At 63.9% G+C, this 57,671-nt stretch carries 38 protein-coding genes and 4 pseudogenes (2 of these 42 only partly in view); 22 read left to right on the top strand and 20 right to left on the bottom strand.

What is annotated here, in order from left to right; all coding sequences use genetic code 11:
- Positions 1-170, bottom strand: partial view of an IgaA/UmoB family intracellular growth attenuator gene (locus tag ACMGG8_RS01290; RefSeq protein ID WP_414159044.1) — the beginning only. The gene continues 271 nt to the left of window position 1, outside the view; only the first 170 of its 441 coding nucleotides appear in the window; the start codon lies at positions 168-170; its stop codon lies beyond the left edge, outside the window.
- 104 nt (positions 171-274) lie between these two features.
- On the opposite strand from ACMGG8_RS01290, the pseudogene ACMGG8_RS01285 reads away from it, so the two are divergent.
- Positions 275-592 (top strand): annotated as a pseudogene (locus ACMGG8_RS01285) (helix-turn-helix domain-containing protein); the annotation flags it as partial.
- A 1-nt stretch (position 593) separates the two neighbouring features.
- Here ACMGG8_RS01285 and selO read toward each other — a convergent pair.
- From selO to ACMGG8_RS01250, 7 genes and pseudogenes are all read right to left on the bottom strand, one after another.
- A complete protein-coding gene (gene selO, locus ACMGG8_RS01280; protein WP_108545922.1) occupies positions 594-2,057 on the bottom strand; it encodes a protein adenylyltransferase SelO in 1,464 nt (487 codons plus the stop codon).
- Between the two features lie 49 nt (positions 2,058-2,106).
- Positions 2,107-5,460: a mechanosensitive channel MscK gene (mscK, locus tag ACMGG8_RS01275; protein ID WP_060837196.1), complete on the bottom strand. Its 3,354-nt coding sequence runs from the start codon at positions 5,458-5,460 to the stop codon at positions 2,107-2,109.
- Between the two features lie 65 nt (positions 5,461-5,525).
- A complete protein-coding gene (locus ACMGG8_RS01270) occupies positions 5,526-7,268 on the bottom strand; it encodes a potassium/proton antiporter (protein ID WP_060837197.1) in 1,743 nt (580 codons plus the stop codon).
- 166 nt (positions 7,269-7,434) lie between these two features.
- Positions 7,435-8,298, bottom strand: coding sequence for a methyl-accepting chemotaxis protein (locus tag ACMGG8_RS01265; protein ID WP_414159915.1), 864 nt, complete (start codon positions 8,296-8,298; stop codon positions 7,435-7,437).
- Positions 8,290-9,045: pseudogene (locus tag ACMGG8_RS01260) on the bottom strand (MCP four helix bundle domain-containing protein); the annotation flags it as partial. The gene ACMGG8_RS01265 and the pseudogene ACMGG8_RS01260, both read right to left, overlap by 9 nt.
- A 211-nt stretch (positions 9,046-9,256) precedes the next feature.
- A complete protein-coding gene (locus tag ACMGG8_RS01255; protein ID WP_414159914.1) occupies positions 9,257-10,120 on the bottom strand; it encodes a methyl-accepting chemotaxis protein in 864 nt (287 codons plus the stop codon).
- Positions 10,112-10,882 (bottom strand): annotated as a pseudogene (locus ACMGG8_RS01250) (MCP four helix bundle domain-containing protein); the annotation flags it as partial. The pseudogene ACMGG8_RS01250 and the gene ACMGG8_RS01255, both read right to left, overlap by 9 nt.
- Before the next feature lie 311 nt (positions 10,883-11,193).
- On the opposite strand from ACMGG8_RS01250, the gene ACMGG8_RS01245 reads away from it, so the two are divergent.
- The 4 genes and pseudogenes from ACMGG8_RS01245 (at position 11,194) to ACMGG8_RS01230 (ending at position 13,779) form a co-directional block, all read left to right on the top strand.
- Positions 11,194-11,424 carry a hypothetical protein gene (locus ACMGG8_RS01245; RefSeq protein WP_016962666.1) on the top strand — a complete coding sequence of 77 codons (231 nt, stop codon included), beginning with the start codon at positions 11,194-11,196 and terminating at the stop codon, positions 11,422-11,424.
- Positions 11,421-11,723: a cell division protein ZapA gene (locus tag ACMGG8_RS01240; protein WP_060837200.1), complete on the top strand. Its 303-nt coding sequence runs from the start codon at positions 11,421-11,423 to the stop codon at positions 11,721-11,723. Before ACMGG8_RS01245 ends, ACMGG8_RS01240 begins: the two co-directional genes overlap by 4 nt.
- Before the next feature lie 118 nt (positions 11,724-11,841).
- Positions 11,842-12,912: pseudogene (locus tag ACMGG8_RS01235) on the top strand (cache domain-containing protein); the annotation flags it as partial.
- 21 nt (positions 12,913-12,933) lie between these two features.
- Complete coding sequence (locus ACMGG8_RS01230; protein WP_414159913.1) at positions 12,934-13,779, top strand: methyl-accepting chemotaxis protein; 846 nt, start codon at positions 12,934-12,936, stop codon at positions 13,777-13,779.
- Between the two features lie 553 nt (positions 13,780-14,332).
- Here the strand turns inward: ACMGG8_RS01230 and ACMGG8_RS01225 are convergent.
- Both ACMGG8_RS01225 and putA read right to left on the bottom strand, forming a co-directional pair.
- Positions 14,333-16,135 carry an acyl-CoA dehydrogenase gene (locus ACMGG8_RS01225; RefSeq protein WP_060837202.1) on the bottom strand — a complete coding sequence of 601 codons (1,803 nt, stop codon included), beginning with the start codon at positions 16,133-16,135 and terminating at the stop codon, positions 14,333-14,335.
- Positions 16,136-16,320: 185 nt separating this feature from the next.
- Positions 16,321-20,274, bottom strand: coding sequence for a trifunctional transcriptional regulator/proline dehydrogenase/L-glutamate gamma-semialdehyde dehydrogenase (putA, locus tag ACMGG8_RS01220; RefSeq protein WP_060842288.1), 3,954 nt, complete (start codon positions 20,272-20,274; stop codon positions 16,321-16,323).
- Positions 20,275-20,740: 466 nt separating this feature from the next.
- Here putA and putP point away from each other — a divergent pair, with 466 nt between their 5' ends.
- Complete coding sequence (gene putP, locus ACMGG8_RS01215; RefSeq protein ID WP_414159043.1) at positions 20,741-22,225, top strand: sodium/proline symporter PutP; 1,485 nt, start codon at positions 20,741-20,743, stop codon at positions 22,223-22,225.
- Positions 22,226-22,731: 506 nt separating this feature from the next.
- Here the strand turns inward: putP and ACMGG8_RS01210 are convergent.
- The 6 genes from ACMGG8_RS01210 to ACMGG8_RS01185 all read right to left on the bottom strand — a co-directional run bounded on the left by ACMGG8_RS01210 (position 22,732) and on the right by ACMGG8_RS01185 (position 29,849).
- Positions 22,732-23,226 carry a DUF2165 family protein gene (locus ACMGG8_RS01210; RefSeq protein ID WP_414159042.1) on the bottom strand — a complete coding sequence of 165 codons (495 nt, stop codon included), beginning with the start codon at positions 23,224-23,226 and terminating at the stop codon, positions 22,732-22,734.
- Positions 23,227-23,354: 128 nt separating this feature from the next.
- Positions 23,355-24,626 (bottom strand): O-acetylhomoserine aminocarboxypropyltransferase/cysteine synthase family protein, encoded by a 1,272-nt coding sequence (locus ACMGG8_RS01205; protein WP_414159041.1) that lies wholly within the window; start codon positions 24,624-24,626, stop codon positions 23,355-23,357.
- A gap of 222 nt (positions 24,627-24,848) precedes the next feature.
- Positions 24,849-26,273: a glycerol kinase gene (locus ACMGG8_RS01200; protein WP_060837206.1), complete on the bottom strand. Its 1,425-nt coding sequence runs from the start codon at positions 26,271-26,273 to the stop codon at positions 24,849-24,851.
- A gap of 27 nt (positions 26,274-26,300) precedes the next feature.
- Positions 26,301-27,533: an NAD(P)/FAD-dependent oxidoreductase gene (locus tag ACMGG8_RS01195; RefSeq protein ID WP_414159040.1), complete on the bottom strand. Its 1,233-nt coding sequence runs from the start codon at positions 27,531-27,533 to the stop codon at positions 26,301-26,303.
- On the bottom strand, positions 27,520-28,926 hold the full coding sequence (locus ACMGG8_RS01190; RefSeq protein ID WP_233321648.1) for an NAD(P)/FAD-dependent oxidoreductase: 1,407 nt from the start codon (positions 28,924-28,926) through the stop codon (positions 27,520-27,522). The genes ACMGG8_RS01195 and ACMGG8_RS01190 overlap by 14 nt, the downstream gene beginning before the upstream one ends.
- Positions 28,927-29,084: 158 nt before the next feature.
- Complete coding sequence (locus ACMGG8_RS01185) at positions 29,085-29,849, bottom strand: DeoR/GlpR family DNA-binding transcription regulator (RefSeq protein WP_060842293.1); 765 nt, start codon at positions 29,847-29,849, stop codon at positions 29,085-29,087.
- Between the two features lie 380 nt (positions 29,850-30,229).
- On the opposite strand from ACMGG8_RS01185, the gene eutH reads away from it, so the two are divergent.
- From eutH to ACMGG8_RS01170, 3 genes are all read left to right on the top strand, one after another.
- Entirely contained in the window at positions 30,230-31,465 is a 1,236-nt protein-coding gene (gene eutH / locus ACMGG8_RS01180; protein WP_060837210.1) for an ethanolamine utilization protein EutH, read from the top strand.
- 37 nt (positions 31,466-31,502) lie between these two features.
- Positions 31,503-31,859, top strand: coding sequence for a DUF1937 family protein (locus tag ACMGG8_RS01175; RefSeq protein ID WP_414159039.1), 357 nt, complete (start codon positions 31,503-31,505; stop codon positions 31,857-31,859).
- A 104-nt stretch (positions 31,860-31,963) separates the two neighbouring features.
- Entirely contained in the window at positions 31,964-32,800 is an 837-nt protein-coding gene (locus ACMGG8_RS01170; protein WP_414159038.1) for a 23S rRNA (adenine(2030)-N(6))-methyltransferase RlmJ, read from the top strand.
- A 92-nt stretch (positions 32,801-32,892) separates the two neighbouring features.
- Here the strand turns inward: ACMGG8_RS01170 and msrA are convergent, their stop codons facing one another.
- The 4 genes from msrA to aceE all read right to left on the bottom strand — a co-directional run bounded on the left by msrA (position 32,893) and on the right by aceE (position 41,229).
- On the bottom strand, positions 32,893-33,543 hold the full coding sequence (msrA, locus tag ACMGG8_RS01165) for a peptide-methionine (S)-S-oxide reductase MsrA (protein WP_060837213.1): 651 nt from the start codon (positions 33,541-33,543) through the stop codon (positions 32,893-32,895).
- A gap of 73 nt (positions 33,544-33,616) precedes the next feature.
- Positions 33,617-36,310: a GGDEF and EAL domain-containing protein gene (locus tag ACMGG8_RS01160; protein WP_060837214.1), complete on the bottom strand. Its 2,694-nt coding sequence runs from the start codon at positions 36,308-36,310 to the stop codon at positions 33,617-33,619.
- 312 nt (positions 36,311-36,622) lie between these two features.
- Positions 36,623-38,572 carry a dihydrolipoyllysine-residue acetyltransferase gene (aceF, locus tag ACMGG8_RS01155; RefSeq protein WP_414159037.1) on the bottom strand — a complete coding sequence of 650 codons (1,950 nt, stop codon included), beginning with the start codon at positions 38,570-38,572 and terminating at the stop codon, positions 36,623-36,625.
- 11 nt (positions 38,573-38,583) lie between these two features.
- Positions 38,584-41,229: a pyruvate dehydrogenase (acetyl-transferring), homodimeric type gene (gene aceE / locus ACMGG8_RS01150; protein ID WP_060837216.1), complete on the bottom strand. Its 2,646-nt coding sequence runs from the start codon at positions 41,227-41,229 to the stop codon at positions 38,584-38,586.
- Positions 41,230-41,612: 383 nt separating this feature from the next.
- On the opposite strand from aceE, the gene glnE reads away from it, so the two are divergent.
- The 13 genes from glnE to ACMGG8_RS01085 all read left to right on the top strand — a co-directional run.
- Positions 41,613-44,552 (top strand): bifunctional [glutamate--ammonia ligase]-adenylyl-L-tyrosine phosphorylase/[glutamate--ammonia-ligase] adenylyltransferase, encoded by a 2,940-nt coding sequence (glnE, locus tag ACMGG8_RS01145; RefSeq protein WP_108545932.1) that lies wholly within the window; start codon positions 41,613-41,615, stop codon positions 44,550-44,552.
- Between the two features lie 133 nt (positions 44,553-44,685).
- Positions 44,686-45,720, top strand: coding sequence for a lipopolysaccharide heptosyltransferase II (gene waaF, locus ACMGG8_RS01140; protein WP_110723652.1), 1,035 nt, complete (start codon positions 44,686-44,688; stop codon positions 45,718-45,720).
- Position 45,721: 1 nt separating this feature from the next.
- Positions 45,722-46,783 (top strand): lipopolysaccharide heptosyltransferase I, encoded by a 1,062-nt coding sequence (gene waaC / locus ACMGG8_RS01135; RefSeq protein WP_414159036.1) that lies wholly within the window; start codon positions 45,722-45,724, stop codon positions 46,781-46,783.
- The gene (locus ACMGG8_RS01130) at positions 46,783-47,907 is read left to right on the top strand and encodes a glycosyltransferase family 4 protein (protein ID WP_060837219.1); all 1,125 of its coding nucleotides are present in this window, start codon (positions 46,783-46,785) and stop codon (positions 47,905-47,907) included. Before waaC ends, ACMGG8_RS01130 begins: the two co-directional genes overlap by 1 nt.
- Positions 47,904-48,710 (top strand): lipopolysaccharide core heptose(I) kinase RfaP, encoded by an 807-nt coding sequence (gene rfaP, locus ACMGG8_RS01125; protein ID WP_060837220.1) that lies wholly within the window; start codon positions 47,904-47,906, stop codon positions 48,708-48,710. The genes ACMGG8_RS01130 and rfaP overlap by 4 nt, the downstream gene beginning before the upstream one ends.
- Positions 48,710-49,444: a lipopolysaccharide kinase InaA family protein gene (locus ACMGG8_RS01120; protein WP_414159035.1), complete on the top strand. Its 735-nt coding sequence runs from the start codon at positions 48,710-48,712 to the stop codon at positions 49,442-49,444. The genes rfaP and ACMGG8_RS01120 overlap by 1 nt, the downstream gene beginning before the upstream one ends.
- Positions 49,441-50,193 (top strand): lipopolysaccharide kinase InaA family protein, encoded by a 753-nt coding sequence (locus ACMGG8_RS01115; protein WP_060837222.1) that lies wholly within the window; start codon positions 49,441-49,443, stop codon positions 50,191-50,193. The genes ACMGG8_RS01120 and ACMGG8_RS01115 overlap by 4 nt, the downstream gene beginning before the upstream one ends.
- Complete coding sequence (locus ACMGG8_RS01110; protein WP_414159034.1) at positions 50,193-51,647, top strand: lipopolysaccharide kinase InaA family protein; 1,455 nt, start codon at positions 50,193-50,195, stop codon at positions 51,645-51,647. The genes ACMGG8_RS01115 and ACMGG8_RS01110 overlap by 1 nt, the downstream gene beginning before the upstream one ends.
- A gap of 201 nt (positions 51,648-51,848) precedes the next feature.
- Positions 51,849-53,606 (top strand): carbamoyltransferase, encoded by a 1,758-nt coding sequence (locus tag ACMGG8_RS01105; protein WP_016968301.1) that lies wholly within the window; start codon positions 51,849-51,851, stop codon positions 53,604-53,606.
- Positions 53,590-54,720: a glycosyltransferase gene (locus ACMGG8_RS01100; protein WP_414159033.1), complete on the top strand. Its 1,131-nt coding sequence runs from the start codon at positions 53,590-53,592 to the stop codon at positions 54,718-54,720. The genes ACMGG8_RS01105 and ACMGG8_RS01100 overlap by 17 nt, the downstream gene beginning before the upstream one ends.
- On the top strand, positions 54,720-55,616 hold the full coding sequence (locus ACMGG8_RS01095; protein ID WP_060837225.1) for an antimicrobial resistance protein Mig-14: 897 nt from the start codon (positions 54,720-54,722) through the stop codon (positions 55,614-55,616). The genes ACMGG8_RS01100 and ACMGG8_RS01095 overlap by 1 nt, the downstream gene beginning before the upstream one ends.
- Positions 55,617-55,624: 8 nt before the next feature.
- Positions 55,625-57,028 (top strand): PIG-L deacetylase family protein, encoded by a 1,404-nt coding sequence (locus ACMGG8_RS01090; RefSeq protein ID WP_414159032.1) that lies wholly within the window; start codon positions 55,625-55,627, stop codon positions 57,026-57,028.
- 85 nt (positions 57,029-57,113) lie between these two features.
- Positions 57,114-57,671: the 5' portion of a glycosyltransferase gene (locus tag ACMGG8_RS01085; RefSeq protein ID WP_060842301.1), read on the top strand. Its footprint extends 399 nt past the window's final position; 558 of the gene's 957 nt are visible here — the first part of the coding sequence; it begins with the start codon at positions 57,114-57,116; the stop codon falls past the right edge of the window.

Genomic DNA, 57,671 nt, shown 5'->3' with positions numbered 1-57,671 from the left:
TTGGTCAGTTCGTCCCGTTCGGCCTGGGTAATGGTGCGGTGCGGTTTACCGTGCAGGCGCAGGTCCTGCAGGTTCATGCGGTACTTGGCGCGACGGCTCAGGTAGATGACGGCCGATACCAGGGTGATCACGCCCAAAGCCAGGGTGACCAGGGTCAGGAACAGGTTCATGCGCATCCTTGCAGGTACTGGACATCAGGGGCGGGCATTATCCGCATCCGCTGCCGACGGGTCCATGCGCAATCTTGTGTTTGGCGCTTTTCTGCACGATGGCCGAGGCGCTGGCCCTGGCACTCGATGAGCTGTTGGACATCATGAGCGAAGACGAATCGCACCCACTGGCTTCGCTGGTGGACATCATGGGTGACTGGATCGAGGCCTACGACGAAGAGCACCATCCGATGCCGGCGGTCAGCGCCGTGGAGGTTCTACGCTCGTTGATGGGTGTACATGGCCTGACTCAAAGCGACCTGCCCGGGGTGGGCGCGCAGTCGGTGGTGTCGCAAGTGCTCAGCGGTAAGCGCCAGCTCAACCTGCGGCAGGTCCGCTGGCTGGCCGAGCGCTTCAAGGTGTCGATGGAGACCTTCGTCTGACTCAGGACGAGCAGCTGATTTCCAGGTGCTTGCCCCACTCTGGCGGACGTTCGGCATACCCTTGCATGCCCTCTTGTTCCTCAAATGGCCGGCTCAGCACCTGGTGCAGGCGCCGCACTTGCGAGTAATCCCCTGATTCGGCGGCGTCGATGGCCTTCTGCGCCAGATAGTTGCGCAGGATGTACAGCGGATTGACCGCGTGCATGCGCTGCCGGCGCAGGTCCTGGCCCTGGATCGGATCCCGGGCGACCCGTTCCCGGTACTGCTCGGCCCAGGCATCGAAGCCGTCGCGGTCGACGAAATCGTCCCGCAGCCGGGCCAGCGCCTGCTCCGGCGCCTGGTCCCCCAGGTGGCGGAAGAACAGGCTGTAGTCGACGCCGCTGTTCTGCATCAGTTGCAGCAGGCGTTCCACCAGTTTCTGGTCGTCGTCCTCGGCCTGGGTGAAGCCCAGGCGCCGACGCATCAGGTCCAGGTAGTGAGCCTGATACAGCGGCAGGAACAGACCGAGACTTTCCCGCAATGCCTCGACGCTGATGAACGGCGTCAGGGCCTGGGCCAGGGCGCTGAGGTTCCACTGGCCGACGGGCACCTGATTGCTGAAGGAGTAGCGGCCCTGGTCATCGGAGTGGTTGCAGATGAAGTGGGCGTCGAAATCATCGAGGAAGGCGAACGGGCCGAAGTCGAAGGTGATGCCCAGGATCGACATGTTGTCGGTGTTCATCACCCCGTGGCAGAAGCCGTAGGCCTGCCATTTGGCGATCAGCTCGGCGTTGCGTTCGACGATCTCGCGGAACATCGCCAGGTAGGGTTCCGGCTGCTCCAGGCACTCGGGGAAATGCAGCGCCAGCACATGCTCTCCCAACTGCTTCTGCTGTTCGGGTTTCTTGGTGTAGTAGAAGTACTCGAAATGGCCGAAGCGGACATGGCTCGGCGCCAGGCGCAGGACCATCGCCCCGCGCTCCTGCTTCTCGCGCCACACCGGGGTGTCCGAGCCGATCACGCACAGCGCGCGGCTGCTGGGAATGCCCAGGGCATGCAGGGCTTCGGAGGCGAGGAACTCGCGGATCGACGAGCGCAACACGGCACGACCATCGCCCATGCGGGAGTAGGGCGTCTGCCCGGCGCCCTTCAGGTGCAAGTCCCAGTGTTCTCCCGCCTGGTTGTAGACCTCGCCCAGCAACAGGCCGCGACCGTCCCCCAGTTGCGGGTTGTAGGAGCCGAACTGATGCCCGGAATAGACCATGGCCCGGGGCTCGGCCTCGGCCCACAGCTTGTGTCCGCCGAACAGCTCGGCGAACACCGGGCTTTCGGCCACGGCCGGGTCCAGGTCCAGCAGCGCCATGGCCGCCGGGCTGGCTGCCACCAGCCTGGGGTTGTCGAGAGGTTCGGGCAGTACGTGGGTCGAGAAGGCGTCGCCCAGGCGAGCGAAGCGGTTGTCGAAGGTCAGTTCGTCGAGGGCTTTCAACGGCCATCTCCCAGCAGAATGTCCGAGCATTCTGCTAGGGATAGAGGCCTTAGTCGAGTTTGCTTGGCGGCGGTTCCTGCAGCGGCTTGCCTTCGGCCACCGGGACGATGGTCTTGGCCTCCGGCTCGATGGGCACCATCTTGTATTCCTGGCCGTGGAGGTTCTTCAGGTAGACCTCCATCTGCCGGAACGAGATGTTGATGTGCTGCTTCTTGAACTCGCGGTTGATGAAGCGGTTGACCTCGTCCACCACCGGGTTGCGGTCCCCCAGTTCGCGAACGTGCATGCGCAGTTCGTGGTCCAGGGTGCTTTCGCCGAAGTTGAGGAAGTACACATGGGGCTCCGGCTCCTTGAGCACCCGCGGGTTGTCCCGGGCGGCCTTGAGCAGCAGCTCTTTCACCAGGTCCAGGTCCGAGCCGTAGTCGACGCCGAGCTTGAGGGTCACCCGGGTCACGGTGTCGGTCAGCGACCAGTTGATCAGTTGCCCGGTGATGAAGGTCTGGTTGGGGACGATGATGTCCTTGCGGTCGAAGTCGGTGATGGTGGTGGCGCGGATGCGGATCTTGCTCACCGTGCCCGACAGGTTGCCGATGGTGATGGTGTCGCCGATGCGCACCGGCCGCTCGAACAGGATGATGATGCCGGAGATGAAGTTGGCGAAGATCGCCTGCATGCCGAAACCCAAGCCTACCGACAAGGCCGCCACCAGCCACTGCAGCTTGTCCCAACTGACGCCGAGGGTGGCCAGGGTCGAGACGAAGCCGACCCCGGCAATGGCGTAGGACAGCAGGGTGGTGGTGGCGTAGGCGCTGCCCTGGGCCAGGTTCAGCTTGGACAGCACCAGCACTTCCAGGAGCCCTGGCAGGTTGCGCGCCAGGGCGAAGGTGATGCCGACAATGATCAGTGCACCGATCACATCGCCGATGCTGATGGGCACCATGCTCATGTTGGCGCCGGTGCCGCTGGTGTATTCGTAGAGGGTGATGTTGTCCAGGTAGGAGAACACCGTGATCAGGTCCGACCAGACCCAGTACAGCGCGGCGATGAAGCCGCCCAGCAGGGCCAGGCGGATCAGGCGCAGGGACTGTTCGTTGACCTTCTCGATGTCCATGGTCGGCTCTTCGACCACCGCGTCGCCGCTTTCCCCGGCTTCCTTGGCCGCCTGGCGCTTGCTCAGGGCCCGCTGGTAGGCCAGGCGCCGCGCCGCAACCCCGAGTCCGCGAACGAAGGTGGCCTCGATCACCAGCCAGAACATCAGCAGGTACAGGGTGTTGATCAGGCGGTCGCTGAGCTTGAGCGCGGTGTAGTAGTAGCCGAAGCACACGGCGATGAACAAGGCGATCGGCAGCAGGGTGAACAGCAGGCCCACCGCCTTGCGGAACAGCGAGGCATTCTCGTGGGCCGGGCTGCTCAGCAGCAGGCGACTCAGCAGCCAGGCCATCAGCCCGTAGCAGGTCAGCACCACGGCGATGCCCAGCACGTCATCGGCCAGGGCCGCGGGTTGGTGCTCGGCAACGGCCACCACGGCCACCAGCGCCAGGACCACCAGCCCCAGGCGGCGGACCCAGCCCTGGAGGAATTCCACCTGGGGTTTTTCCCAGCGGAAATGCAGTTCCGCCACGCCGCCAGGGGCGAGGATCCGATAGGCGGTGTAGAACACCAGCCAGGCCTGGGCGATCTGCAGCAGCGCCGCGCCGAGGTTGGCGTTCTGTCCCCGGGCGTCGATCTGCAGGGCATAGCCGCACAGCGCCAGGCCCAGGGTCACCGGCATCGCCAGGAGAATGTTGACCAGGATCGCCAGCGGCGTGTGCCACTGGCTGTCGCGTTTGAAGTGGCCGATGTCCTTGTGCACCTTGCTCAGGCGCGCGTAGAGGTTCTTGCGCCGCCACAGCAGGGCGCCGATCAGCAGCGCCAGGGGCAGGAACAGCAACGGCCGCTGCGCCAGGCCGTCGGTCAGTTCACTGAGGCTGGAGGCCCAGGGCAGGGTGGTGACCTGTTTCTGCAGGCGCTGGGGCACTTCCTGCAGCCACTCGGCGTCCAGGGGCTTGTTGCTGGGGATCCAGAACATCTGCTCGTCGAGGGTCGCCCGCAGGCTCTGGGAGGTGCTCAGCAACTGCTTCTGGTTCAGCTGCAGGGTGATGGACTCGTTGAGCAGGGCGCTGAGTTCGCGGTTCAGGCGCTCCAGCAGATCGGCGCGGGTCATCGCCAGGTCGATCAGGGTCCGGCGCAGTTGCGGCGTGACCTGCTCCGGCGGCTGGCTCTTGAGCAGGTTGTCGACGTAGGTGCTGGGGCTGCCCAGCAGTTCCCGCTGCTGGTTGACCTCGAATTGATAGAGGCGGATATCGGCGATTTCGTCCGCCAGGTCGCGGTCCAGTTTCAGGCGTGGCAAGGCCTGTTTCTGTTTGTAGAGAATCTTCGACAGCAGCAGGCTGCCCTTGAGCACGTTGATCTGCTCGTCCAGGGCCGCATCGCTCTGGGTCACGCTGTCCAGCTGCTGTTTGGTCTGCAGGTTCTGCTGGGTCAGTTCGTTGAGGCGGTCGGTGCTCTTGAGCAGGTAGTCGGAGAGCTTGAGGTTGGTGGCGCTTTCGGTGGCCAGCAGGCTGCTGCTTCCGGCCTTCTGCGCCTCGATGGACTGCTGGGTCACGGTTTCCTGGGACTGGGCCAGGCGCTTCTGGTTGATCAGGGTCTGCAGGTCCTGGATTTCCTGCTCCAGGCGCGCGGTCTTTTCCATCAGCAGGTCATGCTGGCTGCTGCCCAGATCCTGCAACTGGCTGTTGCCCGCCAATTCCTGGCGGCGCAGGGGAATCAGGGCGTTGATCGCCGCCAGTTCGGCATTCAGCAGGTTGCGTTGATCGGCGCCGAGCAGCTTGCCGCCGTCCTTGCCGGACTTGAGTGCGGCGTTGATCTGCAGGATGCGGGTCTGGCTGCTGCTGATTTCCGCCTGGGCCCGCTCGGGCCGGGTCTGGGCGGTGATGGTCAGGGTGTTGGCGTCGGCCAGGGCCTTTTGCAGCTCACCTTGCAGGGTGGTGCGTTCGCTCAGCAGTTGCTCCAGTTGCGACACCGCCAGCGAGCCGTAGCGCTGGGCCACCGGCACCACTTTGCTGGCCTTCAGGCGTGCCAGTTCCCGCTGGTTTTCCGTGGTCTGGCGCGGCGCGTTGCTCAACTGCTGGCGCAGGTCGCTGAGGCGTCGCTCGTAGTCCTGCTTGTTGTTCAGCTGATTCAGGGTGTTTTGCAGCAGGGTCTGCAGGGCCTTCTGATCGGCTTCCGGCAATTTGCGTTCGGCGATCTTGTCCAGGCTTTGCTGGACCGACTCGGCACTGGGCGGATCGCCGCCCTGTGCGGCGCCGACAGAGAGACTCAGGCCCAGCAGGGCAACAGCGAAGAATTTACGCAGGTTAGGCATAGAAGTCGGTCAAGCAAATAGGAATGGGGGGACGCGTCGCGACCAGGTCCGACGCGCTCCGCAGTTTAGAGGAAGAGGCCGGGGCCGGGGCGACTTCCTTCGGGGAATCTGACGCCCACCTTGCCGATCTTGTTCCCGTCCATCACCGCCACGGTCCAGATGGTGTTGTTCCACTCCACCTGGTCGCCGACCACCGGTGCACCGCCGACCTTCTGGGCGATGAACGCCCCCAGCGGCATGTCCGCGTCCTGGCCGTCGAGCTTGAGCCCGTAGAGCGCCGACACCGCGCCCAGCTGGGCGTCGCCTTCGAGGACGAAGTCGCCGAAGAAGCGCAGGTCCAGCCCGCGCTCCGGCGCCTGGCTGAAGAGTTTGCCCAGGGCCGGAAGGTTGTGTTCATGGCCGATCACGCACAGCAAGTCATCGGCTTCAAGCACGGTACTACCCGACGGATGGAGCAGTTGCTGGCCGCGAAACAGCGCGGCAATCCGCGTGCCTTCGGGCATCTTCAGCTCCCGCAGGGCGGCGCCGATGCACCACTTTTCCGCTCCCAGGCGGTAAACGAACATCTCCCACTCGCTGGTGACATGGACTTCCAGGGCCGATCGGGAGATCGGCGCCGGGTCCGGCGGCACCGTGACCTTCAGCCACTTGGCCACCCACGGCAGGCTGGTGCCCTGCACCAGCAGCGAGATCAGCACGATGAAGAACGCCAGGTTGAAGTACAGCTGGGCGTTGGGCAGCCCGGCCATCAATGGGAACACCGCGAGAATGATCGGCACCGCGCCGCGCAGGCCGACCCAGGAGATAAAGGCCTTTTCCCGGCCGTGGAAGGCCTTGAACGGCGCCAGGCCCACCAGCACCGACAGCGGCCGGGCGAACAGGATCATCCACAGCGCCAGGCCCAGGGCCGGCAGGGCGATGGGCAGCAGGTCGTGGGGGGTGACCAGCAGTCCCAGCACCAGGAACATGCCGATCTGTGCCAGCCAGGCCATGCCGTCGAGCATGTGCAGGATGCCGTGGCGGCTGCGCACCGGGCGGTTGCCGATCACCAGGCCGCACAGGTACACCGCCAGAAAGCCGCTGCCGTGCAGGGCGTTGGTCAGGGCAAAGACCACCAGGCCGCCGGCGATCACCAGGATCGGGTACAGGCCGTTGGCCAGGTGGATGCGGTTGACCAGTTGCAGCATCAGCCAGCCGCCGCCCAGGCCGATCACCGCGCCGATGCCGAATTCGCGGACCAGGTCCCCCAGCAGGCCCCAGTGCAGGCCGGTGTGGCCGCTGGCGAGCATGTCGATCAGGGTCACGGTGAGAAACACCGCCATCGGATCGTTACTGCCGGACTCAATCTCCAGGCTGGCGGTGACCCGTTCGTTGAGACCCTTGCCCCCCAGCAGCGAGAACACCGCCGCGGCGTCGGTGGAGCCGACGATGGCGCCGATCAGCAGGCCCTGGATCAAATTGAGGTCGAACAGCCAGGCCGCGGCCATGCCGGTCAGCCCGGTGGTGATCAGCACCCCCACCGTGGCCAGGGACAGCGCCGGCCACAGGGCCACGCGGAAACTCGCCACCCGGGTGCGCAGGCCGCCGTCCAGCAGGATCACGGCCAGGGCCAGGTTGCCCACCAGGTAGGCGGTCGGGTAGTTGTTGAAGATGATGCCGCCGCCGTCGACCCCGGCGGTCATGCCCACGGCTAGGATGATCACCAGAATCGGGATGCCGAGCCGGGAGGACAGTGAACTCACCAGAATGCTCGCACCTACCAGCAACGCGCCGATCAAGAACAGGCTGTTGATGGTCGTCGCATTCAAAGGCAGTACTCCAGGGTGAAAAAGGCGGGCGCAAACTGACCATGCAGTCTGCGTGCCAGCGATTCTAACCTGTTGAAATGTGCCGCTGTCAAAAAGCTTTCAATGGCACCGGCCGATCCGGCGCACGTGCTGTGCGCCGGGTCTTTGCCGAGCCTGGCCCGGTGCTTCAAAGGCTGAAGCGCGCCACCAGGCTGTTGAGGTCCACGGCCAGGCGCGACAGCTCGTTGCTGGCTGCACTGGTCTGGTTGGCGCCGGTGGACGATTGCACCGACAAGTCGCGGATGTTCACCAGGTTGCGGTCCACTTCCCGGGCCACCTGGGCCTGTTCCTCGGCGGCGCTGGCGATCACCAGGTTGCGTTCGTTGATCTCGATGATGGCGCTGTTGATGGTGTCCAGGGACAGACCGGCACCCCGGGCGATGTTCAGGGTCGATTCGGCGCGTTCGGTGCTGTTGCGCATCGAGTCCACGGCATGCTCGGTGCCGCTCTGGATGCTGCCGATCATGCGTTCGATTTCGCTGGTGGACTGCTGGGTGCGGTGGGCCAGGGCGCGCACTTCATCGGCGACCACGGCAAAGCCGCGGCCGGCCTCGCCGGCACGGGCGGCTTCGATGGCGGCATTGAGCGCCAGCAGGTTGGTCTGGTCGGCCAGGCCGCGGATCACGTCCAGCACCTTGCCGATGTCCCGCGACTCGTTGGCCAGATCGCCGATCAGGCTGGCGGTGCTCTGTACGTCCGAGCTCATGCGCTCGATGGCGGACACGGTTTCCTGCACCAGGTCGCGACCGTCGCCGGCGGAGGTGGTGGCGTTCTTCGAGGCTTCGGAGGTGCTGACGGCGTTGCGGGCCACTTCTTCCACGGCGCTGGTCATTTCATTGACCGCCGTCGCGGCTTGCTCGATCTCGTTGTTCTGCTGGGTCAGGCCACGGGCGCTTTCGTCGGTGACGCTGTTGAGTTCCTCGGCCGCCGAGGCCAGTTGGCCGGCGGAGCCGGAGATGCGTTGCAGGGTGTCGCGCAGTTTTTCCTGCATCTTGGCCATGGCCTGCAACAGGCGCCCGGCCTCGTCGCTGCCGTCGATCCGGATCGGCCGGGTCAGGTTGCCTTCGGCGATCTCTTCGGCGGCGCTCAGGGCGTTGGCGATCGGCAGGGTGATGCTGCGGGTCAGCAGCCAGGCGAACAGCAGGGTCAGGGCGGTAGCCAGCACCAGCAGGCCCACCACCAGAGCGAAGGCCGAGGAGTACTGCTCGGCGGCTTGCTGGTTGGTGTCCAGGGTCTGCTGGGTGTTGATCTCCAGCAGGCGGTTGAGCACGGTGTTCATGGCTTCGGAGTTGTTCAGCAGGTCGGTGTTGAGCAGGTTGCGCAACTCGTCCACCTGATTGCTGCGGGACAGGCTCTTCATCCGCTCTTCGATCTGCCGGTACTGGCCCAGCAACTGCACGTACTGGTCATAGGCGGCTTTTTCCGCCGGGCTGCTGATCAGCTTTTCATAGGTCGTCTGGGCCGTGCGGATCTGCTGGTTGCGCATCTCCAGCAGTTCCACGGTCTTTTGCTGCACATCCGGCTCGCGGTTGACCAGCAAACGGTAGGACAGCACCCGCAGGCGCAGGGTCAGCTGGGTGAATTCGTCGAGGCTCTTGATGCTCGGCACGCTGCTCAGGGTGATGTCCTCGGCGGCACCGCGGATCTTGCTCATCTGATTCAGGGCGAACACCCCGAGGATCAGCATCAAGCCGCCGATCATGGCAAAACCGAGGAAGGCCCGCGGAGCGATATTCATATTACGAAGGGACATGGTGAGTACCAAAAAGGGCGCATCCGTGCGGGGCTTGAGACTGATCTACCGTGACATATCGGTCGTACGACTAAAGTCTTGAGTCACGCCGCGGATTTAGCCGCCCGCCCATGCACCGCCCTGGCAGCGCCAAGCGCCGCTACCCCTGGCTCCAGCCCCCGCACTAGAGGGCTGGAGCAGGACGCAAGGGGGGGTGTTACAGCTGGAACCGGGTCACCAGATTGTTCAGGTCCACGGCCAGGCCCGACAATTCGCTGCTGGCGGAGCGGGTCTGGTTGGCCCCGGTGGTGGATTGCACCGACAGGTCGCGGATGTTCACCAGGTTGCGGTCCACTTCCCGGGCCACCTGGGCCTGTTCCTCGGCGGCGCTGGCGATCACCAGGTTGCGTTCGTTGATCTCGATGATGGCGCTGTTGATGGTGTCCAGGGACAGACCGGCACCCCGGGCGATGTTCAGGGTCGACTCGGCGCGTTCGGTGCTGTTGCGCATGGAGTCCACGGCATGTTCGGTGCCGCTCTGGATGCTGCCGATCATGCGTTCGATTTCGCTGGTGGACTGCTGGGTGCGGTGGGCCAGGGCGCGCACTTCATCGGCGACCACGGCAAAGCCGCGACCGGCCTCGCCGGCACGGGCGGCTTCGATGGCGGCATTGAGCGCCAGCAGGTTGGTCTGGTCGGCCAGGCCGCGGATCACGTCCAGCACCTTGCCGATGTCCCGCGACTCGTTGGCCAGATCGCCGATCAGGCTGGCGGTGCTTTGCACGTCGCCGGTCATGCGCTCGATGGCGGCGACGGTTTCCTGAACCATGTCCCGTCCGTCCCCGGCGGACTGGGTGGCGTTCTGCGAGGCTTCGGAGGTGCTGACGGCATTGCGTGCCACTTCTTCCACGGCGCTGGTCATTTCATTGACCGCCGTCGCGGCTTGTTCGATCTCGTTGTTCTGCTGGGTCAGGCCGCGGGCGCTTTCGTCGGTGACGCTGTTGAGTTCCTCGGCCGCCGAGGCCAGCTGGCCGGCGGAGGCGGAAATGCGTTGCAGGGTGTCCCGCAGCTTTTCCTGCATGGTGAGCATGGCCTGCAACAGGCGGCCGGCTTCGTCGCGGCCATCCACGGTGATCGGTTGGGTCAGGTTGCCTTCGGCGATGGTTTCGGCGGCATGCAGGGCGTTGGCGATCGGCAGGGTGATGCTGCGAATCAGTCGCCAGGCGAACAGCAGGGTCAGGGCGCTGGCCAGTACCAGCAGGCTCACCACCAGATTGAAGGCGGTGGTGTATTGCTCGGCCGCGTCTTGATCGGCGGCCTGGGAGTACTGGGTGTTGATCTCCACCAGTTGGTTGAGGAGGGCGTTGATCTTTTCGGCGCTGGCCATCAGTTCGGTGTTGAGCAACTGCTGCATGCTTTCGAGCTGGTTGTTGTGCGACAGCTCGATCAACTGGGCTTCCAGTTGGCGGTGGTGGCTCAGCAGCTCCAGGTACTGATCGTAAGCGGCTTTTTCCTCGGGGCTGCTGATGAGCTGTTGGTAGCGGGCCCGGGTTTCATCGATCTTCTGGTTGCGCTGGCTGATGGAGTCCAGGGTCTTTTGCTGTTCCTCGGGGTCGCGGTTGAGCAGCAGTCGATAGGCCTGGACCCGCAGGCGCAGGCTCAGTTGGGTGAAGTCGTCGACGCTCTTGATGCTGGGGATGGTGTCCTGGGTGATGCGTTCGGTCGCCGCGCGGATCTTGCTCATCTGGTTCAGGGCAAAGATCCCCAGAAACAGCATCAAGCCACCTATCAGGGCAAAACCGAGGAATGCCCTCGGAGCGATATTCAGGGTACGCAGGGACATTGAACCTACCTCGGATGTGCGCAGCTTGCGCGTGTGGGGCTGGGAAGTACCTGTGCTATCGCGTTGAAAAAATGCTTCTTGAATCGTCAGGAGCAGTTTCAGAAAAGTCTGAGTGCTCGTTGGGAAATTTCAGAAAAGTCCCGACGGCCCGACGGAGCGTCAGGAACCCACGGGTCGAATGACAGTCTCTAGCAGCTCTCGCGGAAGGGTCATCGCCAGTAAAATCAAGGCCTTGCGCCTGGATAACCCTGGTATCCAAGGTGACTTTTCTTTATCGTACGCGCCCTTTGCAAAAAGCCCGGAAGATCAAAATGTTGGAAGCATCCCTCAGCCAATTGGAACAGCTGGTCAGCGACCTGGTGCTACAGAACCAGGAGCTGCTCGGCACGAACGCAGCCCTCAAGGAACAACTGGCCCAGGCCAAGGATGAAAACGAAAGCCTGCAATTGAGCCTGATGGAACAGGAAGAGAAACAAGGCGCGACCGCAGCCCGCATCCAGGCCCTGGTTGAGCGCGTCAGTGCGAGCCCGGCCAACCCATGAGACACCATATCGATGGGGTGAAGGTGATCTCGATCCTGGGCGAGGATTACTCGATCAAGGCCCCGGCCGGTGAGGAACAGACCCTCATGGACGCCGCGCTGATGCTCAAGGCGGCCCTGGCCGACACCAAGAAGAAATACCCGACGCTGATTGGCGAGCGCCTGCTGGTGCTGGCGGCGATGAACCTGTGCTCGCAGCAGATCGAGATGCAAAAGCGCCATGCCCAGGAACTGGCCCGTTATGAGGAGCAGGTGAGCGCCACCGTCGAGGTGATCGCCAAGACCATTCAACAGAATTGATGGAAGTGCACACAGCCGACGGGTAACGGGTTGGACAAGCAGGGTCAATGTTTGTATACAACTTCCCGCGGCTGGCGCGGTATCTCAGCCTCTTATAACCATAAGAAAGAGGTGTTCCATGCAATTCTGGCGACGCAGTATTCAATGGCAGCTGATCCTCAGCATGGGGTCGGCCCTGTTGGTCAGCCTGCTGGTGGTAGTAGCCATCTACACGGTACTGATCAATCACCTGACCCAGAACTATCTGGTGGACAGGGCGCTACCTTCGAGCATCGAAGCCATGCGCAACGATATCGAACGCATTCTCACCCAGCCGCTGACCGCCGCCCGGGACCTGGCCGGCAACGGCATGCTGCGCGACTGGCTGGCGGCGGGCGAAGACCCGGCTCAGGCGCAGAGCTTCATCAGCTACCTGGAAGACATCCGCGCCGAGAACCAGGCGTTCACCACCATGATGGCCAGCCCGCTCAGCCATCATTACTACAACCAGAAAGGCCTGGACCGGACCCTCAGCCGGGACAATCCCAAGGACGCCTGGTTCTATCGCTTTATCGACAGCGGCAAGCCGCGAGTGCTGAACATCGATATCGACGTTGCCAGCGGCGAGCTGGCGCTGTTCATCAACTACCGGGTCGAGAAGGACGGTGCGCTGGTGGGCGTCACCGGCCTGGGCTTGCGCATGACCGAGCTGTCGAAGCTGATTCACGACTACAGCTTTGGCGAGCGCGGCCGGGTGTTTCTGGTGCGCAGCGATGGTTTGATCCAGGTCCATCCGGACGCCGAATTCAGCGGCAAGCGACAGTTGTCCGAGCAGATCGGCGCGACCGCCGCCGAGGCGCTGATGGGGCACGACGGGCTGACCAGCAGTCATTTCGAGCGTGACGGCGAAGACTACCTGGCCCTGAGCCTGCCCCTGCGCGGCTTTGGCTGGAGCCTGGTGGCCGAGGTGCCGCAGGAGCAGATCTACGCCGAGGCGCATCGGGCGATCTGGCTCACCAGCCTGATCGGCCTGGGCATTGCCGCGGTCTGCCTGTTGCTGGTGGTGCTGCTGGCCCGTGGCCTGGTGCGTCCGGTCCGGCAAGTGACCGAGGGGCTGGTGGCCATCGGCAGCGGTGGCGGTGACCTGACCCTGCGCCTGGACGCCAGCCGCGCCGACGAACTGGGGGGCCTGGCGCGGGGCTTCAACCGCTTCCTCGACAGCCAGCGCGGCATGATCGGCGAGGTGCTGGCCACCACCGAACGCCTGCGTTCCTCGGTGAGCCAGGTGGCGGCGGTGGTGGAGAACACCGCCGAGCGCTCCGGACAGCAACAGGAAATGACCGACACGGTGGCCACCGCGGTGCACCAGATGGGCCTGACGGTCCAGGACATTGCGCGCAATGCGGGGCAAGCGGCGGACGCTTCCCAGGCGGCCCGGGACGAAGCCTTGCAGGCCCGGGAAGTGGTGGGCGGCTCGATCCGGCATATCGAAAGCATGTCCGGGGACATTGCCCTGGCCGCCGGCGCCGTGAGCGAGCTGGCGGAACAGGTGGCCTCCATCGACCAGGTACTGGCGGTGATTCGCGGGGTTTCCGAACAGACCAACCTGCTGGCCCTCAACGCCGCCATCGAAGCGGCCCGGGCCGGCGAGATGGGCCGTGGCTTTGCCGTGGTCGCCGATGAAGTGCGCACCCTGGCCCAGCGCACCCAGACCTCCACCGATGAAATCCAGCAAATGATCCAGGGCCTCAAGCAAGGCGCGGAGAACGCGGTGTCCTCGATGCATGCCGGGCAGACGGCGACCGGCACCGGCGTTGAATCCAGCCAGCGCACCGGCGCCTCGCTGACCGCGATCACCGGGCAGGTGGAGCGCATCAGCGACATGAATCAGCAGGTGGCCACGGCCACGGAGCAGCAGTCGACGGTGACCGAAGAGATCAACCGCACGGTGCAGGGAATTTCCGATCTGGCCCGGGCCACGGCGGCCGAAGTGCATGGCTGCCGTGAAGACTGCCGGACCCTGCAGCGCCTGGCCGAGGATCTGGTGCGCCAGGTGGGTGGTTTCAAGCTGCACTGACCAGCCTGTAGGAGCTGGCTTGCCAGCGAACCGCGCGCCGCGTAGTGCCAGGCCGGACGCTTTCGCCGGCAAGCCGGCTCCTACAGGTGTGGAGTGAAAGTTCTGGTAGGAGCTGGCTTGCCAGCGAACCGCGCGCCGCGCAATGCCAGGCCGGACGCTTTCGCCGGCAAGCCGGCTCCTACGGGTGTTGAGTGAAAGTTCTGGTAGGAGCTGGCTTGCCAGCGAACTGCGCGCCGCGCAATGCCAGGCCGGACGCTTTCGCCGGCAAGCCGGCTCCTACAGGTGTGGAGTGAAAGTTCTGGTAGGAGTTGGCTTGCCAGCGAACTGCGCGCCGCGTAGTGCCAGGCCGGACGCTTTCGCCGGCAAGCCGGCTCCTACGGGTGTGGAGTGAAGGTTCTGGTAGGAGCTGGCTTGCCAGCGAACTGCGCGCCGCGTAGTGCCAGGCCGGACGCTTTCGCCGGCAAGCCGGCTCCTACGGGTGTGGAGTGAAGGTTCTGGTAGGAGCTGGCTTGCCAGCGAACCGCGCGCCGCGGTGTGTCAGGTCGCCTGGGCCTCAGAACCAGGCGTCCTGCATCTCCAGGCAGGTGGCGTCCCGTGCTTCCAGCAGGGTCAGCTCATGCTGGCAGGCCGGCACTTCCCAGGTCAGGAAGTAGCGCGCGGCCTGCAGCTTGCCCCGATAGAAATCCCGATCCGCCGCCACTTCCCGGGCCAGTCCTTCCTCGGCCCTGATGGCCTGTTCCAGCCAGCGCCAGCCGATCACCGCGTGACCGAAGGCCTTCAGATACAGCGCCGAGTTGGCCAGGGTCGCCGTGACCTTGCCAGTGGCCAGATCCCCCAGCAGACCCAGGGTCACGCCCTGCAGGCGCGACACCAGTTGCTCCAGAGGCTGGCGCAGGGCATCCAGCGACGGATGGGCGCGGGCCCGCTCGCCGGTCTCGGCGATCAGGCGGATCAGGCGCTTGAGCCCGGCGCCGCCGTTCTGCGCCAGCTTGCGGCCCAGCAGGTCGAGGGACTGGATGCCGTGGGTGCCTTCATGGATCGGGTTCAGGCGGTTGTCGCGGTAGTACTGCTCCACCGGGTATTCCCGGGTATAGCCGTGGCCGCCGAGGATCTGGATCGCCAGCTCGTTGGCCTTGAGGCAGAACTCCGACGGCCAGGATTTGACGATCGGGGTCAGCAGGTCCAGCAGTTCGTGGGCCTGCTGGCGTTCGCCGTCGTCGGCCAGGGTGGTGGTGTCATCGAACAGCCGCGCCGCATACAGCCCCAGGTCGAAGGCGCCTTCGACGTAGGCTTTCTGGGTCAGCAGCATGCGTCGCACATCGGCGTGCTGGATGATCGAAACCGGTGCGGTGGTGGGGTCCTTGCTGTCCGGCAGGCGACCTTGCGGGCGTTCGCGGGCGTATTCCAGGGAATACAGGTAGCCGGCATAACCCAGCATCACCGCGCCCATGCCGACGCCGATCCGCGCCTCGTTCATCATCTGGAACATGTAGCTCAGGCCCTGGTGCGGCTGGCCCACCAGATAGCCGACGCAGTGGCCGTTATCGCCGAAGTTCAGCGCGGTGGAGGTGGTGCCGCGCCAGCCCATCTTGTGGAACAGCCCGGCCAGCAGCACATCGTTGCGCGGCCCCAGGCTGCCGTCGTCGTTGACCAGGAACTTGGGCACGATAAACAGCGAAATGCCCTTCACCCCGGGCGGCGCGTCCGGCAGCTTGGCCAGGACCATGTGCACGATGTTCTCCGACAGCGGGTGGTCACCGCCGGAGATGAAGATCTTGTTGCCCTTGAGCCGGTAGCTGCCATCGCCTGCCGGTTCGGCGCGGGTGCGGATATCGGCCAGCGAGGAGCCGGCATGGGGCTCGGTCAGGGCCATGGTGCCGAAGAAGCGGCCGTCGATCATCGGTTGCAGGAAGCGTTGTTTCTGCTCGTCGGTGCCAAAGCTTTCGATCAGGTTGGCCGCGCCCATGGTCAGGAACGGGTAAGACGTGGTGGCCGCGTTGGCCGCCTGGAAATGGGCGAAACAGGCCTGGGACAACAGGGTCGGCAACTGCATGCCGCCCGCGTCGAAACTGCGCGCGGCGTTGAGGAAGCCGGCTTCGAGGAAGGCGTCCACCGCCGGTTTCACTTCAGGAATCAGCACCGCCTGGCCGTCTTCGTAGCGCGGCTCGTGTTCATCGCCCTTGCGGTTGTGCGGGGCGAAGTACTTCTCGGCGATGTTGCGCGCGGTGCCCAGGGCGGCATCGAAGGTTTCGCGATTGTGCTCGGCAAACCGCTCGCGCTGGGTCAGGCCCTCGGCGTCGAGCACCTCATACAGTTCGAAAGCCAGATTGCGGGAACTGAGCAGCGTCTCGGACATGGCGGCATACCTGTTGGCTAGGGAATGGACCGAGTCTAGGCGCGTGAATAAAGGCTGAATAGAAAGATTGATAAAGGTGATGGAGGGGCAGAAGCAGCTACAAGCTACAAGCTACAAGCTACAAGCTGCAGGCAAAGGCGTTGCACCCTTACTTGCCGCTTGTAGCTTGCAGCTTGTCGCTGCTCTTAACCGATGGTCATCAGGCTGGCGTTGCCGCCGGCCGCCGCGGTGTTGACGCTCAGGGCGCGCTCGATCACCAGGCGTTCCAGGGCAATCGCCGTCTCGCCCTGGGACAGGCCCTGGACGCCGACGATGGCGCCGGCACGCTGGGCCACTTGCTGGCAAACGCCGCGCAGTTGGTCAGAGTCGCCGTGGTGCAGGACGGCGTCGAACACCACCTCGTCCTTGGTCCAGTCGGCCACACGCTGGATGCGTGCCTGCACGTCCTTCGGCAAGCGGGCGAACAGTGCCTTGCTGAGCTCGCTTTCCGGCCACACCGCCGAACCGCCGACTGCCAGCACGGCCGCCAGTTGGGTCAGCAGATCGCCTTCGATGTCCGCCAGGCACAGCACGTGCTCGCGAGGCAGGATGGCGTAGCTGTTGCGTTCGCCGGTCGGGCCGGTCAGTTGCCGGGTGATGCCGCTTTGCGATTGGCCGGCGAACTGTTTGCACAGGGTCGCCAGTTCCGCCAGCTTGTTGCTCTCGGCCCAGGCTTGCAGGGCATTGAGCGGCTTGCCGAGGACTTCGCGCAGGCGCAGGTCCGGAGCGTTGGCGGCATCGGCGCGGGCGAAGGATTGCTCGATGGCGTCCACCGGACGGGTCGACAGCAGGCGGTACAGGTACAGCGGGCCGCCGGCTTTCGGGCCGGTGCCCGACAGGCCTTCGCCGCCGAACGGCTGCACGCCGACCACGGCACCAACGATGTTGCGGTTGACGTAGACGTTACCGGCGTGGACGTTGTCCACCACCTTGGCGATGGTTTCGTCGATCCGGGTGTGCACACCCAGGGTCAGGCCATAACCGGAGGCGTTGATCTGGGCGATCAGCTGGTCGATGTCCTTGCGCTTGTAGCGCACCACGTGCAGCACTGGGCCGAAGATCTCGCGTTGCAGCTCATCGAAGCTTTCCAGCTCGATCAGGGTCGGCATGACAAAGGTGCCGCGCTTGCATTCTTCGCTGTCGGCAATGGCCATCTGGTACACGCTGCGACCTTTGTCGCGCATGGCCTGGATGTGCTTCTCGATGCCGGCCTTGGCTTCGGCGTCGATCACCGGGCCGATGTCCACCGACAGGCGCTCCGGGTTGCCCAGGCGGCTTTCGGCCATGGCGCCCTTGAGCATTTCGATCACGCGGTCGGCGGAATCTTCCTGCAGGCACAGCACGCGCAGGGCCGAGCAACGCTGGCCGGCGCTGTCGAAGGCCGAGGACACCACGTCGATGACCACTTGTTCGGTCAGGGCCGAGGAGTCGACGATCATCGCGTTCTGGCCGCCGGTTTCGGCGATCAGCGGGATCGGGCGGCCCTGGTTGTCCAGGCGCCCGGCGATGTTGCGTTGCAGCAGGCGCGCGACTTCGGTGGAACCGGTGAACATCACGCCCTTGACGCGCTCGTCACCAACCAGGCGGGCACCGACGCTTTCGCCCTGGCCCGGCAGCAGTTGCAGCACGCCTTCGGGAATCCCGGCTTCGAGCAGCAGGCGCACGGCCTGGGCCGCCACCAGCGGGGTCTGTTCGGCCGGCTTGGCCAGTACCGGGTTGCCGGCGGCGAGGGCGGCGGCAACCTGGCCACTGAAGATCGCCAGCGGGAAGTTCCACGGGCTGATGCACACCACCGGACCCAGCGGACGATGGGCGTCGTTGCTGAAGTCATTGCGAGCCTGCACCGCGTAGTAACGCAGGAAGTCCACGGCTTCACGCACTTCGGCGATGGCGTTGGCGAAGGTCTTGCCGGCTTCGCGGGCCAGCAGGCCCATCAGTGGCTGGATCTCGCCTTCCATCAGGTCGGCGGCGCGTTCCAGGATTGCGGCGCGTTCGGCCGGCGGCGTGGCCTGCCAGATCGGCGCGGCGTTGAGGGCGCACTGGATGGCGTTGTCGACGTCTTCGACCGTGGCTTCCTGGACGTGGCCCACCACATCGCGGTGGTCCGACGGGTTGAGGACCGGCGCCGGGGTTTCGTTGCTGGCGGCGCAACCGAGCATCGGCGCGGCCTTCCAGTTGTTGTGAGCGGTGGCCAGCAGTGCGCAGGACAGCGACGCCAGGCGGTGTTCGTTGGCCATGTCGATGCCGGCGGAGTTGGCGCGTTCGGCGCCATACAGGTCACGCGGCAGCGGAATGCGCGGGTGCGGCAGGCCGAAGCCGCCTTCCAGGGTGGCCATCTGCTCGATCTGGCTCACCGGGTCGGCCACCAGTTCCTGGATCGAGATCGACTGGTCGGCAATACGGTTGACGAACGAGGTGTTGGCGCCGTTTTCCAGCAACCGGCGAACCAGGTAGGCCAGCAGGGTTTCGTGGGTGCCGACCGGTGCGTACACGCGGCACGGACGGTTCAGCTTGCCATCGGCGACCTTGCCCACCACTTGCTCGTACAGCGGTTCGCCCATGCCGTGCAGGCACTGGAACTCGTACTGGCCGGGGTAATAGTTCTGACCGGCAATGTGGTAGATCGCCGACAGGGTGTGGGCGTTGTGGGTGGCGAACTGCGGGTAGATGACTTCCGGCACCGACAGCAGTTTGCGTGCGCAGGCGATGTAGGAAACGTCGGTGTACACCTTGCGGGTATAGACCGGATAGCCTTCCAGGCCTTCAACCTGGGCGCGCTTGATCTCGCTGTCCCAGTAGGCGCCTTTCACCAGGCGGATCATCAGGCGGTGACGGCTGCGACGGGCCAGATCGATCACGTAGTCGATCACGTACGGGCAGCGCTTCTGGTAGGCCTGGATCACGAAGCCGATACCGTTCCAGCCGGTCAGTTGCGGCTCGAAGCACAGGCGTTCCAGCAGGTCCAGGGACAGCTCCAGGCGGTCGGCTTCCTCGGCGTCGATGTTCAGGCCGATGTCGTACTGCTTGGCCAGCAGGGTCAGGGACAGCAGGCGCGGGTACAGCTCTTCCATCACGCGCTCGTACTGGGCGCGGCTGTAGCGCGGGTGCAGGGCCGAGAGCTTGATCGAGATGCCCGGGCCTTCATAGATGCCGCGGCCGTGGGAGGCCTTGCCAATGGAATGGATGGCCTGCTCGTAGGAGGCGAGGTATTTCTGCGCGTCGTGCTCGGTCAGTGCCGCTTCGCCGAGCATGTCGTAGGAATAGCGGAAGCCCTTGGCTTCGAACTTGCTGGCGTTGGCCAGGGCTTCGGCGATGGTTTCGCCGGTGACGAACTGCTCGCCCATCAGGCGCATGGCCATGTCCACGCCCTTGCGGATCATCGGCTCGCCGCTCTTGCCGATGATGCGGCTCAGGGAAGAGGTCAGGCCGGCCTCGTTGTGGGTCGACACCAGCTTGCCGGTGAGCAACAGGCCCCAAGTGGCAGCGTTGACGAACAACGACGGGCTGTTGCCCAGGTGCGGCTGCCAGTTGCCGGTGCTGATCTTGTCGCGGATCAGCGCGTCACGGGTGCCCTTGTCGGGAATGCGCAGCAGGGCTTCGGCCAGGCACATCAGCGCCACGCCTTCCTGGGACGACAGGGAGAATTCCTGCAGCAGACCCTGGACGATACCGGCACGGCCGCCGGCGCTCTTCTGGTTGCGCAGTTTCTCGGCGATCGAGGCCGCCAGCTTGTTCGCGGCTTCGGCGGTGGCGGCCGGCAGGCGCGCCTGCTCCAGCAGCATCGGCACCACTTCCGGCTCCGGACGACGGTAGGCGGCGGTGATCGACGCGCGCAGCACCGATTGCGGGAGGATGCTCTCGGCGAACTCCAGGAAGCATTGGTGAGCGTGATCGGTCTGCACTTCGCCGGCGTCATCGCCGTCTTTGGCGGTGACACTGCTCAGCTCGGACAGGGTTGCACCACCCTCGAGTTTTTCCAGGTAATTGAAAATCGCCTGCTTGATCAGCCAGTGCGGCGTACGATCGATCGAGGCCGCGGCGGCCTTGAGGCGCTCGCGGGTTGGGTCGTCGAGTTTGACCCCGAGGGTGGTGGTAGCCATATTTTTATCCTCATGTTTGCCACGCACGTGTGGCATCAGCTGGCGGCAAGATTATCCGCGCGCTGAAATAGGTGCAACCGGGTGCAACCCATTTTCGGACGGAAAAAACCGCAGCTTGTCAGGAATAAAATTCCTGCCTGATCCGGCTTGCCTCCTGATGGTGCATTTACTTCTGAAAAACCGGTTTCTTGCTCCAAAAGGGAGCAAAAGCGTCGTTGGCAGCCGATTATTCGACAAGGTGCAACTTAATCGCCGCAAATTGGTTGCACCTTGTTCATTTTGTTGCATAGGATTCGCGCCCAAGGTGCAACCGACCCCTTTTTGGGGTGGTTCATCGGCTGATGGCTTTCCTGGGGAAACATCAGTCATAAATGCGCGGCTCGCCTGACCGTCTGCCAAATACCATCGTTTGGCGTCGGCGGGCAGTGACCGCCGCACCATAAAAACAAAGCCAGGGCGTAACTCAATGAGTGCAAGCAATCCCACCCTGATCACCTTCGTGATCTACATCGCAGCAATGGTGCTGATCGGCTTCATGGCCTATCGCTCCACCAACAACCTTTCCGACTACATTCTGGGCGGCCGTAGCCTGGGCAGCGTGGTGACTGCGCTTTCCGCCGGTGCTTCCGACATGAGTGGCTGGTTGCTGATGGGCCTGCCGGGCGCCATCTACATGTCCGGACTGTCGGAAAGCTGGATCGCCATCGGCCTGATCGTCGGCGCCTACCTGAACTGGCTGTTCGTGGCCGGTCGCCTGCGGGTACAGACCGAGCACAACGGCGATGCCCTGACCCTGCCGGACTACTTCTCCAGCCGTTTCGAAGACAAGAGCGGCCTGCTGCGGATCATCTCTGCGGTGGTGATCCTGGTGTTCTTCACCATCTATTGCGCCTCGGGCATCGTTGCCGGCGCCCGTCTGTTCGAAAGCACCTTCGGCATGCCTTACGAGACAGCCCTGTGGGCCGGCGCGGCCGCGACCATTGCCTACACCTTTGTCGGTGGTTTCCTGGCAGTGAGCTGGACAGATACCGTACAAGCCACCCTGATGATCTTCGCCCTGCTGCTGACCCCGATCATCGTGCTGCTGGCCACCGGTGGCGTCGACACCACCTTCCTGGCCATCGAGGCTCAGGACCCGACCAACTTCGACATGCTCAAGAACACCACCTTCATCGGCGTGATCTCGCTGATGGGCTGGGGCCTGGGCTACTTCGGTCAGCCGCACATCCTGGCGCGCTTCATGGCGGCGGACTCGGTGAAATCGATCGCCAACGCTCGTCGCATCTCCATGACCTGGATGATCCTGTGCCTGGGCGGCACCGTGGCCGTGGGCTTCTTCGGCATCGCCTACTTCTCGGCGCATCCGGACGTGGCCGGCCCTGTGAGCGAAAACCCTGAGCGGGTGTTCATCGAACTGGCCAAGCTGCTGTTCAACCCGTGGGTTGCCGGTGTGCTGCTGTCGGCCATCCTGGCGGCGGTAATGAGTACCCTGAGCTGCCAGTTGCTGGTGTGCTCCAGTGCCCTGACCGAAGACTTCTACAAGGCCTTCCTGCGCAAGCACGCCTCGCAGCTGGAACTGGTATGGGTCGGTCGCGCCATGGTGCTGGTGGTGGCGCTGATCGCCATCGCCATGGCGGCCAACCCGGAAAACCGCGTACTGGGCCTGGTGAGCTATGCCTGGGCCGGTTTCGGCGCCGCCTTCGGTCCTGTGGTGCTGATCTCTGTGATGTGGAAAGGCATGACCCGCGACGGCGCGCTGGCCGGGATCATCGTCGGTGCCGTCACCGTGATCCTGTGGAAGCACTTCGCTCTGCTGGGCCTGTACGAAATCATCCCGGGCTTCATCTTCGCCAGCCTGGCGATCCTGCTGGTGAGCAAGATGGGCGTGCCGACCGCGGGCATGGTTCAGCGTTTCGAAGCGGCCGAGAAGGATTTCAAGCTCAACCACTGAGTGCGAAGGCCTGGCCCTGATTCTGCAGGGCGCTGAACAACGGCCCGCTGCGTTATCGCAGCGGGCCGTTTTTTTGCGGTTCGGCTAGCGGCTGCCGCAGGCTGCGAACCTGATGGGCGGCATTCCGGCGCAGCGGTGGCGGCGCTCTGAAGAACGCCAAGGCTCGTCTGGCAATCGCCAGGCAAGGCCTTGCCATGGCTCGGCAGCGGCTACAACCAATGCCGATCCGAGATTGGTGTAGCCGCTGCCGCAGGCTGCGAACGGCCCGAAGGGACGCGGCGCTCTCACGGCCGATGAGCTCCGACAGGGGATCGCCAGGCAAGGCCTTGCAGGCCTTTGCGCAGCCTCGCTATGGCTCGGCAGCGGCTACAACCAATGCCGATTCGAGATTGGTGTAGCCGCTGCCGCAGGCTGCGAACGGCCCGAAGGGACGCGGCGCTCTCACGGCCGATGAGCTCCGACAGGGGATCGCCAGGCAAGGCCTTGCAGGCTCGGCGGCGGCAGGGTTAGTGCAGTTCTGCGTCCGGCTGGTTGAGGAAGATCAACACGCCAAGGATCGCCATGTAGAACTTGAAGGCGGCGTCCTGGCCGTTCCAGACCTTGGATTGCCACATCATGAACCACTCGCCGCCCACCACCATGAAGCCGAAGAACCAGACGCAGAAGCCCAGGCAGAAGCCGGCAATGGCCCAGCCCTTGGAGCGGTTGAAGTAGCTGGCCACGCCGTGCCGTGCCAGCCACAGGCGCAGCGCGCCGACGACCAGCAGCACACCGGTCAGGGCTTCGCCGCCGATGATCAGCCAGTAACCGAGGTTCCACAGCCGCGGCAGGGTCACGGCGCGGTCGGTGGCGGTGTTGTCGGGGAAGACGCTGTCCATGCTCAGTACATGCTGGACAAAGGCAAAGTTGGAGCCGTAGTCGCTGATGTTGTTGTAGGCCACCAGCAGCGCGAAGGCCGCGACAGCCAGGGTCATGGTGATCTTTACGTAACGCACAATCATGGTTGAGTCCTTTGCGGGTAAGAGAGGTTCCTGGGGGCTGTCGGTGGGGAAGGCGCGCCGGTGCCGACGCGGGTTGCTCAATGCTTGGGACACGGGCCCGCCACCCTCAGGCGGCGGGCCTTGCGGGATCAGGCCTGGCGCAGCGCCTGATCGAGGTCTTCGAGCAGGTCTTCGATGGCTTCGATGCCCACCGAGAGACGGATCATCTCCGGCTTGACCCCGGCCTTGGCCTGCTCTTCTTCGTTCATCTGCCGGTGGGTGGTGGAGGCCGGGTGGCAGGCCAGGGACTTAGCGTCGCCGATGTTCACCAGGCGCTTGAAGATCTGCAGGGCGTCGTAGAAGCGCACGCCCGCGGCGTAGCCGCCCTTGAGACCGAAGGACAGGATCGCTGACGGCTTGCCCTGCATGTACTTGCGCGCCAGTTTATGGTGCGGGTGATCGGGCAGGCCGGCGTAGCTGACCCAGGCCACCAGCGGGTGATCCTTGAGGAACTGCGCGACCTTGATGGCGTTGTCGGTGTGGCGCTCCATGCGCAGGGCCAGGGTTTCCATGCCTTGCAGCAGGAGGAAGGCGTTCATCGGCGCCAGCGCCGCGCCGGTGTTGCGCAGCGGCACGGTGCGGGCCCGGGCGATAAAGGCCGCCGGGCCGAATTTTTCGGTGTAGACCACACCGTGGTAGGCCGGCTCCGGGGTATTGAGGCTGGCGAATTTCTGCGGATGCTCGGCCCAGGGGAAGTTGCCGCTGTCGACGATCACCCCGCCCAGGGAGTTGCCATGGCCGCCGACGTACTTGGTCACCGAGTGCACCACGATGTCGGCGCCGAACTGGATCGGCTTGCACAGGATCGGCGTGGCCACGGTGTTGTCCACCATCAGCGGCACGTTGCGGGCGTGGGCGGCCTGGGCCAGTCCCTCGATGTCGACGATGTTGCCCGCCGGGTTGCCGATGCTCTCGCAGTACACCAGCTTGGTCTTGTCGTCGATCAGCTCGGCGATGGCCTCTGGCGAATCGTCCCGGGCGAAACGCACTTCGACGCCGAAGCTGGGCAGCAGGTGGGCGAACAGGGTGTAGGTGCCGCCATACAGCTGCGGGGTGGAAACAACGTTGTCGCCGGCCTGGGTCAGGGTCTGGATCGCGTAGTGGATCGCGGCGCTGCCGGCGGCCACCGCCAGCCCGGCGATCCCGCCTTCCAGGGCGGCCATGCGCTGCTCCAGCACATCGTTGGTGGGGTTCATGATGCGGGTATAGATGTTGCCGGGCACATCCAGGTTGAACAGGTCGGCACCGTGCTGGGCGTTGTCGAACTCGAAGGCGACGTTCTGGTAGATGGGCACGGCCACGGCCTTGGTGGTCGGGTCCGACTTGAATCCATGGTGCAGCGCAATCGTTGCGTCTTTCATAAATCCTCGACTCAGTAGCAATCCGTTTATGAGCACAGCCAGGCAGGTCGTGTGCCCGCGCAGCAGTCAGTGGTCCCGTGTGTCTGAGTCGCCAGCAACCGCTTGATGTGCCCGCCGCTCGGTGGCGGGCGGGCGCGTCAGTGTCCAATAGGCGTGGCGGATCGGCAAGGGGAGCGCAGGCGTTCCGCGAGAGTGGCGGCCATCCTTGGCCAGTGGAGCGTTTCAGCGTGGTTGCGACCAGCCTTGGGAGCGCTTGACCGCGGCGCTGAAGGTGCGGCGCCAGGCGTCTGCCGTGGCCCGGTCGATGCGCGGGTGGTAGTCGGTGCGGGTGTTGTCCAGCTCGGGCAGCTCCAGGCCCAGGCCGCGGGCAGCCAGGGCGGCGCAGCCCAGGGCGGTGAGTTCGTCGAAGCGCTGGGTGACGATGGTGCGCTGCAGGATGTCGGCGAGAAACTGGGCGAAGTACGGGCTGCGGGCCAGCCCGCCGTCGATCGATAGCTGGTCGGTGACGCTGAGGTGATCGTCCATCGCGGTGATGACTTCGGCGCTGCGCAGGGCCACGCCTTCCAGTACCGCCTGGCACAGGTCCTGGCGGCTGGTGGCGGCGTTCATGCCGATCCACACCGCCCCGGCACTGCGGTCCCAGTGCGGGCAGGCGAGCCCGGACAAGGCCGGGACGAAGGCCAGCTCACGGGAGATCGCCGGAGGCTGGTCAAAGGCAGCCAGCTCCGAAAAATCACTGAACAGCCCCAGCCGCCCGGCCCACTCCACCGCGGCGCTGGCGTCATAGACGCCACCGTCCATGGCATACACCGGTTGGCCGTCGGCCTGCCAGGCGACGGTGGCCAGCAGGCCTTTTTCCGGGGCGCGGATGATCTGCTCGCCCGTGACCGTCAGGGCAAAGGCGCCGGTGCCGAAGGTGATCTTGGCATCTCCCGGTTTGCGGCAGCCGTGGCCGTAGAGCGAGGCTTGCTGGTCAACCACCGAAGCGCTGATGGGGGTCTGGCCGATGCGCCCGAAGTCGCCGACCGTGGCGCGGATTTGCGGCAGGGCCTGCAAGGGCACGCCAAACAGTGCGCAGAGTTCCGGGTCCCACTGGCCGCTGGCGAGGTTCATCAGCGAGGTGCGCGAGGCGGTGGTGATGTCGGTGGCATAGACCCCGGCCAGGCGGTCGAGGAAGTAGGCATCGGTGGTGCCCAGGCGCAGGCGGCCGGCGCTCAGGGCTGCTTGCGCCTCTGGCAGGTTTTCCACGATCCAGGCCAGCTTGCTGGCGGAAAAATAGGCGTCCAGGGGCAGCCCGGCGCGTTCCAGGGTCAGGGCTTCGGCGCCATTGGCCCGCAGTTCTTCGATGCGTGCGGCGCTGCGGTTGTCCTGCCAGACGATCACCGGGGACAGCGGTGCGCCACTGATGGCGTCCCAGGCCAGGCAGCTTTCGCCCTGGTTGGCCAGGCCGATGGCGTCGACCCGGCCGGTGGCTTCCAGGCAGCGTTGCAGGTTGGCCAGCAGTTCCAGCGGGTCGTGCTCGACCCAGCCCGGACGCGGGTGGTGCTGCTGGTGGCGCAGCGCCAGTTGGATGTCGGCACGGCCTTGCATGTCCACGACCAGTACGCGGGTGCTGGTGGTGCCCTGGTCAAGTGCGGCTATTCGCATGGTCTTTTCTCTTGTTGTGGGACGGGCCTAGTCGATGCAGATGTCCAGTTGGTCGAGGTGTTCCGGCAGTTGCAGTTCCTTGAGGGGAATCAGCAGGCGCCGTTCCGGCAGTGCCGAGACCGGGCGGCTCCAGAGGTCCAGGCCCTGGGCGCGGACCCGCAAGGTGCCACTGACCGCCCGGCTGACCCGCAGTTGGATGTGTCGCAGGCCCGCAAGCTCGCCGCGCACCAGCCTGCTCGGTACGCCGAGCTTGATCGGCTCTGCGTATTTCAGGGTCAGCGCGTCATGCGGGGCGGGTAGTTGGCCGCACAGGGCCAGGGCCATCAGGCTGCCGATGCGCCGCCCTTCACGGTACGACCAGCCGGCGGTCTCGATCGGCCGCAGCAGGTTGCCGGCGGCGAAGTAGGCCGGGTCCGAGCAGCGCCCGTACTGGTCGATCTTCGGCCCGCCGCTACCGCTGTCCAGTTGCAGGTGGCTCTGGCGCACCAGGCTCGATTCCGGGGTGAACTGGCCCGTGAGCAGCACGCCGTCGCAGGCAATCTCGCGCAGCTGACCGTCGGCCAGGCGCACCTGGGCCGATTCCACCCGGCCGGTGCCATTGATTGCCAGCAGTTGCGCGCCGAAATGCATGGGGATGCCCAGCAAGCGTGGAAACAGCGACAGCGGCCAGCGTGCGGTTGCCCGGGTGTTGGCTTCGAGCACCGCCACCGGGCGGATTCCGGCGCGCTGGCAACTGAGCACGGCGGACAGGCTGACCAGCTCGGTGCCGACGATCAGCGGCCGCTCAAAGGGCTTGAGGTGCTGCATATAAAGGAAGTTCTGCAACGCTCCGGTGTTGATCACGCCCACCGGGCGGTCGCCGGACAGCAGGCGTGCCGAGCGTGGGGTTTCCCGGGCGCCGGTGGCGATCAGGACCTTTTGTGCCTGGATCTGCCGCGGCCCGTCGGGGCTGGCCAGGCGCAACAGGCCGCCGGGTTCCAGGCTGACCACGGTGTGGCGCAGCAGCACGACCACGCCGGCCTGCAACGCGGCCTTGACATTGCGCCGAGCGTAGGCCGGGCCACTGAGAACACGCTGGTATTCACCCATGCCGAAGGGCGGGTGAGCGCAGTGCCGGGGAATGCCGCCGGCCTCGCTTTCACGCTCGATGACAATCACCGGGCCGATGCCCTGGCGCCGCAGTTCAATGGCTGCCGCGAGGCCCGCCGGGCCGCTGCCGATAATGGCCGCTTCGGCCTGAAGAAGTTCAGTGCTGTTCATGGCAACGACCTGTGGCAAGTGGGACGGCCAGCTGGCTGGCACTGAGTTCGGCGACCTGGGCCGAGCAATAGAAACCCTGGCAGCGTCCCATGCAGGCGCGGGTGCGACGCTTGAGCCCGCCCAGATCGCCAGGGGGCAGGGGGCTGTGCAAGGCGCTCTCGATTTCGCGACGGGTCACCAATTCGCAATGGCAGACGATTTCGCCATAGCCGGGGCGTTGCCAGTCGCGGGGCAAGTGCTCCGCGAGGTTGGGCATCTGCGGCCAGACCGGCTCCCGCACCGGATGGTGCTGGCGGCGCTGGCTGTACAGGCCATAGACGTGCCGGGCAATGCCCAGGGCGGCGGTGAGCCCGGTGGAGCGGATGCCGCCGACGGTGATCCAGTGCCGGGAGTGGTCGGCCTGGATCCGGTATTCCTTCTTTTCGCTGGCGGGGCGCAGCCCGGCGTAGGTGGCGGTGACCGGCATCCCCGCGAGGGCGGGAATCCGCTCCACGGCGGCGTCGATCAGGCTTTGCAGGGTCGGGCCGTCGAGCCCGGCATGCACCCGGTCTTCCTGTTCTTCGGCGGTGGGCCCCACCAGCAGGTTGCCGTAGACGGTGCGGGTCAGAACGATGCCCTTGGTGCGTTCGTTGGGCACCGGCAGGACGATGCGCTCCAGCAGTTTGGTCGCGGCCTTGTCGAAGACCACGAACTGGCCCTTGCGTGGCATGATGCGAAATTCGCTGTGGCCCAGCAGGTTGTGCTCCAGGGTGTCGCCGAACAGCCCGGCGCAGTTGATCACCTGGGCGCTGCGCAAGGTGCCCTGGTTGGTATGTAGGGTCCAGGCGTCACCGTCGAACTGGCCTTGCTGCACCTCGCACTGCAACTGCACCCGGGCACCGTGGGCCATGGCCTGTTGCAGGTAGCCCAGGGGCGCGGACCAGGGGTCGATCAGGTGTTCGTCGGGCACCAGCACCGCGCCCACGGCGTGATTGGCCAGATGCGGTTCAAGGGCGAGGATCTCGCTGCGTTCCAACAGGCGCGCATTGTCGACCCCATTGGCCTGGGCCTGGGCGAGGATCCCCGGCAGCTTGGCCTGGTCCTCGGCGTTCCAGGCCACCACCAGTGCCCCGCACTTGAGCAGCGGCAGGTTCATCGCCGAGTGAATTTCCAGGTATTCCTGGTAGCCGGCCTGCATGCACTGCAATTCCAGGCTGTCACTGGGGGCATCGAAGCCGGTGTGCAGGATGGCGCTGTTGGCCTTGCTGGCGCCGGAAAGAATGTCGCTGCCCTTTTCCAGCAGCACCACCCGTGCGCCTTCCAGGGCAAAGCGCCGGGCCATGGCGCAACCGACGACCCCGCCACCGACGACGGCCACATCGAAAGTCACATTGTTCGGATAAAGTTCGGTCATATAAATGCCTGTTTCCTGCGGTAACACCCAAGGATCTGTGCAGGAATCAAAGCATAATGCGCGCCATATTTGTTGTTTTTATTTTCTATTCGGTCATTTATCGGTCGCTATACTGTGGTTTTTGCTGTGGAAAACTATTTCCTGCAATAGCCCGGGGCTCAGGGCTGTGTCACGACATGCACGTCCACGCCGGCCTTCTCCAGTGCGGCCAGCAGCTCGGCACCGGGCTGGCGATCGATCACCAGGCGGTCGATGCGCTCCAGCGGGAATACCTTGAACAGGCCACGGCGTTCCAGCTTCGATGAGTCGGCGATGACCGTCAGTTGGCGGGCCTGGGCAATCATCGCGCGGGCCACTTCGGCTTCTTCGATGGAGAAATCCATGGCGCCGTCTTCATTCAGTGCACCGATGGTGATCACGGCATGCTCGGCGTTGAAGCGGGTGATCTGCTCCAGGGCCAGGGTGCCGACGTTCTGGGTCGAGTCGGGGCGATATTCGCCACCGATCATGAACACCCGGTTGCCCGATTCGCCAATGCAGCCGGCGATCGGCAGGGAGTTGGTGATGACCGTCAGGCGCGTGTGCTGCGCCAGTTCGCGAGCGAAGAACAGGGTGGTGGTGCCGGTATCGATGAAGATGCTGTCACCGGCGCAGAACAGGCCGGCGGCGTAGCGGGCGAGGGCGCGTTTCTCTACCGCATGTTCGTTCATGCGGGTCTGGAAGGTGTTTTCGTGCTCGCCGGTCGGTGGTAGCGCCGCACCGCCGTGGAACTTGGTGACCAGGCCGCTTTCCGCCAGTTCGCTGAGGTCGCGGCGGATGGTTTCCTGGGAGGTGGCGGTGATGCGCGCCAGCTCTTCCACGGAGATCCGCTCGCGCTGGCGCAGGAGTTCGAGAATGTGCTGTCGTCGTTCGTTGGGGCGCATGGTGTTTTCCGTTAGTGGTACTTCGCCACACAAATGGGCATTTTTTGTTACTTAGGCACACTCATGACTCAGAAATGTGCGTATTCGGTCAAGTTCGCTGGAAAAGTTAAGCATTTACTTGCACGTTTCACAATGCTCAGCAGTCATGAGGTTTCAATAGGGCTGTCGGCCTATCGGGGCAACACCGAGCGCTTTTTTTGACCGATATTTGGTTGTTTGTCTGTAAAAACCACAACTAATACACATTGTGGCACGGGATATGCCCTGTGTTTCCTCACCTGCTCCATCGCCACCTGTGCGATGGGTAACCCGTGCTGGCCTCAACAAGAACTTCCCCGGTGGGGGAACCCTATAAATGACGCTCAGAGAGATGAACCCACATGGCTGAATTTGGAAACTACGTCATTTACCTGATCATGCTGGGCGCCGTGATCGGCGCCTTGTCATCCATCATCAAGCCCGAGAGTGGCCTGGGTAAGGAGTTCGTCAACGGTATCCACTCCATCGGCCCGGTGTTCCTGGCCCAGGCCGGGATCATGGTGGCGATTCCCTACCTGTCGCAGGGCATTTCCCATGCGTTGGGACCGTTTTTCAACGCCCTGGGGTCGGATGTGTCGATTGCGGCACTGTCGATCATCGCCGTGGACATGGGCGGCTACCAGTTGGCCAATGCGCTGACCGCCAACCGTGATCTGTGGATCACCGCGATGCTGGTGGGCTACACATCGGGGGCGACCATCGTCTACCTGATCCCGGTGGGCCTGACGATGCTCGAACGCAAGGACCACAAGTACCTGGCCCTGGGCGCCATGGCCGGGCTGATCAGCATTCCCTTCGCGGTATTGATGTCGCTGTTGATCATCACAGCGACCCAGCTGCCGGTGCGGGACATCGTTTCCACCAACTCCGAGGCGCTGTATTACCTGTCCCTGGGCTTGGTCGACATGCTCAAGCTGCTGGCGCCGCTGTTCGTGTTCTGCTTCCTGCTGGCGGCGGGGCTGCGCTACCGGCCGCAGATGATGGTCAAGGGCTTCCTAGTGTTCGGCAAGATCATGGACGCGGCGATCAAGCTGATCCTGGCGCTGAGCATCGTCGAGCACTTCACCAAGTTCTTCAGCATCAACTTCGGCGGCTGGGGCTTCGACCCGATGTTTGCCGACGAGAAGGAGCTGTTCCGGGCCATCGAGATCGCTGGCTACATCGGCATCATGCTCGCTGGCACCTTCCCCATCTGCTACCTGTTCCAGCGCTACTGCAAGAAGCCCATGGAACTGCTGGGGCGCCAACTGAACCTGTCGAGCACCGGTGCGGCGGGCTTTGTCATGGTGTTCGCCAACATCATCGCCACCTACCACCTGTTCAAGCACATGACTGCCCGCGACAAGGTGCTGTGCGTGGCCCTCGGGGTCTGTGCCCAGGCGCTGATCGGCGACCACCTGGCGTTCACCGCGAACTTCCAGCCAAGCCTGATCCTGCCGATTCTGTTCGGCAAACTGTTCGGCGGCCTGCTGGCGGTGGCGATCGCCATTCGTATCTCGGTGCCGGCCGCCCAGCGTTATGAGCAACAAGAGCAGGAACAGGCCGCGGCCTTTGCCCTGCAACCCGCGCGGGCCTGAATGGCCCGCTCCACCTCCCCATGATTTCGAGGTCACGATGCGCAAGATTTTCCTCGCCTGCCCCTACAGTCACTCCGAGCCGGCCGTCATCAATGAGCGTTTTCTCAAGTGCAACCAGGTGGCGGCGCAGATACTGGAAGCCGGGCATGCCGTGTTCAGCCAGGTGAGCATGTCCCACCCCATCAACCTGTGCCTGGCGGGCAAGGACAACGCCGCCATCGGCAAGCTCTGGGCGCCGGTGGATGCGCTGTACATGGCGATGATGGAGGAGCTGATCGTGCTCGACCTGCCTGGCTGGAAGGACAGCGGCGGAATCAAGCGCGAGATCGAGGTCTTCGAATCCTCGGGACGGCGGGTCAGCCTGTGGTCCGAGGTCAGCCACGAGTTCGCCTGAGCCACTCCCCCGTACCCGTCGTCGACTGCGCCGGGTGCGGGCCTGCCGTGAACTGACGACAGGCTGCACACAAGGTAAACTTGCGCTCCTGCGCAGGAGCAACCATGAACTATCGTCACGCCTTCCACGCCGGCAATCACGCCGACGTCTTCAAACACCTGACCTTGACCCGCCTCATCGCCCTGATGTCGCGCAAGGAGCAGCCGTTCGCCTACCTCGACAGCCACGCCGGCATTGGTCTGTATGACCTCAAGGGCGATCAGGCGAGCCGTACCGGCGAGTATCTGGAAGGCATCGCCCGCTTGTGGGGCGAACAGGATCTGCCGGCGCTGACCGCCGACTACATGCAGGTGCTGCACAAGATGAACCCCGATGGCGAGCTGCGTTACTACCCGGGGTCGCCGGAGCTGGCGCGGCGCCTGACCCGCCCCCAGGACCGGGTGCTGCTCAATGAGAAGCACCCTGAAGACGGCCTGTTGCTCAAGGACAACATGAAGGGCGATCGGCGGGTGGCGGTGCACCTGGGGGAAGGCTGGCATGTGGCCCGGGCCTTGCTGCCGGTGGCGGAGAAGCGCGCGGTGATGCTGATCGACCCGCCTTTTGAACAGCTGGACGAAATGCAGCGCTGTGCGGCATCGCTCAAGGAAGCCATTGGCCGCATGCGCCAGACCGTGGCGGCCATCTGGTACCCGGTCAAGGACCAGCGTGCCCTGCGGCGTTTCTACCAGGACCTGGCCGGCACCGGTGCGCCGAAACTGCTGCGGGTGGAGTTGCTGGTGCATCCGCTGGATACGCCCAACAGCCTCAACGGCTCGGGCCTGGCGATTGCCAATCCGCCTTGGGGCCTGGAGGAGGAGCTGCGCGAGCTGCTGCCCTGGCTGTCGAAGAAGCTCGGCCAGACCCAGGGTGGCTGGCAGATGGACTGGCTCATAGCTGAGTAGCAGCTACAAGCCGCAAGCTATAAGCGGCAAGCGGCAAGCCTCAAATCGACAGTGAACCTCTTGCTGCTTGAGGCTTGCAGCTCGCAGCTGCTTCAAATGGGGCAAGTCACTCCGGTGCCGCCGATCCCGCAGTAGCCTTCAGGGTTCTTCGCCAGGTACTGCTGGTGGTAAGCCTCGGCGAAGTACACGGTCGGCGCTTCTTCGATTTCCGTGGTGATGGTGCCCAGGCCAGCCTTGGTCAGCTCCGCCTGGAACACGTCCCTGCTGTGCAGCGCCTGCTCCAGCTGGGCCGGGTTGGTGGTGTAGATCACCGAGCGGTACTGGGTGCCGATGTCATTGCCCTGGCGCATGCCCTGGGTCGGGTTGTGTAGTTCCCAGAACATCGCCAGCAGTTCTTTGTAGCTGACCTTGGCCTTGTCATACACCACCAGTACCACTTCGGTGTGGCCGGTTAAGCCCGAGCAGACCTCTTCATATGTCGGGTTCGGCGTGAAGCCGCCGGCGTAACCGACCACGGTGCTGACCACGCCCTCGCGCTGCCAGAAGCGACGTTCGGCGCCCCAGAAGCAGCCCAGGCCGAAGATCGCGAAGTCGACGTCCTGGAAGAACGGACCCAGCAGCGGGGTGTCTTCGAAGACAAAGTGCTTTTCAGGCAGTGTCATCGGGGTTTCGCGGCCAGGCAGAGCTTGTTCTTTGGTAGGTAGCACGTTTTTTTTCACCAGAATTTCCGAGCGCAGAACCATGATCAGTCCTCTCAGTCAGGGTGGGATCGAGTAATTAATCAGACACGCAGTTTGCCCGAGTGTTACAGCGCTGTCAGGCAATTGGGCCGCGGGGATAGCGCTTGAGCTTGGCGATCAGCTCGGTGCCGGGAATCGGTCGGTCGAACAGGTAGCCCTGGCCGACGTCGCAGCGATGGCGACGCAGGAACGCCAGCTGCTCGGCGGTTTCGATGCCTTCGGCGACCACCTTGATCTTCAGGTTGTGGGCCATGGCGATCACCGCCGAGGTGATTTCCATGTCGTCCTGGTTGTCGGGGATCTCGTGGATGAAGCTGCGATCGATCTTGATGATGTCGATGGGGAATTTCTTCAGGTAGCTCAAGGACGAATAGCCGGTGCCGAAGTCGTCCATGGCCAGGGTCAGGCCGAGCTTTTTCAGCTGTTCCAGTTGCTGGTGGGTGTCCTCGGTGGCTTCCAGCAGCAGCCCCTCTGTCAACTCAAGCTCCAGCAGTGAGGACGGCAGTTGTTCTTCCCTGAGGATGCTGGCGATGGAGGCCACCAGATCCGGGTCGGAGAACTGCTTGGGCGACAGGTTGATGGCCACGTGCAGGTTGCCCAGGCCGGCGGCGGTCAGCTGTTTGCTCATGCGGCAGGCCTGACGGGCGATCCACTTGCCGATGGGGATGATCAGGCCGGTTTCTTCCGCCACGCTGATGAACTGATCCGGACGGATCATGCCCTTTTCCGGGTGATTCCAGCGCAACAGCGCTTCCATGCCCAGCAGGCGGCCGCTGCGCAGGCACAGCTTGGGCTGGTAGAACACGTCCAGCTCGTTCTGGGTCAGGGCGCGACGCAGGTTGTTCTCGACGAACAGTTTGTAGCTGGCCTCGGCGTTGAGGGCTTCGGTGAACACCTGCACCTGGTGCTTGCCGTTGGCCTTGGCCTTGTGCAGGGCCAGGCCGGCGTTGCGCATCAGGGTCTGGGGGTCGCGGCCGTGCAGCGGCGCACTGGCCAGGCCCACCGAGCCGGTGACGCTGATCAGCTGGTTGTCGACGAACATCGGCTTGTCCAGGGTCATCAGCAGTTGGCTGGCGATCTGCTGGCCGGATTCCAGGTCGGTGTTGTCCAGCAGTACCGCGAACTCGTTGCTGGCAAAACGCGCCAGGCTGCCGCTGGGGCTCAGGCTGTTGCGCAGGCGCCGGGCCAGGCTGATCAGCAGTTTGTCGCCGGTCTGGTGGCCGAGGCTGTCGTTGATCCGCTTGAAGTTGTCGATATCCACCAGCAGCAGGCTGATCGGGGTATCGCTGTCTCGGGCGAAACGCTCATCCAGGTTGCGGATGAACGCGGGGCGGTTGCCCAGGTTGGTCAGGTTGTCGGTGTAGGCCAGGCGCTCGATGCGCTGCTGGGCCAGCTTGGTCTGGGTGATGTCTTCGTAGATGCCGATGTAGTGGGTCAGCTCGCGATTGTCGCCGTAGACCTTGGAGATCGACAGCTGGCCCCAGTAGGGCTCGAGGTTCTTGCGCCGGCTCTTGAACTCGCCTTGCCAGCTGTTGCTCTTGGCCAGGCTGGAGGGGGCATCGAACAGCAGTTCGCTGAGGTTCTCCAGGGCCGGAAGTTCGGACAGGCGATGGCCATGAACCTCTTCGGTGCTGTACTGGGTGATGGCGGTGAAGCTCGGGTTGACGTACTCCACCACGCCGTCGCAGTTGACCAGCAGGAAGGCGTTGGCGCTCTGTTCCACGGCGCGCTGGAACAGATGCAGGGCGCTGGTGGCGGCACGCCGGTTGTGATTGTTGATGACCTGGGCGAACTGGTCCGCCAGCTCGCCGGCGAAGGCGATTTCGTCGGACTGCCAGGCGCGGGTCATGCCGGTCTGTTCCAGGCAGAGGACGCCGACCACCTGGCCATCGATACGGATGCTGGCGTCGAGCATGGCGTTGACGTCCCTCGGGCGCAGGCTCTCGGCCATCTCCCGGGTGCGCGGGTCACGCATGGCGTTCTGCGCATCGATGGCGCGGGAGCTGTGCAGGGCTTCCAGATAATCGGGAAAGCTGCTGGCGTCGATGGGCTCCGGCATCCGGTATTCCTGCGGGCCGCGATGGTAGGCGGCAATCGGCACCAGTTGCCGGTCTTCCAGGTTCCAGATGCTGGCACAGTCGATCTGGTAGATATCACAGGCGCAGCGGGTGATCAGTTCGGCGGCTTCCTTCAGGGAGTTGCCGCTGCTGTAGCGCTGGCGGGTCAGCAGCAGAATCAGGTCCTGCTGGGCACGCACCCGTTCCAGGTGCTGAAGTTGTTCCTGCTGGGCCCGCTGGTTGAGTTCCAGGGCGATCTGCAGCCTGGTGTTCTGGGTTTCCAGGTCCTGGGTCGGCAGGGGCGCGGAGCCGCTGAACAGGCCGTCGACGACCAGCAGGTAGCCGCGCAGCAGGTGCCGGTTGTGCTGTTTGTAGGCTTCCCCCAGCTCCAGGATGCTCAAGGGGCCCTGGCCGGTGTGCAGGGTGTAGCGGATCAGGTAATGGGGGCTGCTGCTCAGCTGTTCCTGGATGGTGTCGTGCAGTTGATAGCGCGCTTCGGGCTCCATCAGGCTGGCGTAGGGCGAACCCACCAGGGCACAGAGTTCGACGGCGGGCAGGCCGAACTGGCGTTCGCAATTGGGATCGAGAAATAGCAGCGCCCAGCTTGCTTCATTCAGCCGTTCGAAACGCAACATGCCGAGCCGCGAGGGCACGGGCAACTGCGTCACTACCTCGGCCGCCATACGGCTGGCGGCATCGGGTTGGCTTTTCATGGGGAAACTCGCTTCGAAATTGCTGATCGCGCCGGGCTCACGCCCTCTTTACTGTTGCCTGCGGCAAGGTTGCATCATGGCGCATCGACTGACAAGTAAGATGAAGGCTAAGTGCTATAAACCTGTATCGGCAGGCACAAGTATTTCTGCAAAGTTACTTTTCTGGGCCTTTGCCTCATGGATTGACGGGCCAATGGCGAGGTTTTTTCGGCAAAAAAAAGCCCCGCCAAATTGACGGGGTTGAGGTACGAGCGTGGCGCTCGGAAAGCGTGCGATACCGGCCCGCCCTTGTCGGGAGGGCCGGTTCGCGGGTTACAGCAGAATGGTGCGGATGTCCGCCAGCAGGTCGCTCAGACGCTTGGTGAAGCGTGCGGCGGCCGCGCCGTTGATCACACGGTGATCGTAGGACAGGGACAGTGGCAGCATCAGCTTCGGCTGGAAGGCCTTGCCGTCCCAGACTGGCTGGATGGTGGCCTTGGACACACCGAGGATCGCCACTTCCGGCGCGTTGACGATCGGCGTGAAGCCGGTGCCGCCAATGTGCCCGAGGCTGGAGATGGTGAAGCAGGCGCCTTGCATCTCGTCCGCGGAGAGCTTCTTGGTCCGGGCTTTTTCGGCCAGGGAAGCGGCCTCGGCGGCCAGCTGCAGCAGGCTCTTCTGGTCGACGTTCTTGATCACCGGCACCAGCAGGCCATCCGGGGTGTCCACGGCGAAGCCGATGTTCACGTACTTCTTGCGGATGATCGCCTTGCCACTTGGGGCCAGGGAGCTGTTGAAGTCAGGCAGTTCCTTGAGCAGGTGGGCGCAGGACTTGAGCAGCAGCGGCAGGATGGTCAGCTTGACGCCGGCCTTCTCGGCCACGGCCTTCTGGGCAACGCGGAAGGCTTCCAGTTCGGTGATGTCCGCCGAATCGAACTGCGTCACGTGTGGCACGTTCAGCCAGCTGCGGTGCAGGTTGGCGGCGCCGGCCTGCATCAGGCGAGTCATCGGCACTTCTTCGATTTCACCGAAGCGGCTGAAGTCCACGACCGGGATCGGCGGGATGCCCGCGCCACCGGTTGCACCGGCAGCCGGTGCTTCCTTGGCCTTCTGCATCATGGCCTTGACGTAGACCTGCACGTCTTCCTTGAGGATGCGACCGTGGGGGCCGCTTGGGCTCACGGCACTCAACTCGACGCCGAATTCCCGGGCCAGTTGACGCACGGCCGGGCCGGCGTGAACTTTCGCGCCAGGCTTGGCCGGTGCGGCAACCGGGGCTGCAGCGGCAGGCGCGGCGGCGGCAGGAGCAGCTTCAGCTTTCGCCGGGGCAGGGGCGGCGGCAGGTGCCGGAGCGGCTGCCGGGGCGGCGCCCTTGACCTTGAGCTTGAGAATCAGGTCGCCGGTGCCGACTTCGTCGTCCAGCTTGATCGATACGCTTTCCACGATGCCGGCGGCTGGCGATGGGATTTCCATGCTGGCCTTGTCGGATTCGAGGGTGATCAGCGATTGGTCGGCAACCACGCTGTCGCCGGCCTTGACCAGGACTTCGATGATCTTGGCCTTGCCGGCCGAGCCGATATCCGGAACGTGGATGTCCTGCACGCTGTCGGCCACCGGGGCGGCGGGTGCAGCGGCTGGCGCAGGTGCGGCGGCCGGCGCTGCGGCCTGGGCCGGGGCGGCAGCGGCAGGCGCCGAGGCACCGGCCACTTTCAGGGCCAGGATCAGGTCGCCCGTGCCAACTTCATCGTTGAGCTTGACGCTGATGCTCTCGACCACGCCGGCAGCCGGCGATGGGATTTCCATGCTGGCCTTGTCGGATTCGAGGGTGATCAGCGACTGGTCAGCCTCGACGGTGTCGCCGACCTTGACCTGGATCTCGATGATCTGGGCCTTGCCCGACGAGCCGATATCCGGCACGTGAACCTGTTGCACCGAAGCGCTGGCCGGTGCGGCAGCCGGAGCGGCAGCCGGAGCGGCAGCAGCAGGCGCAGCGGCTGGCTGTGCAGGGGCTGGCGCAGCGGCGGCAGGGGCAGGGGCCGCAGCAGCGGCGCCCTCGACTTCCAGCTCCAGCATTTCGTCGCCTTCTTTCAGGCGGTCGCCCAGCTTCACTTTCAGGCTTTTGACCACGCCGGACTTCGGTGCAGGGATTTCCATGCTGGCCTTGTCCGACTCGAGGGTCAGGATGCTCTGGTCGGCTTCGATGCGATCGCCGACCTTGACCATCAGTTCGATTACTTCACCTTCACCGCTGCCGATGTCAGGTACGCGAATGAGTTCGCTCACAGAAAGTCTCCTCAGCAGTCCAGTGGGTTGCGTTTTTCCGGGTCGATACCGAACTTGGTAATGGCTTCAGCCACGACCTTGGGTTCGATGTCGCCACGGTCAGCCAAGGCTTCCAGGGCTGCCAACACCACGAAGTGACGGTCTACTTCGAAGAAGTGACGCAGTTTCTTGCGGCTGTCGCTGCGGCCGAAACCGTCGGTGCCCAGGACTTTGAATTCCTTGGACGGCACCCACTGGCGGATCTGTTCGGCAAACAGCTTCATGTAGTCGGTAGAGGCAATGACCGGACCCTTGCGGCCGCTCAGGCACTCTTCGACGTAGCTCAGCTTCGGCTTCTGGCCAGGGTGCAGGCGGTTGCTGCGCTCTACGGCCAGGCCATCGCGACGCAGTTCGTTGAAGCTGGTCACGCTCCACACGTCGGCGGCGACGTTGAACTCGTCACGCAGGATCTTCGCCGCTTCGCGGACTTCGCGCAGGATGGTGCCGGAGCCCATCAGTTGCACGTGGTGCGCGGCTTCGCGGGTGTCCTCTTCCAGCAGGTACATGCCCTTGATGATGCCTTCCTCGACACCTTCAGGCATGGCTGGCTGCTGGTAGGACTCGTTCATCACGGTGATGTAGTAGAAGACGTCCTGTTGCTCTTCGGTCATCTTCTTCATGCCGTCCTGGATGATCACCGCCAGCTCGTAGCCGTAGGTTGGATCAAAGGTGCGGCAGTTCGGGATGGTCCCGGCCAGCATGTGGCTGTGACCGTCTTCGTGCTGCAGGCCTTCACCGTTAAGGGTGGTACGGCCGGCGGTGCCGCCGATCAGGAAGCCGCGGGTGCGGCTGTCGCCGGCAGCCCAGGCCAGGTCGCCAATACGCTGGAAGCCGAACATCGAATAGAAGATGTAGAACGGCAGCATCGGCTGGTTGTGGCTGGAGTACGAAGTACCGGCCGCGATGAAGGAGCTCATGGCGCCCGCTTCGTTGATGCCTTCTTCGAGGATCTGGCCCTTCTTGTCTTCGCGGTAGAACATCACCTGGTCTTTATCGACTGGCTCGTAGAGCTGGCCGACGGAGGAGTAGATGCCCAACTGGCGGAACATGCCTTCCATACCGAAGGTACGGGCTTCGTCCGGGATGATCGGCACGATGCGCTGGCCGATTTCCTTGTCCTTGACCAGCTGCGCGAGGATCCGCACGAAGGCCATGGTGGTGGAGATTTCGCGATCGCCGGAACCGTCGAGGATGGCCTTGAGGGTATCCAGTGGCGGAGTCGGGATGCTGAAGCTCTTGGCGCGACGCTGAGGCACGAAACCGCCCAGCGCAGCACGACGCTCGCTCAGGTAGCGGGCTTCGGCGCTGCCTTCTTCAGGCTTGAAGAACGGCAGGTTTTCGAGGTCGTCGTCTTTCACCGGAATGTCGAAGCGGTCGCGGAACAGACGCAGGCTTTCAACGTCGACTTTCTTGGTGTTGTGCGCGGTGTTCTTCGCTTCGCCGGCGCCGGTGCCATAACCCTTGATGGTCTTGGCCAGGATCACGGTCGGTTGCTCTTTGTGGTTGACCGCCTCGTGGTAGGCCGCATAGACCTTGTACGGGTCGTGGCCGCCACGGTTGAGCTTCCAGATCTCGTCGTCGGACAGATCGGCAACCATCGCCTTGAGTTCAGGGGTGTTGAAGAAGTGCTCACGGACGAACGCGCCGTCCTTGGCCTTGTAGTTCTGGTACTCGCCGTCGATGACTTCGTCCATGCGGCGTTGCAGGATGCCGTCGACGTCCTTGGCCAGCAGTGGGTCCCAGAAGCGGCCCCAGACCACCTTGTTGACGTTCCACTGGGCACCACGGAACACGCCTTCGAGTTCCTGGATGATCTTGCCGTTGCCGCGAACCGGGCCGTCGAGGCGCTGCAGGTTGCAGTTGATGACGAAGATCAGGTTGTCCAGCTTCTCGCGGCCGGCCAGGGAGATCGCGCCCAGGGATTCCGGCTCGTCGCACTCGCCGTCGCCCATGAAGCACCAGACTTTCTGCTTGCCGGCCGGGATGAAGCCACGGGCTTCCAGGTACTTCATGAAGCGCGCCTGGTAGATCGCCTGGATCGGACCCAGACCCATGGAAACGGTCGGGAACTGCCAGAAGTCAGGCATCAGCCAAGGGTGTGGATAGGACGACAGGCCGTTGCCATCCACTTCCTGGCGGAAGTTGTTCATTTGCTCTTCGGTGATGCGACCTTCCATGAACGCACGGGCGTAGACGCCTGGCGATGCGTGACCCTGGAAGTAGATCAGGTCGCCGCCGTGTTCGTCGGTCGGGGCCTGGAAGAAGTAGTTGAAGCCGATGTCATACAGGGTGGCGCTGGAGGCGAAGCTGGAGATGTGACCGCCCAGGTCAGAATCTTTCAGGTTCGTACGCATGACCATGGCCAACGCGTTCCAACGTACCAGCGAGCGAATGCGGCGTTCCATGAACAGGTCGCCAGGCATGCGTGCTTCGTGGGTGACGGGAATCGTGTTGCGGTACGGCGTGGTGATGGCGTAGGGCAGTTGCGAGCCGCTGCGGGTCGCGAGTTCGCCCATACGGGTCATCAGATAGTGAGCACGGTCTTCGCCTTCTTTGTCGAGAACCGATTCCAGGGCGTCCAGCCATTCCTGGGTTTCGACGGGATCGAGGTCTTGCATGGCTTGCTCCAGGGCGGAAAGGCTTCCAGAATCGGTTGCCTGAGTTTGCGACTGGCCTTGTGGGCAGACGATTATAAATTCTTGGATTGCCGGAGGTTGATCCAGCGGCGTGTAGTTTTACTACAAATCGTCGGCCATTTCAGCCTTTCGAATGTATATACGAGTAGTAAAACTACAGAAGAGCGGCTTATGGCGTCCTGCTGCGTTGTGAGAATAATCGTTACTGTTGGTCGGTGACTAACGGGAATAGGTAAAAAATTAATGCCGGCTGCCAAAAAAAACCTATTTTCAGCTATTTCTAACTTTTGTTCGACAGTCCATCAGGCTGCTTGCCCTCGATATCCCTCTCCGCCTGCCTTTTCCACGCCGATCAAGGATAGCCCATGAGTCTGCCCGCGCTTGCCCCAGTTCCCGCGATTCTTCTGCCATTGGTCAGCCGTGCAGAGCAGTCGTTCCGCGCTGCGGTGGCGGCCCTGGAAGACAGCCCCGGCGTCGCGGATTGGACTGCCGAGCGCTGGGCCGAGTTTGCCCGGGTCGGTGCCGCCAGCGACTTCGTCATTGAACAGAGTCTGCGTGACCCTTTGATGTTGCTGGAGTTGGTGCGCAGCGGCGAACTCGATCGCGGTTTCGCCCCCGGAGAGTTGTGCGCACAGATTGCCGCGGCCGTGCACACCGCCGAGAGCGACGACCAATTGGGGCGGGTGCTGCGGCGCCAGCGCACCCGGCAGCAGGTGCGGATCATCTGGCGCGATCTGACCCGCCGGGCGGATCTGGTGCAGACCTGCCGCGACCTGTCCGATCTGGCCGACGCCTGCATCGACCAGGCCTATCAATGGCTGTATCTGCGTCATACCCAGCAATTCGGCGTGCCCACCGGTGGCCGCAGCGGCGAGCCGCAGCAGATGGTCATCCTCGGCATGGGCAAGCTGGGGGCGGTGGAACTCAACCTGTCGTCGGACATCGACCTGATCTTCGCGTACCCCGAAGGCGGCGAGACGGTGGGGGTCAAGCGTGCCCTGGATAACCAGGAGTTCTTCATTCGCCTGGGCCAGCGGCTGATCAAGGCCCTGGACCCGATGACCGTCGACGGTTTCGTGTTCCGCGTCGACATGCGCCTGCGGCCCTACGGTTCCGCCGGGGCCCTGGTGCTGAGTTTCAATGCCCTGGAGCAGTACTACCAGGATCAGGGGCGCGACTGGGAGCGCTACGCCATGATCAAGGCCCGGGTGGTCGCCGGGGATCAGGTGGCCGGGGCGCAATTGCTGGACATGCTGCGGCCCTTCGTCTATCGCCGTTACCTGGACTTCTCCGCCATCGAGGCGCTGCGCACCATGAAGCAACTGATCCAGCAGGAGGTGCGGCGCAAGGGCATGGCCGACAACATCAAGCTGGGTTCGGGAGGCATTCGCGAAGTCGAGTTCATCGCCCAGGCCTTCCAGCTGATTCACGGCGGTCGCGACCTGAGCCTGCAGCAGCGTCCTTTATTAAAGGTGCTGGGCACGCTGGAGGGGCAGGGTTATTTGCCGGCGGCAGTGATCAGCGAGCTGCGCGAGGGCTACGAGTTCCTGCGTTATACCGAGCACGCGATCCAGGCCATTGCCGATCGCCAGACGCAGATGCTGCCGGACAATCCCCAGGACCAGGCGCGAATCGCCTTCATGCTCGGCTTTGCCGACTGGAGCGCCTTCCATGAACAGTTGATGTACTGGCGCGGGCGGGTGGAGTGGCACTTCCGCCAGGTGATTGCCGATCCCGATGACGATGACGGCGCGGAGAGCGAAGTGGTGGTGGGCGGCGAGTGGCTGCCGCTGTGGGAGGAGGCCCAGGACGAGGAGGCAGCCTGCCGGCAGTTGCAGGAGGGCGGCTTTGTCGATGCGCCCAAAGCCCTGCGGGCCCTGGCCAGTTTGCGCGGCAGCCCGCAGTTGCGCGCCATGCAGCGCCTCGGGCGGGAACGCCTGGATGCCTTTATTCCACGCTTGCTGGCCCAGGCCGTGGAGCACGCCAATCCGGATCTGGTACTGGAACGGGTGCTGCCATTGGTCGAGGCCGTGGCCCGGCGTTCGGCCTATCTGGTGCTGCTCACCGAAAACCCTGGCGCCTTGCGCCGCTTGCTGACCCTGTGCGCGGCCAGCCCATGGATTGCCGAGCAGATCACCCGCTTTCCACTGCTGCTGGATGAATTGCTCAATGAAGGGCGCCTGTTCAAGCCGCCCCTGGCGCCGGAACTGGCGGCCGAGCTGCGCGAGCGCCTGACGCGGATTCCCGAGGACGACCTGGAACAGCAGATGGAGGCGCTGCGCCACTTCAAGCTGGCCCACCGGTTGCGGGTGGCCGCCTCGGAGATCGCCGGCAGCCTGCCTTTAATGAAGGTCAGCGATTACCTGACCTGGCTCGCCGAGGCGATTCTGGAGCAGGTGCTGGCCCTGGCCTGGCGCCAGACCGTGGCCAAATACGGTGCGCCACAGCGCAGCGATGGCACCTTGTGTGATCCGGGGTTCATCATCGTCGGCTACGGCAAGGTCGGCGGCATCGAGCTGGGCCACGGCTCCGACCTGGACCTGGTGTTCATCCATGATGGCGACCCCCAGGCCGAAACCGACGGTCCGAAACCCATCGATGGTGCACAGTTCTTCACCCGGCTGGGGCAGCGCATCATCCATCTGCTGACCACCCAGACCAACTCCGGCCAGTTGTACGAAGTGGACATGCGCCTGCGGCCGTCCGGCGCGTCGGGGTTGCTGGTGAGTTCCCTGGGGGCCTTTGCCCGCTATCAGGAGAACGAAGCCTGGACCTGGGAGCATCAGGCGCTGGTCCGGGCCCGGGTACTGGTGGGCAGCCAGGATGTGGGGCAGGCCTTTGAAAAGGTCCGTGCCGTGGTGTTGGGCAAAAAGCGCGACCTGCCGACCTTGCGCCAGGAAGTCAGTGAGATGCGGGCCAAGATGCGCGACAACCTGGGCAGTCGCCTGACCGCCGCCGGAACCGCGGCCAACGCCTTCGAAGCCACGGCGCCGTTCGACCTCAAGCAGGACGCCGGAGGTATCGTCGATATCGAATTTATGGTGCAATACGCGGCCCTGGCGTGGTCCGAAGAGCACCCGTCATTGCTGCGCTACACCGATAACATCCGCATTCTGGAAGGTCTGGAGCAGGTCGGCCTGATGCCGGCGAGCGATGCCAGCCTGCTGCGCGAGGTCTACAAGGCCTATCGTTCTGCGGCTCACCGACAGGCGTTGCAGAATGAGGCCGGAATCATTACCGGTGATCAATTCGTGACCGAACGACGGGAAGTGTTACGGATTTGGCGCGAGCTGGGGCTAAGCTAAGCGGCCTGACAGGGCCACTCCTATTTCGGCGAGCCTTGTGGGCTCGCCCAAACTGAACCGGCGGTGAAGGCCGCGGTGCTGGATTCTCGAGGCGGGGAGGCATATGCCTCCCCGGCTCGTTTATGGAAACCACATGAATATTCTGATCGTTGGGCCCAGTTGGGTCGGTGACATGGTGATGGCGCAGACACTCTTCGAGTGCCTGAAACAGCGTCATCCACAATGCGAGATCGACGTGCTGGCCCCCGAGTGGAGCCGGCCGATCCTGGAGCGCATGCCCCAGGTGCGTCGGGCCTTGAGCTTTCCCCTGGGCCACGGCGCCCTGGAGCTGGCCACCCGCCGGCGGATCGGCAAGTCCCTGGCTGGCCAGTACGATCAGGCGATCCTGCTGCCCAACTCGCTGAAGTCGGCCCTGGTGCCGTTCTTTGCCGGCATCCCCAAGCGCACCGGCTGGCGCGGCGAGTTCCGCTACGGCCTGCTTAATGACGTGCGCAAGCTCGACAAAGAGCGCTACCCGCTGATGATCGAGCGCTTCATGGCCCTGGCCCATGAGCCGGGCGCCGAACTGCCCCGGCCTTATCCACGGCCGAGCCTGCAGATCGATCCGCAAAGCCGTGAGGCGGCCCTGGCCAAGTTCGGCCTGGTACTGGATCGTCCGGTGCTGGCGCTGTGCCCTGGGGCGGAGTTCGGCGAGGCCAAGCGCTGGCCGTCCGAGCATTACGCCCAGGTGGCCGAGGCCAAGATCCGCGAGGGCTGGCAGGTGTGGCTGTTCGGTTCGAAGAACGATCATGCCGTGGGGGAGGAGATTCGCGGGCGACTGATTCCCGGGCTGCGTGAGGAATCGACCAACCTCAGCGGCGAAACCTCCCTGGCCGAGGCCATCGATCTGTTGTCCTGTGCCGACTCGGTGGTGTCCAACGACTCCGGGTTGATGCATGTGGCGGCGGCGCTGAATCGCCCTTTGGTGGCGGTGTATGGCTCCACTTCACCGGGCTTCACTCCGCCCCTGGCGGATCAGGTCGAGGTGGTGCGCCTGGGCATCGAATGCAGCCCGTGTTTCGACCGCACTTGCCGCTTCGGCCATTACAACTGCCTGCGCCAGTTGTTGCCGCAGCCGGTGAATGAAGCCTTGCAGCGCTTGCAGGGCTCCCCGGTCGAGGTTCAATAAGTTGCGGGTACTGTTGATCAAGACCTCGTCCCTGGGGGATGTGATTCACGCATTGCCGGCGCTGACCGATGCCGCGCGAGCCATTCCCGGGATCAAGTTCGACTGGGTGGTGGAAGAAGGCTTCGCCGAGATCCCCACCTGGCATCCGGCGGTCGGCAAGGTGATTCCGGTGGCGATCCGTCGCTGGCGCAAGAACATCTGGCAGACCATCAAGAGCGGCGAGTGGCGCCGCTTCAAGCAGAGCGTGCGCTCGACCAAGTACGACCTGGTGATCGATGCCCAGGGCCTGCTGAAAAGCGCCTGGCTGACTCGCTACGTGCGTGCCCCGGTGGCGGGGCTGGACAAGAACTCGGCCCGTGAGCCCCTGGCGTCGCGTTTCTATTCGCGGCGCCTGGCGGTGGCCCGTGGGCAGCACGCGGTGGAGCGGGTGCGTCAGCTGTTCGCCGTGGCCCTGGGCTACGACCTGCCGCAGGGCCTGGGCGACTACGGTCTGAATGTCGAGAAGCTGGTGGAGCTGCCGCGCAAGAATCCCTTCGTGCTGTTTTTGCACGGCACCACCTGGGACACCAAGCACTGGCCCGAAGCCTATTGGCGCGAGTTGACCGAGCGTATGGGCATGCTCGGGGTGGAGGTCAAGCTGCCGTGGGGCAACGCCGCCGAGAAAGCCCGGGCCGAGCGCATCGCCAGTGGCCTGAAAAATGCCACGGTGCTGACCAAGCTGAACCTGGCCGGGGTCGCCAAGGTGCTGGCCGATGCCCAGGCCTGTGTGGCCGTCGACACCGGGTTGGGTCACCTTGCCGCGGCTCTGGATGTGCCGACCATTTCGTTGTTCGGCCCGACCAATCCGGGCCTCACCGGCGCCTATGGCAAGGTGCAGATCCACCTGGGCAGCAACTTTCCCTGCGCGCCGTGCCTGCAGAAAAAATGCACCTACCAGCCCTCCGCTGTGGACCAGCAGCGCTATGACATCAAGCGCGAGTGGCCACTGTGCTTCACTCGCCTGAACCCCGAGCGTGTCGCCAGCCGACTGAGCGCCTTGTTACTGGCTGAGGAGCCGCGCTGATGCAATTGGCCTTTGTCCTTTATAAGTATTTTCCCTTTGGCGGCCTGCAACGCGACTTCATGCGCATTGCCCTGGAGTGCCAGCGGCGCGGGCACCAGATTCGCGTCTACACCCTGATCTGGGAGGGCGATGTGCCTCCCGGCTTCGAAGTGCTGGTGGCGCCGGTCAAGGCGCTGTTCAACCATCGGCGCAATGAAAAGCTCAGCGCCTGGATGGAGGCCGACCTGGCCAAGCGTCCGGTGGATCGACTGATCGGTTTCAACAAGATGCCGGGGCTGGACGTGTACTACGCCGCCGACGGCTGTTTCGAGGACAAGGCGCAGAACCTGCGCCATTCCCTGTACCGGCGCTGGGGCCGCTACCGGCATTTTGCCGAGTACGAGCGGGCGGTATTTGCCCGGGATGCCAAGACCGAGATCCTGATGATCTCCGAGGTCCAGCAGCCGCTGTTCATCAAGCACTACGACACCCCGCTGGAGCGCTTCCACCTGCTGCCGCCGGGCATCGCCCAGGACCGCCGGGCCCCAGCCAACGCCGCCGAGATCCGCGCCGAGTTCCGTCGCGAGTTCGCCTTGCGGGATGACGAGTTGCTGCTGGTGCAGATCGGCTCCGGGTTCAAGACCAAGGGCGTGGACCGCAGCCTGAAGGCGCTGGCGGCGTTGCCGTCGGCGCTGAAAAAACGCACCCGGCTGTTTGTAATCGGCCAGGACGACCCCAAGGTATTCCAGGTGCAAAGTGCGGCGCTGGGTTTGAGCGATCAGGTGCAGTTCATGAAGGGGCGCAGCGATATCCCGCGGTTCCTGCTGGGCGCCGATGTGCTGATTCATCCGGCCTACAACGAAAACACCGGCACCGTCCTGCTCGAGGCCCTGGTGGCCGGGCTGCCGGTGCTGGTCAGTGCGGTCTGCGGCTATGCCCACTACATCGCCGAGGCCGAGAGCGGCCTGGTGCTGGATGAGCCGTTCGAGCAGAGCCAGCTCAATCAATACCTCAACACCATGTTGACCGACGACGCGGCACGCGCGACCTGGAGCCGTAATGGCCTGGCGTTCGCCGAGACGGCCGACCTTTACAGCATGCCGCAGCATGCTGCGGATGTGATTCTGGCGGAGCAACACCGATGAAGTTGATGCTTGCCGAACCCTTCAAGAGCCTGTGGGCCGGACGCGATGCGTTCGATGCTGTCGAGGGCCTGAAGGGTCAGGTCTACCGTGAGCTGGAAGCGCGCCGTACCTTGCGTACGGAGGTCGCCGGCCGCGGTTATTTTGTGAAGATCCATCGTGGTATCGGTTGGGGTGAGATCGTCAAGAATCTGCTCACCGCCAAGTTGCCGGTGCTTGGCGCTGGTCAGGAATGGCGGGCCCTGGAGCGTCTGCATCAGGTCGGCGTGCCGACCATGACCGCGGTGGCCTACGGCGAGCGCGGCAGCAATCCGGCGGATCAGCATTCGTTCATCGTCACCGAAGAGCTGGCGCCGACCGTCAGCCTGGAAGATTTCAGCATCGACTGGGTCAAGCAGCCCCCTGCGCCGGCCCTCAAGCGCGCGCTGATCGCCGAGGTGGCGCGCATGACCGGCATGATGCACCGCGCCGGGGTCAACCATCGCGACTGCTACATCTGTCATTTCCTGCTGCACACAGACCGGCCCATCACCCCGGAGACCCTCAAGCTCTCGGTGATCGATCTGCATCGGGCCCAGACCCGGCCGAAGATCACCTTGCGCTGGCGCAACAAGGACCTGGCGGCCCTGTATTTCTCGGCCCTGGACATCGGTCTGACGCGCCGCGACAAGCTGCGTTTCCTCAAGGGCTATTTCCAGCAGCCGCTGCGGCAGATTCTGGGTGAAGAGGCGGCGCTGCTGTCCTGGCTCGAGGGCAAGGCGGAAAAACTCTACGCCCGCAAGCAACGTTACGGAGACGCACTCTGATGGCGAGTTGGAATCTGGACCCCGCCTATCAGGAGTTGACGCAGGATTTCGGCAGTCTGGAAGCGGTATTCGCCCTGCAGGGCGAGCACCTGACCCGTGATCCGCTGTCCGAAGTGATTCGCGTCGAACGGGGCGGCATTCACTATTACGTCAAGCGCTACACCGGCGCCGGCAAGAACCTGCGGCGTTACCTGGGCAAGCCGCGGGTCAAGTTCGAGTGGCAGAACCTCAAGCGCTTCGCCAAGTGGGGCATTCCCACGGCGGATGTGGTGGCCTGGGGTCTGGAGCGGCGCTGCCTGGCCTATTCCCGAGGCGCGATGATCACCCGCGAGTTGCCGCGTACCGAGGACCTTTCGGTGCTGGCCGAGCGCAATGATCCACGGCTCAAGGACCGGCGCTGGGTCGATGGCATCAGCCAGCAGCTGGCCACTCATACCCGCGTGATGCACGACCATCGCTTTACCCACAACGATTTGAAGTGGCGCAACTTGCTGGTCGACGACCAGGACCACTTGTACCTGATCGACTGTCCGAACGGCGATTTCTGGCGTGGATTCTGGCTCAAGTACCGGATCACCAAGGATCTGGCCTGCCTGGACAAGGTGGCCAAATATCATCTGTCGGCCACTCAGCGCCTGCGTTTCTATCTGCAGTACCGCGAGCGCAACCGGCTGAGCGCCTCGGACAAGGAGCGCATTCGCCACGTGGTGAGATTTTTTGAGGGGCGTGAATGACTGATTTCCTGGCGCCGGAGGAGCGTGCGCTGCTGGAGCGCAACGGCCTCGGCACTTTTGACCAGCTGTGGGCCGTGCAATTGGCTGCGGTGGATGAACCCAATACCAGCCGCGGCGGCAGCAGCAGTGTCTTTCGCCTGGATGTGGAAGGGCAGGGGTTCTATCTCAAGCGTCAGACCAACTACCTGACCCGCACCTTGCACCGGCCTTTCGGCGAGCCGAGTTTCGCTCGGGAGTTCCGCAATATCCGGCGCTATCAGCTGCTGGGCATTCCGGCCTTGCAGGCGGTGTTCTTTGGCATGCGCAAGGTGGCGGGCGAGTCCCGGGCGATTCTCCTGACCCGGGCCCTGGATGGTTGGGACGACCTGGATGGGCTGCTGTTGCGTTGGGATGAGCTCAGCGAACTGCAGCGTCAGGCGGTGCTCAAGGCTTGTGGGCAACTGGCCCGGCAGTTGCACAGCCTGCGTCAGGTGCATGGCTGTTTCTATCCCAAGCATATTTTCCTGCGGGGCCACGGCGATGGTTATCAGGCGCAGTTGATCGACCTGGAGAAAACCCGGCCTCTATTGTTCGGGCAGCGTGATCGGGTCAAGGATCTTGAGCCTTTGCTGCGCCGGGCTTCGGTGTGGAGCGGCGACGAAGTACGCGCGCTGCTGGCTGCGTACCTGGATCAGTCTCCAGACAGTTCCCTGGTGCAGGCCTGGCTGTCCCGTCTCAGTGCTCGCAGCAGTCATAAGGAATCTCGCTGATGCGTTTGTCCGAGCTGAAGAACAGCGGGCGCAGCCCGGCCCTGCCCCTGAGCCTGGAGCTGGCGGATGCCGCCGGCCCGGCGCAACTGCAATTGCTGAGTTTGCTGCGGGTGTTGCCGGGGCAGCGCTATGTGGGCGCCGGGGTCTGGCGAGGCCGCCCGGTGCTGGCCAAGTTGCTGGTGGGGCCCAAGGCCGCGCGGCATTTTCAGCGAGAGTTGAACGGCGTGCGCCTGCTGGCGCAGCAAGGCCTGACCACGCCTCTGTTGCTGGCCGACGGCTTGCAGGAAGGCGAGGGCGGCTGGCTGCTCTTTGAGTTTCTGCAAGGGGCGCAGAGCCTGGGCGAGGCCTGGCAGCAGGTGGAGAACCTGCCGGTGCTGGCCGATGAGCAGACGGCGGTGCTGGCCGAAGCGCTCGGGGCGATTGCCCAGTTGCACGCCAAGGGCCTGTGGCAGGAAGACCTGCATCTGGACAATCTGCTGCGCCATGCCGGCCAGTTGTATTTGATCGATGGCGCAGGGATTTGCGTCGAAGAGGCCGGCAAACCGCTGTCCCGGTCCCGGGTGCTGGAGAACCTTGGGGTGTTCTTCGCCCAGTTGCCCAAGAGCCTGGAGCCCTTCACCGAAGAGCTGCTGGTGCACTACCTGCTCGGCAATGCCGAGCATGCCTTGCCCCTGGAAGCCCTGGAAAAACAGGTGAACAAGGTGCGTGGCTGGCGGCTGCGGGATTTTCTCAACAAGGTCGGCCGTGATTGCACCCTGTTCAGCGTGCAGCGCGGGCCGTTCGCCCTGCGGGCGATCCGTCGCGAAGAAGAGGCGGCGATGCGGCCGGTGCTGGAGCAGGCCGATGCCTTGCTCGACCAGGGCCATCTGTACAAGACCGGCGGAGCGGCCAGCGTCGGCCGGGTCGTGTTGGCGGGTCGGACCCTGGTGGTCAAGCGCTACAACATCAAGGGCTTCGCTCATTGGCTCAAGCGTTTCTGGCGCCCGAGCCGGGCCTGGCACTCCTGGCGCGAAGGCAATCGCCTGGCGTTTCTCGGCATTGCCACCCCCAAGCCCCTGGCACTGCTGGAACAGCGCTGTTTCTGGTTGCGCCGGCGCGCCTACCTGGTCACCGAATACCTGCCGGGGCCGGACATCATCGAGCGTTTTGCGCCGTTCGTGGACAGCGGCGCAGCGCCGGAATCGGAGTTGCTGGCATTGGACCGGCTGTTTGCCGAGCTGATCAAGGAACGCATCAGTCATGGCGACTTCAAGGGCCACAATCTGTTCTGGCACCAGGATCGCTGGGCGTTGATCGATCTTGACTCCATGTGCCAGCACGCCAGCCTGAGCAGTTTCGCCCCGGCTTATGCCCGGGATCGCGCGCGCTTCATGCGCAATTGGCCCGAAAGCAGCAATTTGTATCAAGTGATTGATCAGCGCTTGCCCAAGACTGTCCATTCCACCCAAGCCTGACCTGCGACCCATGGCCGCTGTTGCTGGCAGCGGCTGCGGGCCCTGGTGGCCGCGGCGCCCTGGCTTGCCGCTTGCGGCTAGAGGCTTGCCCCTGCTTTTCAGTTATAATCGCGCCCTTTCGTTGTTTCTCGCCCCTTGCGAGCACACTTTATTTTCAAGGCGCATCGCGCCCGCATGCAGACTAAACGAGGCTAGACCCCTGTGGCATTGACGATTCTTGGCCTGTCCGGCGCCCTTAGCCATGATCCTTCAGCAGCCCTGTATATCGACGGCAAGCTGATCGCGGCTGCTGAAGAAGAGCGTTTCGTGCGCGACAAGCATGCAAAGAACCGCATGCCCTACGAGTCGGCGAAGTTCTGCCTGGAACAGGCCGGGATCAAGCCTTCCGACGTTGACGTGGTAGCGATCCCCTTTGCACCCATCAGCCTGTTCGGCAAGGCCCGCTGGCACTACGCCAAGCGTTACTGGTACGCCCCGGACCGCGCCCTGGACGCGATCCTGATGGGCAACCGTCGCTACAAGCGCTACCGCAAGAAGATCGTCTGGTGCCTGGAGCAACTGGGCTTTGACCCGAAAAAGGTCAAGATCGAGCCGGTGGAGCACCACCTGGCCCACGCCTCCAGTGCCTACCACTGCTCGGGCTTCAAGGAGAAGACCGCGATCCTCGGGATCGACGGCAAGGGCGAGTACGCCACCACCTTCTTCGGCTATGGCGAGAACGGCAAGATCCACAAGATCAAGGAGTTCTTCGATCCGGACTCCCTGGGTGGCCTCTATGGCGCGATCACCGAGTTCCTCGGTTTCGAAATGCTCGATGGCGAGTTCAAGGTCATGGGCATGGCGCCTTATGGCGATGCCAGCAAGTACGATTTCTCGCGTCTGGCCAGCTTTGAAAACGGCGAGCTGGTGATCAACACCGACTACGCCAACGTCATCGGCCTGCGCCGCTACAAAGAGAAGGGCAAGGGCTTCTACTTCTCGCCAAAACTCATCGAGTGGCTGGGGCCCAAGCGCGAAGGCGACATCGCCGACGAGCCTTACATCCACTACGCGGCGAGCATGCAGGCGCTGTTCGAGAAGCTGGCCCTGCAGATGATCGACCACTACCTGGGCGACATCCTCAAGGAAACCGGCAAGCTGGCCTTCGCCGGCGGCTGCGCGCTGAACGTCAAGCTGAACCAGAAGATCATTGCCCGTCCCGAGGTCAAGGAACTGTTCGTGCAGCCGGCGTCCGGCGACGCCGGTACCGCCGTCGGTGCCGCGGCCTACGTTTCCCATGCCCGTGGGGTGCCGGTGGAGAAGATGGAACACGTCTATCTCGGCCCGTCCTACAGCAACGAAGACGTGATCGCCGCCTGTGCCCGCCACCCGAACAAACCGGCCTGGCGGCAGATCGACAACACCCCGGAACGCATCGCCAAGATCATGGTGGACGGCAACCCGGTGGCCTGGTTCCAGGGGCGCATGGAGTTCGGTCCGCGGGCCCTGGGCGGTCGCTCGATCATTGGTTGCCCGAGCGCCACGGGCGTGGCCGACCGGATCAACGAGCAGATCAAGTTCCGCGAGCGCTGGAGGCCTTTCTGCCCGTCGATGCTCGACACCGTTGGTCCGCAAATGATCAAGGTCGACCATCCGGCGCCGTTCATGACTTTCACCTTCGAAGTGGCTGAAGAGTGGAAGACCCGCGTGCCGGAAGTGGTCCACGAGGACGGCACGTCCCGGGCCCAGGTGCTCAAGCGTGAATACAACCCGCGCTACTACGACATGATGAAGGCCCTGGAAGTCCTGACCGGCAACGGCGTGTCGCTGAACACCTCGCTCAACCGCCGCGGCGAGCCGATGATCTGTTCGCCTACCGACGCCTTGAACATGTTCTATGGGTCCGATCTGCAGTACCTGATCATGGAAGACATTCTGGTGGTCAAAGACGGCGTGGACCCTTATGACACGCTCGGCTGAACGCCATGTGCTGCAGTTTTGTCACGGCTATGACGGGCCGTTCCTGGACTGCGCCCGGCAATACGCCAATCTGTTCGCCGGCAGCGGCTATCGGGTGACCACGGTGTTTCTGACCGGGGCCGCCGATGCCGATGTGGCGGCGGGCTGTGCGTCAGATGAAGTGTTGTTCATGGAATACAGCTCCAAGGCCATTCGTGGCCTGAAGCTGGGCGCGATCCGTGACTTGCGCAAGATTGCGGCCTCGCGCGATTTCAGCTTCTGCATCGCCCATCGCTTCAAGCCGATCTACATTGCCCTGCTGGGCACGGGCTTGCCGGTGATTGGCGTCCATCATGCGTTTTCCGATTACAAGCGTGGCAGCCGCAAGCTGTTCGCCCAGCTGTTCCGCAAACGCTTGAGCCTGCTCGGGGTGTCGGATGCGGTGCGTGACGATATGCGCGCCTGCCTGCCGAAATGGCCGGCGCAGCGCATTCAGACCCTGTACAACCGTATCGACCTTGAGGCGCTGCAAACCGAACAACTGAGCGCGGCCCAGGCCCGCAGCGAGCTGGGCCTGTCCGCTGAGGCCTGGATTGTCGGCAATGTCGGGCGCCTGCATCCGGACAAGGACCAGGCCACTCTGCTGCGGGGTTTTGCTGCCGCCGTGCCGCAATTGCCGCCACACAGCCAGCTGGCGATCCTGGGTACCGGCCGCCTGGAGAAGGAGCTGAAATCCCTGGCCCGGGAACTGGGAATCGCCGATCGCGTGCTGTTCCTTGGGCAGGTGCCGCAGGCCCGGCGCTACTTCCGCGCGTTCGATGTGTTTGCTCTGAGCTCCGACCACGAGCCCTTTGGCATGGTCCTGCTGGAAGCCATGGCCGCCGGCGTGCCCCTTTTGGCCACCGCCTGTGGTGGTGCGAAGGAGGTGGTCGAGGGCGTGGGCATCCTGTTTCCGCTGGGTGACGTCGAGCACATGGCGCAAGGGCTGCAGCACCTGGCCGCGATGGATGATCATCAGCGGCGGGTCTGCGCCGAATTGATGCTTGATCGCCTGCGTGAGCGTTTCTCCGACCGTGCCGTACGCGACGTATTCTGGCGTTTGCCGCAAGTCACCGATCTGACCGCGAGGGGCTGATGCTCAATCGATTTCAAGGCTGGCGCGAACGCGGCTGGTCAGTCATTGACGCATCGACCTATGCCGATGCCTGGCAGCGCTTTGGTGGCAGCGTGGCGACTCACCCGCTGGTGGTCGAGCAACTGGCGGACCTGGCGCAGATTCCCGTGCGTTATCTGGCCTGGGAACACAACGGCCAGTTGCAGGCGGCCATCGCCACGTGGGGGCGTGATCTGGCGCTGTCCAAGGACGTGCTCAAGCGTGCCGGCAAGAAGGGATTGTTCGATATCGGCAATGCCGAGCTGATCCTGCCGGCCGCCGCGGAGGCCCAGGCCGTGCTGCGCCATCGCGGACGTTATCTTTCCGCGCTCAACCAGGGGCGCTTCACCGCCCTCAGGCCCCAAGCCGAACAATTGGCCATGGCCCGCACCCCGGAAGAGCTGTCGAAGAAGTTTCGCTACAACCAGCGCCGCGAACTGCGCCTGCTGGAAGAGGCCGGCGGCGTGGTGCGTGCAGTCACTGATTTCAGCAGTGCTGAGCTGGCGGCGATCTACTGTGATCTGTTCCAGCGTCGCTGGGGTTTTGCCGCGACGGGGGCCGAGCGCATGGCCGAGGTATTGGAGCGCCTGCGCGAGCTGCTGATTGGCTCGGTGATCTTTCTCAACGATGCGCCGATTGCCGTGCAGTTGATCTACCGGGTCGAAGCCCCGCAGTGGATCAGCGTCGAGTACGTCAATGGGGGGGTCGATCCCGAGACGCGGGAGTTCAGCCCCGGTAGTGTGCTGAGTTTCCTCAATACCCAGAGCGCCTGGGAGCAGGCCCGGGCCTTGAACAAGCCGCTGCGTTTTTCCTTCGGTCGCGCCGATCGTGAATACAAGGATCGTTGGTGCAATCCTGTGCCGGTTTTCCAGGTGTGAGTCCGTCCATGAGTCGCAAGCAGCAATTGCTCAAGCGCCACCGGCGCAACAAACGAATCGTCCTGTTGGCGGGTCTGGTCCTGTTGCTGCTGGTGGGGGGGCTGGTGGCCTGGTGGTTGCCGCTGCTGTTGGCGGTGCTTGGCTGGCTGGCTCATGAGGCCTGGTTTGCCGATCACCTGTTCTACTCGCCCAAGGATGACTACTGCTACGACTTCGGTCATGAAGCCCGGCAGGTCGCGGTGCGTCTGGAGGCGGGGCGTTTGTTGCTGGATCCGGCGCCAGAGTTGGGCGCGGATGAAACCCTGATTCTCGGAGTGCAGGTCAAGAGCTCCTGGATCGGGCGATTTCTCGACCCGGCCATTGAGGTGCTGGGTGGTCCGAGCGCTGATCGCCAGGCGTTCGAGCGCGGGGTCAATGGCCTGCGCTATCTCAACCTCAGTGGCCTGGCCGGTCCCCTGGTTCGCGGCGAGCTGCAACTGCGCGGGCGCTTCTGCCGGATTCAGGTCCAGCCTCGGTTGCTGGCTTGGCGCGACCCCGACTACCGGCGTCAGCGGGTGATGGTGATCGCACCCCATGCCGATGATGCCGAACTGGCAGCCTTCGGCTTGTACAGTCAGGCTGACGAAGCCTGGATCGTGACCCTGACGGCGGGTGAAATCGAGGCCGAACATTATCAGGCCATGGGCATGAGCCCGGTCGAGGCGGCGCGTATCAAGGGCCGCTTGCGGGCCTGGGACAGTATCGCCGTGCCTCGCTGGGCCGGAGTGCCCGAGGCTCACTGCGTGCAATTGGGGTATTTCTGCCTGCAACTGCCGGCCATGCAGGCCGATCCGCAGCAGCCGGTAGCCTCGCGTGAGGCGCAGTTGAACGATATCCGCCTGTTCCGTCAGTTCAATCCGTTCCCCTTGCCTGCCGACCGGGACGGCCTGCCGACCTGGGACAACCTGCTGGCGGATCTGCGGGCGCTGTTGCTCAAGGCCCGGCCTGAAGTGATAGTGCTGCCGCACCCGTCATTGGACCCGCATCCCGACCATATCTGCGCCCAGGCGGCGGTGATGCAGGCCTTGCAAGGGTTGGACTGGCAACCGCACACCGTGCTCGGGTACGCCAACCATCTGCATGATAACGACCGCTGGCCCATGGGCGATTCTGGAGCCGGCGTCGCCTTGCCACCGCTCTTCGATGCGACGGCCGCCTTGCGTCCGTGGTGCCTGTCGCTGTCCCAGGCCGAGCAGTTTGACAAGGCGATGGCGCTGGGGATGATGCATGATTTGCAGCCATCAGCGCCCTTCAAGCGACGTGTCCGACGATACCTGCAGCGTTGGTTGGCCGGCCGTTCAGGGTCGACTTACGGTGAAAACGAGTTTTTCCGCAAGGCGGTTCGCAAGCATGAGTTGTTCTGGCGTTTGTGAGTTGTTGCTTTAAAACTGCCTTGTGCCAAGACAACAGGGCAATGTCGATTTTTTTCTCGGACTGCTCAGCGTCGAAAGGAAGATGATGAAGGTTTTATTTCTGGTGCAGAAAGAACAGCGAGCCATCCTGGATCGTTTGTACGAAGGCGTCGCCGAGAATTGTGAATGCGATGTGCGCTGGCTGAGCAGCGACGAGCAACGCAACTTGCGTCGTTACTTCCGGCGGGAGGTCGATGTTTCCCGTTATGACCGCATCATCTTCTTCCTGCGCTTCAAGCAGGAGATACGCCAGGTCGGGTTCATTCGCACCGTGCCCAACTTGGTGATTCTCGAGCACGATGCTTATCAGAATTACATTCCCTGCAAGTACACGGGCAAGTTCAGTGCCCATTACCGCCGCTTGCCTTGGGCGCGGGTGATCAGTTCAGGGCATATGGTGACCGAGCGCTTGCGCGAGGAAGGTTTCGACGCGGTGTTCGTACCCAAGGGTTACGATCAGGCGCTTTTGCAGGAGCAAGGGCGTGAGCGTGATATCGAACTGGCCTTTGTCGGCAGTACCAACAGTGTTGCCTATAGCGGCCGCAAGGCATTGCTGGATGAACTGGCGCGGGTTGAACCTTTGGTGGTCACGCGAACCAAGTCA

Source organism: Pseudomonas sp. BNK-45 (genome assembly GCF_047456255.1).
Lineage (GTDB): Bacteria > Pseudomonadota > Gammaproteobacteria > Pseudomonadales > Pseudomonadaceae > Aquipseudomonas.
The sequence above is the reverse complement of the archived record's forward strand: the minus strand, read 5'-3'. Positions and strand labels throughout refer to the sequence as shown.

Excerpts from the sequence above, each read along its gene's own strand:
- mscK (WP_060837196.1), bottom strand. The coding sequence starts at position 5,460 with ATGCCTAACCTGCGTAAATTCTTCGCTGTTGCCCTGCTGGGCCTGAGT.
- ACMGG8_RS01265 (WP_414159915.1), bottom strand. The coding sequence starts at position 8,298 with ATGCAGGAAAAACTGCGCGACACCCTGCAACGCATCTCCGGCTCCGCC.
- ACMGG8_RS01255 (WP_414159914.1), bottom strand. The coding sequence starts at position 10,120 with ATGCAGGAAAAGCTGCGGGACACCCTGCAACGCATTTCCGCCTCCGCC.
- ACMGG8_RS01245 (WP_016962666.1), top strand. The coding sequence starts at position 11,194 with ATGTTGGAAGCATCCCTCAGCCAATTGGAACAGCTGGTCAGCGACCTG.
- ACMGG8_RS01240 (WP_060837200.1), top strand. The coding sequence starts at position 11,421 with ATGAGACACCATATCGATGGGGTGAAGGTGATCTCGATCCTGGGCGAG.
- ACMGG8_RS01230 (WP_414159913.1), top strand. The coding sequence starts at position 12,934 with ATGATCGGCGAGGTGCTGGCCACCACCGAACGCCTGCGTTCCTCGGTG.
- ACMGG8_RS01225 (WP_060837202.1), bottom strand. The coding sequence starts at position 16,135 with ATGTCCGAGACGCTGCTCAGTTCCCGCAATCTGGCTTTCGAACTGTAT.
- putA (WP_060842288.1), bottom strand. The coding sequence starts at position 20,274 with ATGGCTACCACCACCCTCGGGGTCAAACTCGACGACCCAACCCGCGAG.
- putP (WP_414159043.1), top strand. The coding sequence starts at position 20,741 with ATGAGTGCAAGCAATCCCACCCTGATCACCTTCGTGATCTACATCGCA.
- ACMGG8_RS01210 (WP_414159042.1), bottom strand. The coding sequence starts at position 23,226 with ATGATTGTGCGTTACGTAAAGATCACCATGACCCTGGCTGTCGCGGCC.
- ACMGG8_RS01205 (WP_414159041.1), bottom strand. The coding sequence starts at position 24,626 with ATGAAAGACGCAACGATTGCGCTGCACCATGGATTCAAGTCGGACCCG.
- ACMGG8_RS01200 (WP_060837206.1), bottom strand. The coding sequence starts at position 26,273 with ATGCGAATAGCCGCACTTGACCAGGGCACCACCAGCACCCGCGTACTG.
- ACMGG8_RS01195 (WP_414159040.1), bottom strand. The coding sequence starts at position 27,533 with ATGAACAGCACTGAACTTCTTCAGGCCGAAGCGGCCATTATCGGCAGC.
- ACMGG8_RS01190 (WP_233321648.1), bottom strand. The coding sequence starts at position 28,926 with ATGACCGAACTTTATCCGAACAATGTGACTTTCGATGTGGCCGTCGTC.
- ACMGG8_RS01185 (WP_060842293.1), bottom strand. The coding sequence starts at position 29,849 with ATGCGCCCCAACGAACGACGACAGCACATTCTCGAACTCCTGCGCCAG.
- eutH (WP_060837210.1), top strand. The coding sequence starts at position 30,230 with ATGGCTGAATTTGGAAACTACGTCATTTACCTGATCATGCTGGGCGCC.
- ACMGG8_RS01175 (WP_414159039.1), top strand. The coding sequence starts at position 31,503 with ATGCGCAAGATTTTCCTCGCCTGCCCCTACAGTCACTCCGAGCCGGCC.
- ACMGG8_RS01170 (WP_414159038.1), top strand. The coding sequence starts at position 31,964 with ATGAACTATCGTCACGCCTTCCACGCCGGCAATCACGCCGACGTCTTC.
- msrA (WP_060837213.1), bottom strand. The coding sequence starts at position 33,543 with ATGGTTCTGCGCTCGGAAATTCTGGTGAAAAAAAACGTGCTACCTACC.
- ACMGG8_RS01160 (WP_060837214.1), bottom strand. The coding sequence starts at position 36,310 with ATGAAAAGCCAACCCGATGCCGCCAGCCGTATGGCGGCCGAGGTAGTG.
- aceE (WP_060837216.1), bottom strand. The coding sequence starts at position 41,229 with ATGCAAGACCTCGATCCCGTCGAAACCCAGGAATGGCTGGACGCCCTG.
- glnE (WP_108545932.1), top strand. The coding sequence starts at position 41,613 with ATGAGTCTGCCCGCGCTTGCCCCAGTTCCCGCGATTCTTCTGCCATTG.
- waaF (WP_110723652.1), top strand. The coding sequence starts at position 44,686 with ATGAATATTCTGATCGTTGGGCCCAGTTGGGTCGGTGACATGGTGATG.
- ACMGG8_RS01130 (WP_060837219.1), top strand. The coding sequence starts at position 46,783 with ATGCAATTGGCCTTTGTCCTTTATAAGTATTTTCCCTTTGGCGGCCTG.
- rfaP (WP_060837220.1), top strand. The coding sequence starts at position 47,904 with ATGAAGTTGATGCTTGCCGAACCCTTCAAGAGCCTGTGGGCCGGACGC.
- ACMGG8_RS01120 (WP_414159035.1), top strand. The coding sequence starts at position 48,710 with ATGGCGAGTTGGAATCTGGACCCCGCCTATCAGGAGTTGACGCAGGAT.
- ACMGG8_RS01115 (WP_060837222.1), top strand. The coding sequence starts at position 49,441 with ATGACTGATTTCCTGGCGCCGGAGGAGCGTGCGCTGCTGGAGCGCAAC.
- ACMGG8_RS01110 (WP_414159034.1), top strand. The coding sequence starts at position 50,193 with ATGCGTTTGTCCGAGCTGAAGAACAGCGGGCGCAGCCCGGCCCTGCCC.
- ACMGG8_RS01100 (WP_414159033.1), top strand. The coding sequence starts at position 53,590 with ATGACACGCTCGGCTGAACGCCATGTGCTGCAGTTTTGTCACGGCTAT.
- ACMGG8_RS01095 (WP_060837225.1), top strand. The coding sequence starts at position 54,720 with ATGCTCAATCGATTTCAAGGCTGGCGCGAACGCGGCTGGTCAGTCATT.
- ACMGG8_RS01090 (WP_414159032.1), top strand. The coding sequence starts at position 55,625 with ATGAGTCGCAAGCAGCAATTGCTCAAGCGCCACCGGCGCAACAAACGA.